This is a genomic window from Bacillus sp. AR2-1, from assembly GCF_008368755.1.
GTDB classification, from domain to species: domain Bacteria; phylum Bacillota; class Bacilli; order Bacillales; family Bacillaceae_G; genus Bacillus_A; species Bacillus_A wiedmannii.
In genome coordinates this window covers 576,717-634,387 of sequence record NZ_QORY01000008.1, presented here as the reverse complement: position 1 = coordinate 634,387, position 57,671 = coordinate 576,717, and the positions used below count along the sequence as shown (strand labels likewise).

Annotated in this window: 46 protein-coding genes and 1 riboswitch (2 of these 47 cut by a window edge); of the genes, 4 read left to right on the top strand and 42 right to left on the bottom strand. The window is 35.7% G+C overall.

Annotation, left to right across the window (positions count from 1 at the left end; genetic code table 11):
* On the bottom strand, positions 1-896 hold the 5' end (the start) of the coding sequence (locus tag DT250_RS13005; RefSeq protein WP_149213097.1) for a S8 family peptidase. It extends 946 nt beyond the left edge of the window; the window shows 896 of its 1,842 coding nt (coding positions 1-896); its start codon is at positions 894-896; its stop codon lies off the left edge, out of view.
* A 290-nt stretch (positions 897-1,186) separates the two neighbouring features.
* Between DT250_RS13005 and DT250_RS13000 the strand changes: the two genes are divergently transcribed.
* The 3 genes from DT250_RS13000 to DT250_RS12985 all read left to right on the top strand — a co-directional run bounded on the left by DT250_RS13000 (position 1,187) and on the right by DT250_RS12985 (position 5,978).
* Positions 1,187-1,990: a cell wall hydrolase gene (locus tag DT250_RS13000; protein WP_149213096.1), complete on the top strand. Its 804-nt coding sequence runs from the start codon at positions 1,187-1,189 to the stop codon at positions 1,988-1,990.
* A gap of 265 nt (positions 1,991-2,255) precedes the next feature.
* Positions 2,256-3,593 carry an NAD(P)/FAD-dependent oxidoreductase gene (locus DT250_RS12995; protein ID WP_149213095.1) on the top strand — a complete coding sequence of 446 codons (1,338 nt, stop codon included), beginning with the start codon at positions 2,256-2,258 and terminating at the stop codon, positions 3,591-3,593.
* A gap of 465 nt (positions 3,594-4,058) precedes the next feature.
* Positions 4,059-5,978 (top strand): LTA synthase family protein, encoded by a 1,920-nt coding sequence (locus DT250_RS12985; protein WP_098133889.1) that lies wholly within the window; start codon positions 4,059-4,061, stop codon positions 5,976-5,978.
* A 97-nt stretch (positions 5,979-6,075) separates the two neighbouring features.
* Here DT250_RS12985 and DT250_RS12980 read toward each other — a convergent pair whose 3' ends face one another.
* Positions 6,076-8,859 (bottom strand): dynamin family protein, encoded by a 2,784-nt coding sequence (locus tag DT250_RS12980; RefSeq protein WP_060487527.1) that lies wholly within the window; start codon positions 8,857-8,859, stop codon positions 6,076-6,078.
* Between the two features lie 483 nt (positions 8,860-9,342).
* On the opposite strand from DT250_RS12980, the gene DT250_RS12975 reads away from it, so the two are divergent.
* A complete protein-coding gene (locus DT250_RS12975; protein WP_000461129.1) occupies positions 9,343-9,528 on the top strand; it encodes a hypothetical protein in 186 nt (61 codons plus the stop codon).
* A 455-nt stretch (positions 9,529-9,983) separates the two neighbouring features.
* Here the strand turns inward: DT250_RS12975 and DT250_RS12970 are convergent, their stop codons facing one another.
* The 40 genes from DT250_RS12970 to rpsO all read right to left on the bottom strand — a co-directional run.
* The gene (locus tag DT250_RS12970; protein ID WP_097889682.1) at positions 9,984-10,970 is read right to left on the bottom strand and encodes a choloylglycine hydrolase family protein; all 987 of its coding nucleotides are present in this window, start codon (positions 10,968-10,970) and stop codon (positions 9,984-9,986) included.
* A 276-nt stretch (positions 10,971-11,246) separates the two neighbouring features.
* Positions 11,247-13,190 carry a DNA mismatch repair endonuclease MutL gene (gene mutL / locus DT250_RS12965; protein WP_098133892.1) on the bottom strand — a complete coding sequence of 648 codons (1,944 nt, stop codon included), beginning with the start codon at positions 13,188-13,190 and terminating at the stop codon, positions 11,247-11,249.
* Positions 13,191-13,198: 8 nt separating this feature from the next.
* Positions 13,199-15,871: a DNA mismatch repair protein MutS gene (mutS, locus tag DT250_RS12960; RefSeq protein ID WP_149213094.1), complete on the bottom strand. Its 2,673-nt coding sequence runs from the start codon at positions 15,869-15,871 to the stop codon at positions 13,199-13,201.
* 181 nt (positions 15,872-16,052) lie between these two features.
* Positions 16,053-16,595, bottom strand: coding sequence for an outer spore coat protein CotE (gene cotE, locus DT250_RS12955; RefSeq protein ID WP_001288802.1), 543 nt, complete (start codon positions 16,593-16,595; stop codon positions 16,053-16,055).
* Between the two features lie 125 nt (positions 16,596-16,720).
* The gene (locus tag DT250_RS12950; protein ID WP_073516058.1) at positions 16,721-17,152 is read right to left on the bottom strand and encodes a YlbF/YmcA family competence regulator; all 432 of its coding nucleotides are present in this window, start codon (positions 17,150-17,152) and stop codon (positions 16,721-16,723) included.
* A gap of 3 nt (positions 17,153-17,155) precedes the next feature.
* Positions 17,156-18,685 carry a tRNA (N6-isopentenyl adenosine(37)-C2)-methylthiotransferase MiaB gene (miaB, locus tag DT250_RS12945; protein ID WP_073516059.1) on the bottom strand — a complete coding sequence of 510 codons (1,530 nt, stop codon included), beginning with the start codon at positions 18,683-18,685 and terminating at the stop codon, positions 17,156-17,158.
* A gap of 428 nt (positions 18,686-19,113) precedes the next feature.
* Entirely contained in the window at positions 19,114-19,980 is an 867-nt protein-coding gene (locus DT250_RS12940) for a 2-oxoacid:ferredoxin oxidoreductase subunit beta (protein WP_073516060.1), read from the bottom strand.
* Complete coding sequence (locus tag DT250_RS12935; RefSeq protein ID WP_000625432.1) at positions 19,967-21,724, bottom strand: 2-oxoacid:acceptor oxidoreductase subunit alpha; 1,758 nt, start codon at positions 21,722-21,724, stop codon at positions 19,967-19,969. The genes DT250_RS12940 and DT250_RS12935 overlap by 14 nt, the downstream gene beginning before the upstream one ends.
* A 227-nt stretch (positions 21,725-21,951) precedes the next feature.
* Positions 21,952-22,875 carry a dipeptidase gene (locus tag DT250_RS12930; protein ID WP_097889678.1) on the bottom strand — a complete coding sequence of 308 codons (924 nt, stop codon included), beginning with the start codon at positions 22,873-22,875 and terminating at the stop codon, positions 21,952-21,954.
* A 58-nt stretch (positions 22,876-22,933) separates the two neighbouring features.
* The gene (gene spoVS, locus DT250_RS12925; protein ID WP_000404341.1) at positions 22,934-23,194 is read right to left on the bottom strand and encodes a stage V sporulation protein SpoVS; all 261 of its coding nucleotides are present in this window, start codon (positions 23,192-23,194) and stop codon (positions 22,934-22,936) included.
* A gap of 149 nt (positions 23,195-23,343) precedes the next feature.
* Positions 23,344-24,138, bottom strand: coding sequence for a TIGR00282 family metallophosphoesterase (locus tag DT250_RS12920; RefSeq protein ID WP_001221093.1), 795 nt, complete (start codon positions 24,136-24,138; stop codon positions 23,344-23,346).
* A gap of 154 nt (positions 24,139-24,292) precedes the next feature.
* Positions 24,293-25,855, bottom strand: coding sequence for a ribonuclease Y (gene rny, locus DT250_RS12915; RefSeq protein WP_048545962.1), 1,563 nt, complete (start codon positions 25,853-25,855; stop codon positions 24,293-24,295).
* 481 nt (positions 25,856-26,336) lie between these two features.
* Positions 26,337-27,368, bottom strand: coding sequence for a recombinase RecA (gene recA, locus DT250_RS12910; protein WP_048545964.1), 1,032 nt, complete (start codon positions 27,366-27,368; stop codon positions 26,337-26,339).
* A gap of 142 nt (positions 27,369-27,510) precedes the next feature.
* Positions 27,511-28,749: a competence/damage-inducible protein CinA gene (gene cinA, locus DT250_RS12905; RefSeq protein ID WP_046956498.1), complete on the bottom strand. Its 1,239-nt coding sequence runs from the start codon at positions 28,747-28,749 to the stop codon at positions 27,511-27,513.
* 20 nt (positions 28,750-28,769) lie between these two features.
* Complete coding sequence (pgsA, locus tag DT250_RS12900; RefSeq protein ID WP_046956497.1) at positions 28,770-29,348, bottom strand: CDP-diacylglycerol--glycerol-3-phosphate 3-phosphatidyltransferase; 579 nt, start codon at positions 29,346-29,348, stop codon at positions 28,770-28,772.
* Between the two features lie 63 nt (positions 29,349-29,411).
* Positions 29,412-30,323 (bottom strand): helix-turn-helix domain-containing protein, encoded by a 912-nt coding sequence (locus tag DT250_RS12895; RefSeq protein WP_000137490.1) that lies wholly within the window; start codon positions 30,321-30,323, stop codon positions 29,412-29,414.
* A 21-nt stretch (positions 30,324-30,344) separates the two neighbouring features.
* The gene (locus tag DT250_RS12890; protein WP_000574107.1) at positions 30,345-31,130 is read right to left on the bottom strand and encodes a DUF3388 domain-containing protein; all 786 of its coding nucleotides are present in this window, start codon (positions 31,128-31,130) and stop codon (positions 30,345-30,347) included.
* Between the two features lie 139 nt (positions 31,131-31,269).
* The gene (locus DT250_RS12885; protein ID WP_000114455.1) at positions 31,270-31,518 is read right to left on the bottom strand and encodes a DUF3243 domain-containing protein; all 249 of its coding nucleotides are present in this window, start codon (positions 31,516-31,518) and stop codon (positions 31,270-31,272) included.
* A gap of 75 nt (positions 31,519-31,593) precedes the next feature.
* Positions 31,594-32,307, bottom strand: a complete 714-nt coding sequence (gene ymfI, locus DT250_RS12880) for an elongation factor P 5-aminopentanone reductase (RefSeq protein WP_000759593.1) — start codon at positions 32,305-32,307, stop codon at positions 31,594-31,596.
* 99 nt (positions 32,308-32,406) lie between these two features.
* Positions 32,407-33,693 (bottom strand): EF-P 5-aminopentanol modification-associated protein YfmH, encoded by a 1,287-nt coding sequence (yfmH, locus tag DT250_RS12875; RefSeq protein ID WP_048545969.1) that lies wholly within the window; start codon positions 33,691-33,693, stop codon positions 32,407-32,409.
* On the bottom strand, positions 33,694-34,968 hold the full coding sequence (gene yfmF, locus DT250_RS12870; protein WP_048545971.1) for an EF-P 5-aminopentanol modification-associated protein YfmF: 1,275 nt from the start codon (positions 34,966-34,968) through the stop codon (positions 33,694-33,696). It lies immediately after the preceding gene.
* Positions 34,969-35,166: 198 nt separating this feature from the next.
* The gene (locus DT250_RS12865) at positions 35,167-36,126 is read right to left on the bottom strand and encodes an ABC transporter permease (RefSeq protein ID WP_000008857.1); all 960 of its coding nucleotides are present in this window, start codon (positions 36,124-36,126) and stop codon (positions 35,167-35,169) included.
* The gene (locus DT250_RS12860) at positions 36,127-37,185 is read right to left on the bottom strand and encodes an ABC transporter permease (protein ID WP_001085261.1); all 1,059 of its coding nucleotides are present in this window, start codon (positions 37,183-37,185) and stop codon (positions 36,127-36,129) included.
* Positions 37,178-38,710, bottom strand: a complete 1,533-nt coding sequence (locus DT250_RS12855) for an ABC transporter ATP-binding protein (RefSeq protein WP_064475025.1) — start codon at positions 38,708-38,710, stop codon at positions 37,178-37,180. Before DT250_RS12855 ends, DT250_RS12860 begins: the two co-directional genes overlap by 8 nt.
* Before the next feature lie 118 nt (positions 38,711-38,828).
* Entirely contained in the window at positions 38,829-39,905 is a 1,077-nt protein-coding gene (locus tag DT250_RS12850; RefSeq protein ID WP_088610159.1) for a BMP family lipoprotein, read from the bottom strand.
* A 92-nt stretch (positions 39,906-39,997) separates the two neighbouring features.
* The gene (locus tag DT250_RS12845) at positions 39,998-40,723 is read right to left on the bottom strand and encodes a GntR family transcriptional regulator (protein ID WP_000114176.1); all 726 of its coding nucleotides are present in this window, start codon (positions 40,721-40,723) and stop codon (positions 39,998-40,000) included.
* A gap of 233 nt (positions 40,724-40,956) precedes the next feature.
* Positions 40,957-41,058, bottom strand: a riboswitch (purine riboswitch).
* Positions 41,059-41,261: 203 nt separating this feature from the next.
* A complete protein-coding gene (locus DT250_RS12835; RefSeq protein WP_097906543.1) occupies positions 41,262-43,646 on the bottom strand; it encodes a DNA translocase FtsK in 2,385 nt (794 codons plus the stop codon).
* Positions 43,647-43,858: 212 nt separating this feature from the next.
* Entirely contained in the window at positions 43,859-44,062 is a 204-nt protein-coding gene (locus tag DT250_RS12830) for a YlzJ-like family protein (RefSeq protein ID WP_000605020.1), read from the bottom strand.
* A complete protein-coding gene (gene tepA / locus DT250_RS12825; RefSeq protein ID WP_000139829.1) occupies positions 44,059-44,808 on the bottom strand; it encodes a translocation-enhancing protein TepA in 750 nt (249 codons plus the stop codon). Before tepA ends, DT250_RS12830 begins: the two co-directional genes overlap by 4 nt.
* Positions 44,809-44,912: 104 nt before the next feature.
* Positions 44,913-46,583: a ribonuclease J gene (locus DT250_RS12820; protein ID WP_000823079.1), complete on the bottom strand. Its 1,671-nt coding sequence runs from the start codon at positions 46,581-46,583 to the stop codon at positions 44,913-44,915.
* A gap of 758 nt (positions 46,584-47,341) precedes the next feature.
* Positions 47,342-48,220, bottom strand: coding sequence for a 4-hydroxy-tetrahydrodipicolinate synthase (gene dapA / locus DT250_RS12810; RefSeq protein ID WP_000564777.1), 879 nt, complete (start codon positions 48,218-48,220; stop codon positions 47,342-47,344).
* A gap of 11 nt (positions 48,221-48,231) precedes the next feature.
* Positions 48,232-49,464 carry an aspartate kinase gene (gene dapG, locus DT250_RS12805; protein ID WP_149213092.1) on the bottom strand — a complete coding sequence of 411 codons (1,233 nt, stop codon included), beginning with the start codon at positions 49,462-49,464 and terminating at the stop codon, positions 48,232-48,234.
* A 23-nt stretch (positions 49,465-49,487) separates the two neighbouring features.
* On the bottom strand, positions 49,488-50,534 hold the full coding sequence (gene asd / locus DT250_RS12800; protein ID WP_000414854.1) for an aspartate-semialdehyde dehydrogenase: 1,047 nt from the start codon (positions 50,532-50,534) through the stop codon (positions 49,488-49,490).
* Positions 50,535-50,684: 150 nt separating this feature from the next.
* A complete protein-coding gene (dpaB, locus tag DT250_RS12795; protein ID WP_001049480.1) occupies positions 50,685-51,284 on the bottom strand; it encodes a dipicolinate synthase subunit B in 600 nt (199 codons plus the stop codon).
* Complete coding sequence (gene dpaA / locus DT250_RS12790; protein WP_000954740.1) at positions 51,281-52,183, bottom strand: dipicolinic acid synthetase subunit A; 903 nt, start codon at positions 52,181-52,183, stop codon at positions 51,281-51,283. The genes dpaB and dpaA overlap by 4 nt, the downstream gene beginning before the upstream one ends.
* A 273-nt stretch (positions 52,184-52,456) precedes the next feature.
* A complete protein-coding gene (locus DT250_RS12785; RefSeq protein WP_001239751.1) occupies positions 52,457-52,708 on the bottom strand; it encodes a YlmC/YmxH family sporulation protein in 252 nt (83 codons plus the stop codon).
* A 129-nt stretch (positions 52,709-52,837) separates the two neighbouring features.
* Positions 52,838-54,079 carry a M16 family metallopeptidase gene (locus DT250_RS12780; protein ID WP_000593006.1) on the bottom strand — a complete coding sequence of 414 codons (1,242 nt, stop codon included), beginning with the start codon at positions 54,077-54,079 and terminating at the stop codon, positions 52,838-52,840.
* A gap of 86 nt (positions 54,080-54,165) precedes the next feature.
* Positions 54,166-55,065, bottom strand: coding sequence for a polysaccharide deacetylase family protein (locus DT250_RS12775; protein ID WP_088064282.1), 900 nt, complete (start codon positions 55,063-55,065; stop codon positions 54,166-54,168).
* 152 nt (positions 55,066-55,217) lie between these two features.
* Positions 55,218-57,356, bottom strand: a complete 2,139-nt coding sequence (gene pnp, locus DT250_RS12770) for a polyribonucleotide nucleotidyltransferase (protein WP_046957398.1) — start codon at positions 57,354-57,356, stop codon at positions 55,218-55,220.
* A gap of 160 nt (positions 57,357-57,516) precedes the next feature.
* On the bottom strand, positions 57,517-57,671 hold the 3' portion of the coding sequence (rpsO, locus tag DT250_RS12765; protein ID WP_001229392.1) for a 30S ribosomal protein S15. The gene runs 115 nt beyond the window's last position; only the last 155 of its 270 coding nucleotides appear in the window; its start codon lies off the right edge, out of view — the gene reads right to left on this strand; its stop codon occupies positions 57,517-57,519.

The window sequence follows — 57,671 nt, the reverse complement described above, 5'->3', positions numbered from 1 at the left end:
GCCTCTAATAATAAAACATCCCCAGCTTCTAAATGATTTACAGCACTTAATATCGCATCAGCTGTATTATATTGTCCGTTATCTCTTATTTGAGAAATCACTTTCGCTTTCGCTTTTGGCGCAATCCCAATATTCCCCACTTCATTATCTTCGGAGGATACAATTCCTAGTACAGAGGTCCCATGTCCAACATGCTGATCTATATTTCTTCCAGACATTAATTCAATATTTTGATGTACTAAATCCTCATGATTTAATAGCCATCCATATTCCATATCAACAAAAGTTATACCATTTCCATTACCGCCTTGAACTCCCCAGGCGAAAGGCGCATTAATACCGTATGGTGCTGCTTCAAGATAACCTTGTTGTTTAAATCTAGGATTGTTATTAGGACTAAGAGCTACACTTGATATTTGCACTTCCGGTGGCGTTATTTTTTCTTGCTTCTGCATATACACATCTTCTATTAAAGAAGATGTCTTTAACTTATCTACTAGTTCCTCTTTCTGCTCACCATTTTGAGTTTGAAGAATATAGTAGTTTAATAAACTTGTAGATACATTATTGGGTGCTTTCACTTCAAGGTCTTGTATTTCTTCTGGACTTACAGATGTGAATAAACGAGTGAATGTTACATCTGGATATTCTACCAAAAGATCTTCTAGTACTTTATCACTTGCTTGAGCTTGTATCTGTTTTTCAATACCATCTTCATATGGTAATTTCAAATCCGCATTGAATTTTACAATGATTTGCTTATCTGTTTCTTGTTCTATCCCTAATTTACTCTGCTGTTCTATAGAATCAGCCTTTACACTATTGACCGTGTCCCCTATTCCTAAAAATATTGAAATAATTACAGCTGAAACAGATATTCTTTTAAATATATTCATTACATCACTCCTCCTATTAATAATATGTAATCATTATATTAATCTATAATGATTTTATTTATATAACATATTCCCTTTCTACTAAATAGATTATAGTAATCAGCAATATGAACTTCAATGTATTTTCATATGCAATATTTCATATTCGGACTCTACACTACATAAATAAGAAACTTATGATGATTATTTATTTTATACGTGCTAATATACTTATATTAAAATATTATGTATAGACATTCTGAACTATATTACTTAACAATTTCACCTTATTTTTGCTAGGAGGATTTACAATGAAATTATTAAAAATAAAACATATAATCCCTATATCTGCAGCTGTAATTACATTCGTATGTCATCAAAGTACAGCTGAAGCATCTACCATTCATACAGTAAAAAAGAATGATACACTTTGGGGCATTAGTAAACAATACGGGGTTTCAATACAATCCATTAAACAGGCTAATAATAAAGGAAACGATCAAACCTTTATTGGTGAACAGTTAAATATTCCAGGGGCCACGAACTCAAATGAAATCACCGGTCGTCAAAATGCCAAACCCAAACCTGCGAACATTTCTAGACAAATTATTTATCAAGTACAACAGGGAGATTCATTAGAAACGATAGCAAAGCGTTACAATGTTACCGTTCAATCTATAAAACAAATTAACAATACAGCCGGAAACAAGCTTTATACAGGACAACATTTAAAAATTAACTCAAGCATTTCAGAAAAAGAAAAAGACTTAATGGCACGCTTAGTTACCGCTGAAGCAGGTGGCGAATCCTATAAAGGTAAAGTAGCTGTAGCAAAAGTTATACTAAATCGTGTAAACACAAAAGGTTTTCCAAATACAATAACAGGCGTTATTTATGAACCTATTAAATACGGATATGCCTTTACTCCTGTTACAGATGGAAGAATTAATCAGCCTGCAAGCCCAGAAGCAAAAATGGCAGTAGAAGAAGCTATCTCCACAAATGGCATACATTCTGATTGGCTTTATTTCTATAATCCAAAAACATCAACAGACAAATGGATTACGACACGCCAAACAGTAGCAGTAATTGGTAACCATCTGTTTGCTAAATAACATTTGAAATCATTAACAGACCTCTTCACTTGAAAGGTCTGTTTCTTTATATGTTAGATTTTATTAATCATATGACATAGTGATTATTTAAAACTATTTCTTCTTTCAAATAAAAACATTTGTATTTATCCCACCACTCCGAGAAATTAAAAAAGCATCAAGTTCAAAAACTCCCTCTTTATTAATAAAAGCTATTTCTTAACTTCATAAAATTGTTATACACTAGAAAAATAAAAACAAACTATTCGTTAGCAGGTGGAAAAATATGTATGACATTACAATTATCGGTGCTGGAGTAAGTAGCATTTTTATGGCTTATTCACTGGCTAAAAGTAACAAAAAGGTTTTAATTCTTGATAAAGGTAAAGCGCTAGAAGATCGCCATTGTCCTTTAGACGAAGGAAAAGTGTGTACTTGTACTACATGTGATAAATATTTTGGGTTTGGCGGTTTAGGAAAATCTGAAGGGAAATTTAATTATACAAACGGATTTGGCGGAGAACTTGAGCAAAAAGTCGGTAAAGAAAGCTTTATTCAACTCATGGCTGAAGTAGATGAAATTCTATGTCAGTTCGGAGGAAGTTCTGTTTCAAAATACTCTACAGAAAATCCAAATCTCAATAAGAGAGCTGAAACGTGTGGTTTACAAATGCTAACAACAGAAGTAAGACATCTTGGTACTACCCTTTCAAGTGACATTTTTCAGCAGCTCTATGAATTTTTACTTACGAAAATAAATATTCAATTTCATATAGATGTACAACATATTATGAAACAGAAAGATCATTTTACAATAGAGACAAATGAAGGAATAGTTCAATCTAAGCAACTAGTGTTTGCAACTGGGCGTTCCGGAGCGGATTGGTTAAAAGAAATGTGCACTTCTCTAAATATTTCTCAGGAACAAACTCGTGTAGATTTAGGTATTAGAGTAGAGATGAAAGAACACCAATTACGTTCTATATTAAAAGATACATTTGAGACAAAACTTTCTTATGAGCATGAACAATTCACAGCAACTACGTACTGTATGAATCCGAAAGGACGCATCATTAGAAAGTACGAAGAAGGTTTAGTTATGCCTGACGGTCAAAATTTTCGAGAGGAAGGAACTGGCACACCTAACTTAAATTTCACTTTATTTATCCCGCGCTATTTTTCAACTCTCAAAGAAGCAAATGTATACGCAAGTTCAATTATTAAAAGCATTAACCAAGGACGAGATCGAATTGTTATACAGCGCTTAGAGGACTTACTAAATAAACAACCTACAACAGAGAAAGGCATGAAACATAACCGTATACAGCCTACACTACAAGGAGATTATGGCGATTTGCATACAGAAATTCCTCCATTATATATTGAAGGGCTTAAAGAATTTTTATTACGTTTAGAACAATTCATCCAAGAACCGATCGATAAAGATACTTTATTATATGGAATTGACGGAAAATTCTATGCTCCTACGATAAAAATAAATAACCATTTTGAAACAAGTGTGCATGGACTATTTTTAGTTGGAGATTGTTCAGGCGTCACTCATTCATTATCTCAAGCTGCTGCAAGTGGGTTGTATGTTGGAAAATATTTATCTCATATTTAATTTCTTTCATTAAGATAGCAATCAAATATTTTAACTTCCATAACGCTTTATTTATGTACCTTGTCCTTCCCCCGCTAATGATTATCCCACCAAAAATCGGGATTTTACGAGATACATATTTAACATAACTATGTATGGTAAAACTATCGACATTCAATTCTAACAAATTGAATGTCAACAGTTTTAAAAGCCTCTATTCATTTCCACTTTCATTTGTTCGATATTTTGTAACATCACTATAGTGTTTAATATGTTAGGATGTCTATAAGTATTTTTTACTACAACTATGACTTTTTCTGTTCTATTTCCAAAAATAGATTTGCGCTTTAAAATTCCCTATTGTACGTATATGAATACTTCATATTGTTACCTTTAGAAACCATTAAATGGTTCATTACACTCTAATAGTTATGAAAATATAATATATAACACAAGTTAAATAAATCGTATAAAGAAGGTGTAAAAATGAAAAATAAAATTAATTTACAAATGCAAAATATAAGCTTTGTTTTAATAATTGCGTTAGCAGTATGGTTAAAAACATATCTTATTACAAGATTCAGTTTTGATTTAAAAATTGAGTCTTCTACACAAGAGCTTATTTTGTTTATTAGCCCTCTCGCTGCATCATTAGCTTTTGTCGGATTAGCATTATTTGCAACCGGTGAAAAGCGAAATTATATAGCGCTATGTATTAATCTCTTATTAACAATCGTACTTGTTGGGAATGTAATGTTCTATGATTTTTATAGTGATTTCGTTACGTTACCAGTACTTGGACAAACATCAAACTTTGGCCAATTAGGCGGCAGTATTATAGAAATATTGAACTACAAAATTATTCTCGCATTCGTAGACATTATTTTCTTCTTTATTTTGTTAAAGAAGAAGGCACTAGTCTTCCAAACCGGACGTGTAACTCATCCGGCACGCTTCGTATATTTTCTCTTAACGATTGGTGTATTTTTTGCGAATCTACACCTTGCAGAAAAAGAGCGCCCTGAACTATTAACGAGATCATTCGACCGAGTCATGCTTGTTAAAAATTTAGGACTATACACTCATCAAATATATGATTTAACACTGCAAGTAAAAGCAGGATCACAAAAAGCACTTGCTGATAGTAGTAAATTACAAGAAACTGAAAACTACGTAAAGGCAAACCAAAGTGAGCCAAACCCTAACATGTTTGGTGCAGCGAAAGGAAAAAACGTAATTGTTGTCACTCTTGAATCCCTGCAAACCTTTTTAATAGGCGCATCAGTTAACGGTCAAGAAGTTACACCATTCTTGAATGAATTCATCAATGAAAGCTATTACTTCGATAACTTTTTCCACCAAACTGGGCAAGGAAAAACGTCCGATTCTGAATTTCTAATCGATACGTCGCTGTATCCATTAAATCGAGGAGCTGTATTTTTCACGCACGGTAACAATGATTATACTGCGACTCCAGAGATTTTACGTCAGCAAGGTTATTTCACTTCTGTATTCCATGCGAATAACGCAACATTTTGGAATCGTAACATTATGTACTCTGCTCTCGGTTATGATCGTTACTATAATGAACTTGATTACAAAATTACGCCCGAAACAAATTTAAATTGGGGATTAAAAGATATCGAATACTTTGATCAATCAGTAGATATATTAAAAACTGTTGACCAACCATTTTACGCTCGTTTCCTTACTTTAACGAACCATTATCCATTTACTTATGATGAAGATACAAAATTCATTGAACCATACAACTCTGGTAATGGCGTATTTGATCGTTATATCGTAACAGCACGTTACTTAGACGAATCAATTAAAAAATTTATTGAGCGTTTAAAAGCCGAGGGAATGTATGATGATTCTATTATTGTGTTGTATGGTGATCATTATGGTATTTCTGAAAAACACAATCGTGCAATGGCACAGTTTTTAGAAAAAGATCAAATAACAGAATTTGATACTTTAAATTTACAACGCACACCTTTATATATTCATATGCCTGGCCAAACAGAAGGTCAAACGATTTCAAAACCTACGGGACAAATCGATATAAAACCTACTATTCTAAACTTACTTGGGATTGATACTACGAACGATATTCGTTTTGGTCATGATATGTTTTCAGATGAATATACCGGTTTTGTTGTTTTACGTGATGGTAGCTTTATTACAAACAAGTATGCATACACAAACAACACTTTCTATGACCGCATAACAGGTGAAATTGTAGATTTACCAAAAAAAGAAGCACGAGCACTCATTAACCGTGCACAAAATGAATTACGAATGTCTGACAAAATTATTGAAGGCGATTTATTACGTTTCTCAGAAAGTAATAAAATTAAAACTGGCGAAGTACAAACTAAAATTAAAGAGACTGAAAAATAATCTAAATATGAAAGGGAGCAACTGTAATAAGTTGCTCCCTTTTACTATCGTATAACATATGATGCAATGTCATATAAAAACCTCGTATATTTTACTTTTATTCTACGCTTGTTTCTAAAGTTACATCTGTATAGGTATGATCATCACCTATATTTAAAATTACTTCACATTGACGTAATCTCAATTCAAAGAGCATGATAGAATCATGATAAACTTCAGGTTGTGATTTCATCTTATGTAACATCTCTTGTTTTTCTTGTATTTCTAAATGAGTGTTTTCTACAGCTTGTTTCAAGGAGTTAAATGGATTCCTAAAGAATATGTTAATATCCCGCTCTTGCGTGTTTTCAAATAGCTCAAATTGCAAGAAAAATTTCTTCATAATAGAAGCCGTTACCTCGGTATAATCTTCATTTTCTACATACTGTTTGTATTTGTTATATAGCATACCTTTGTTTTTAGGAAGAACTCCAAATAATTTACCGGCACTTTTCAGTAAAAATTGTGCTGGCGTAAAGCGACGTAAAATATTTACTTCATCCATTTGTATTCTAGTCGTCATTCTGTCAGTATCTCTGCGCCAGTCATCAAGCACTTTAAAATCACATTCTAACTGTATTCGATTTTCTCCAAATAAAGAATTAAGTCCTTCACTAAGTTCTTCTAAGTACGATTGACTTTGAAGGAGCTCATTATTAGAAATCGCAATCCAATTTTTCATAGAAAGAGCAAAATTAGGTAATACAGTTTGTTCTAAATATTTATGTACTCTTTCATTCATCGCTTTATTTAGTTCCGTATCAATGTGCCCGAAATCGCTTTCTTCACTAATTAAATCTGAACAACTCTGTAATATCTTCGGAATATTTTCAGTAAGTTCATTCGTAATTTCCGTTTTCATTGTACGATATGACTGTGTAATGAAATGAATTTTTTCCTTCTCAAAAGTAGTAAGATTATTACTGCTACCATTTAGTTTCACTAGCATATCTTCATTCCAATGAATAGAATCCACTAAATTGTTTTCTTTCTCAACGCGTTTATCCAATAGATATGTAATTGTTTTTCGAATGAAAAACAATAGCTTTTCCGTACGTTCTGCATCGACATTTTTATGATTAAAGTTAAAATGAATAAACTCAGTTAAATCATTTAATTGTTGACTACTTGTATATAACGAAGAGTAAGGGAAAATTCTCGCATGCGGGAAATATGTGTTTATTCTCGCTTGCGTATCATGTAATACTCTTTTCACTTCTGCATCACTGTAAATGTTATCGATTTTATTTAATAAGAAATGAATTTGTAAATTTGGTGTATGTTCTTGAATGCTTAATAGAATATCACGTTCTTTGTCAGTAAAAGGTGAATCCGCATTCAATACGAATAGTAATTCGTCTACAGAATTTAAATATTCGAATACCTCATCTCTAGTATCGTTATTCCTATTAAATCCAGGTGTAACTACAAATGTAAGTTTATTTTCACTTAAAAATCTGCATGGTAATTTAAATTCAACACATGCTCTATCTCTATATGTTTGATGGTGCTGAGACATCATATTATGGTAATCAGAGACATCTTCCGTTGTTGTAATTGCTGAGTCTGTTATGGCGTTAATTTCTGTATGCGCATCATTTTTTAAAACTACTACATTTGAAATTGATTTTTCTAATATATTTTCTCCTATTATAGAGTTAATAAATGTAGTTTTTCCGTTTCCTGAAGTTCCCGTTACTAAAATGCGATTTGTGCTTAAATCTGCGAGCTCGCCAACTAACCATCTAAATCGGTGACCCATTTCTATATTATGTTTTTGTGCCCACTCTGTAATAGATTCAAAAAGATGCAAACTATACTCTAAGCCATCCACATGATTAATAGAATATAACAACAGGTTTTCAGCATGTTTTATATTTGCTGAATCTATTTCGGAAGGGAAAATCTCATCCCATGCCAATACAGCTGCAGATGGAAATACAGCATAAGATGGATTGACAACCTTTAACCAATTTGTTAACAAGTTTGGAATGATATCGTGCAATTGTTTAAGCATATATTGACCTTGAATTAATTCAAAGTACGTTCCTTCGTAAAGAGAAGAAATTTTGTCCCATATATCGGACGAATGTATTTCAATATGTAAGAAAAATTCATTTATTGTGTTAAGCCATGATAAGTAATTTTGTTCGTTTTTATAACTATTCCAAAGTGATGAAACCATTTGCGTAAATTGTACTTGATCTACATTATTTAACGTAACTAATACTTCATAAAAATAATCTGGTGAAATATGTTTAGTAAATCTTTTATCGATATATCCTTTTAAAACCTCAAACCACGGATAAGATTCTGTTCGAATTAACTCATTCACAGCAAGCTCTACTGCACTATCAAAATCTTGCTGCTCCTCATAAAAGGAACGGGCAATTTTTGTGACATTTGGATAATCCGGATTTAAAGAAACTGCTTCTTTAATAACAGCGAAAGCAGAGTCAAAATTATTTTGCTCTATGTAAAGAGAAAGTAATTGTAATCTAATCTCCGTCATCAATATTATATTATCAGTAGTAATGGACGTATAAACATTTTCAGCAACTGGTAATTGATTAAGCTCGAAATAAGCATCGGCAATATTTTTTTGTGCCCATGGTGCTAATTCATTACTAACTTTTTCCCATTTAAAAATAGCTGCTTCAAAATCTTGATGGCGATAATAAAATTCACCTTGTGCAAAACGAATGTAAGATCCATCAGAAATCTCATTTCTTTCTTCGTTTACATAAGCTTCTCCAAGTACATCAATAGGTGGTTTTGTTTCATTCTCCATTAGGAATGTTTCATAATACATCTTTTTTATTAATTGTTTTTCTACTCTCATCTTTTCCCCCACTATATCTTGAAAATACATTTTTAAGATATGTCAATACTTTTTGTATGTATGCTTTTTATCTTAACAAAGAATATCTTTTGGAAAATTTCATTTTCCTTTCATTTTTCAAGTTAGATTGAATTTTTATGAGAAAAGTTTCAGTTTTTTTTCAATTTCCTTTCAGTTATGAAACAGCATTAAATGTTCCTAATAACCTAATAACACTATAATCTCCCGCATTATATTATCAGGAAAAGTCTATATAAACCCATATTATAAAAACAATTTATAACGAATATATATGCATTATTCCCTTCCCTAATAAATAAAAGAAGCATTATCATATATTTCTCACATTGTTTTCCTTTGAAATATTTCAGTAGTTACGTAATTTAATTCCATTAACCTCTATAAATAACTAGTCCAAAAAAAATCTATATGCATATCATGTTATAGTAAAGAATTCAGGAAATCCTAAAAGGAGGCATTTTCATGTTTGAAGATAAATCTAAAATAAACTACCCATATGAATTTACTGAAACTACAACAATCCCGCTAAAAAACCCCATCAATAAAACTTTCAAAAACGGCTCTGGTACACATACTTTCCCAATTAAAAAACACTATAAAGAACAGGTGTTATATACGGAAAAAATTAATAATAATAAAAACAAATAACCTTATAGGCCCTTATAGCACTAAATATATAAGAATCTATATTAGACCTTGCATAGTTATAGGTAATAAATAAATTTTTCTTATACAACTCATGTACTTTTAAAAAGTGCTGATATACAGCGCTTTTTTATACATAGATAATAAAAGAACAAAAAAGGGTATGGATAGTTTCCATACCCTTTTTGTTCTTTACTATTTATAAATAAAGTACGCCCATATTTATTTTACCTAGTAGCACTTTAATGGCCCCTCTAGAAAAAATAAAAACTAGTTTAATTAAAAATAAATTTCTTAGCCAATGCTCCTACCAGCATAAATTTACTCGTTGGCGTAATTGAAGAAAGGAGTAAATTTATGATAAATCACAAAGTTAAAGAAGCACCCAACAATTATATTGGCCATTATTGCTCTATTATATATATTTAAAAATTTACTAAAAGTTGTTTCAAAGCTACTTAGTTTTCATAAAATATTTTTTGTTTCCGTTGGAACGGATAAGCTTTAATCTCATCTGTATCTAAATTTTCATGAAATAAATGAATGGCTATAATTTGTCTACAATCGTAGGTATGATAATAATATGTTCCGGACTCCATACACATTACGCTTGTATATATGGTATTATCTAATGCACCTTCTTCTGTTATTACTCCGCCTTTAGGAACCTCGCAATTTGATAAAATATGAAATAGGGCCGATACTCCCTCTTCTTCACTATCTATACCTTGAATGTTTTGTTTGCCATATGCTGCTCGCACAAACCTTGATGGCGGGGTGAAATCCCCTGGAAGTCCCATTGAACCTGAGCCCTGACCAAAAGCACTTAATGGTAAGTTACTCCACTCAGTTGGCGCGAATGGCTGCGATTTAAGGCCAATATATTGTCTTAAATTTTGCAAATGCCAATTAAACTCCGGACTATTCGTCATCACTCCTAGTGGGTTATCATACATTTTTAACCCTTCATTTGTCGGCTCCAGTACAATGCAATCTCCCCATTTATCCGCTAAAATCCAATGTAGCGGTGGCGTAAGTCCTAAATCCGGTAATGGTATATCCAAAAAGGTAAGGCTATCTACAGATTTCTTTAACTCTTTGACAGAATTGAATTGTGTCAGACTCCAAGTCACAAAATCAAATGGAGCCAAATTTGTATTGTTGTCATCTATGCTTTGACTATAAGTAGCGAATCCTGGAAAATAGAGTGTTGCACATGTCATACCTGCTTCATTTACTCCGTCCGCCATAATGATCCTTCCTTGATGATTAATACCCATTCCAACCGTAGCATGTTTCGTATTAATAATTTCACCAGTTATATTATTCCACTGGTAATGTCGAGGAATAATTATTACTTCTTGATTCATATCTAATGTGAAGTCCATCGTTCTTGCAAAAAGGTGCTGACCGTTTTTTGTCTGTAATGTCAAACTAGTACACATAAAGAACACCCCATTTTATGGTTTTATCTACACTTTACATAATTCCGATAAGTCTGTAAATTAAAAACTCTTCCCTTACAAAAAATGAGAAAGCACATATAAAGTACAAATAGGTTGAGCTTATCTGGTTATCTCTAGTTTATAAATGTTTTTTAAAAATATAGTTGGAAAAGAATTATATTAAAAAGGAGCGACTTATTACTATCGCTCCTTTTTATTTCACTCTATATTTTATTAAAATAACAAGAAACCATTTTTTCTCTATGAACAGTATCCCTACATAACCCTCTTAAACATCTTCTCCAACTCATAAGTAGAATGATGCACAAGAATCGGTCTTCCGTGCGGGCATGTGTATGGGTTTGTTGTTGTACGTAGTTCTTCCAGTAAAGCAAATATTTGATCGTTCGTTAAATATTGATTTGCTTTAATGGATGCTTTACAGCTCATCATGATGGCTGCTTCTTCACGTAACTTTTTAATATCCACTTTTTTTAGTTTGACAACTTGTTCCATCATTTCGTCGATAATTTCTGTTTCTTGACCTTTTGGGAACCACGTTGGATGCGAGCGGACGATAAAGGATTGATGGCCGAATTGCTCCAAGAATAGTCCAACTTTTTTCAGTTCTTCTAGTTGCTCTTCGACACGTAAAAATTCAGTAAGAGATAGGTCAATACGGTATGGTACAAGTAGTTCTTGTACTTCTTGCGCTACCCTTCCTACCTTATCCCGGAAGTATTCATAATTAATACGTTCCTGCGCGGCATGTTGGTCAATCATATATAAGCCTTTATCATTTTGAGCGAAAATATATGTTCCGTGCATTTGTCCAATTGGATAAAGCGGTGGTAAGTCATTACCGTTCATTTCAATCTCTTCTATTTCCTGAACTTCTTCTTCCAATTCCTCTAATTCAAAGTCTTCATCGTTACTGTTCCACGATTTCTCTTTTTGAATTGGTTCTTCCATTATCGGTTTAGTAGATGGCTGCCAACTTTGTTCTTCCCTTACGAGCGACTGTGGTGGTTGCCATTCTTGTTTCGGCGGTTGCCACAGTTGTGCTGGCTGTTTCACAGTCAGTTGTTCTTCTTGTTTTTCATCCATGCCAGTCGGTAAAACAATGTCTGGCATAGATGGCTCTTTCGGCTTCGCATGCTCAAACTGGAACTGTTCTTGCACACTTTCATCTTTTTCTTTTTTCTTCGTTGTTACACCTGCATCTGGAATGAGCTGTATTTTTTTGAATGCCGATTGCAATGTTTCTTCGATAAGCTTTAGTAATTCTTGTTCTTTACTAAAACGAACTTCTAATTTCGCTGGATGTACGTTAACGTCAACAAGCATTGGATCCATTTCAATCGATAAGAAGCCGATTGGATATCGTCCGACTGGCAGTAATGTATGGTATCCTTGCTGAATGGCTTTCATTAATACGAAATTTCGAACGTAACGACCATTTACGATCGTTGACATATAATTTCGAGATGCTCTCGTTACTTCTGGTAATGTGACATAGCCTTTAATTGTAAAATCTAAAGATTCAGCTTCAATTGGAACAAGCTTCTTCGCAACTTGAATGCTATAAATTGATGCAAGTACTTGTCTTACATCACCATTTCCTGATGTATGAAGCAATTTCTTTTCATTATGAAACAGCTTTAATGATACTTCTGGATGTGACATTGCAATACGATACACGATATCTGTAATATTCCCAAGCTCTGTATGAATGGTTTTCATATATTTAAGACGCGCTGGTGTATTAAAGAATAAGTTTTGTACTGTAATATCTGTTCCTTTTCGGCTCGCTGTTTTCTCCTGCTTTATAATGTCTCCACCTTTAATCATAAGGTGTGTACCAGGTGCATCACCTGTGCTAGTAATTAACTCTAATTCACTAACTGAAGCAATACTCGGCAACGCCTCACCACGGAAACCGAGTGTTCTAATACGAAACAGATCGTTTTCATCTTTAATTTTGCTCGTCGCATGTCGTTCAAAAGCGACAATACAATCTTCTTCTGCAATGCCGTCCCCATTATCAATGATGCGAATTTTTGATAAACCAGCTTCTTCTAAGTGGATTTCAATAGATGTACTATTCGCATCGATAGAATTTTCCACAAGTTCTTTTACGACTGAGGCAGGGCGCTCTACTACTTCCCCTGCCGCAATTAAGTTAGAGAGTTGGTCATCGAGTTTGCGAATTTTCCCCATCTACTTACTCATCCTTTCTTTAACTTTTTCTGCAAGCGATACAGTTCGTTCATCGCCTCTAAAGGTGTCATATCAAGTAAATCAATTTTTTTAATTTGCGCAAGTACTGCCGTTTCTTTTGCATCTAGAACTGACTTGTCTTGTTTTTTCGAAGACTGTTCTCCACCAAAGAATGATAATTGCGATTCTTCCTCAGTCTCTACTTTCGTCTCTTGTATTTCTGCTGGTTCTTCTTTTACAACAGCTGGTTCTGGAGCCACTTCTTGTACTTTCACTTCTGTACGCTTTGGAATAATAATTTCTTCTTGTCCTTCTAGTTGCGCTAACACTTCTTTCGCACGAGCGATTAAGCTATCTGGAAGCTCCGCAAGTTGCGCAACGTGAATTCCGTAACTTTTATCAGCTGCTCCATCTTGGATTTTATGAAGGAATACTACTTTTCCATTCTCTTCAATAGCTGAAACGTGTACATTCTTCAATTGTCCTAAACTTTCTTCTAGCACCGTCAATTCATGATAATGCGTAGAGAATAACGTTTTCGCACCAATTTGGTCATGAATATGTTCAATGATTGCTTGTGCAAGTGCCATACCATCATACGTAGATGTACCGCGTCCAATTTCATCGAATAAAATTAAACTTCTTTCTGATGCATTTGCAATTGCATTTTTCGCTTCTAACATTTCGACCATAAATGTACTTTGACCCGAAATTAAATCATCCGCTGCACCAATTCTCGTAAAGATTTGATCGAATACAGGTAATACCGCTTCTGTTGCTGGTACGAAACAACCAATCTGTGACATAACAGTTACAAGTGCTAATTGTCTCATATACGTACTTTTACCAGACATGTTCGGTCCTGTAATTAAAAAGACATCCATTTTCTCCGGCATAATACAATCATTCGGTACATACAATTTCCCGTTCAATACTTTTTCAACGACAGGATGACGACCATCTTTAATAAAGATTTCGCGCTTAGTTGTTAAAACAGGTTTTACAAACTGTTCTTCTTCACTAACTGTCGCGAAACTTTGCAGTACGTCTAATTCACTAATTACTTTCGCTAAATGTTGTAATTTCGGAATAAATACTTTTACTTCTTCACGAAGCGCTGTAAATAAATCGTATTCTAATTGTACAATTTTCTCTTCTGCTTCTAAGATTAATGTTTCTTTTTCTTTCAATTCATCTGTAATGAAACGTTCCGCATTAGCAAGCGTTTGTTTACGCTCATAGCGGCCTTCTGGAAGCGCTGCAAGATTCGCCTTCGTCACTTCAATGTAGTAGCCGAAAATACGGTTGTACCCGATTTTTAACGATTTAACTCCTGTAATATCACGCTCTCGTTTTTCAAGCTCAGCGATCCACGTTTTCCCGTTTTTACTAACGTAACGATATTGATCAAGCTTATCATTATAACCGTCTTTAATAATATCTCCATCTTTAATAGAAAGCGGTGGGTTTTCTTGAATACTTCTTCCTAGTAATTCAGTTAAGCTCTCACATGGATCCGCACCTTGAATTAACCTTGCTGCATAAGCATTATCTAACAGACTAATCGCTTCTAAAATAGCCGGTACTTGAAGTAAAGATCGTCTTAACTGTAATAAGTCCCGTGCATTCACATTACCAAATGCAACTTTCCCTGCTAAACGTTCTAAATCATATACTTCTTTTAATTTTCCTTTTAAATCTTCACGTAAGAAGTAATCATTTACAAATGTTTCAACCATTTCTAAACGCTCTTCTACTTTTTCTTTCTGGATCAGCGGACGTTCCATCCACTGTTTTAACATACGACCACCCATAGCTGTTTTCGTTTTATCTAATAGCCATAATAATGATCCTGTTTTTTCTTTCGTTCGAAGTGTTTCTGTCAGCTCTAAATTTCGCTTTGAATGCACATCAATTTTCATAAATTGATTCGTATAATAAATTTCCACTGGTTGTAAATGGTCTAACGAACGTTTTTGCGTTCTTATTACATAGTTAAATAAACGTCCAACTGCTTTAATTAACTTTGCTTGCGAAACGTTTTTCACAAGATGTTCTAACCCTTCCGGAATCGTTGTTGCATCTTCATACGAAATCGTCATTTTTAATGTTGCAGTTAATTTATTTAATTCATCTTTTGAAAATGTAGAATCTACAACAATTTCTTTTGAACCAGTTGCATACACTTCTAATAAAATATCTTCTACTGAACCTGTTAACAACGTTACTGTATTTTGTCCAGTCGTTAAATCATTACAAGCTAAAGCATACGATCCATCTTCAAAATGTGTTAATGCTGCTAAGAAGTTATTTTCTTTCTCATCAATAGTACGCCCTTCCATCATCGTTCCTGGCGTAATTAGTTGTACTACTTCACGGCGTACTACACCTTTAGCTGTTTTTGGATCTTCCACTTGCTCACAAACAGCTACTTTATATCCTTTTTCAACAAGTTGTTCAATATAATTTTTAGCTGCATGATGTGGTACACCGCACATCGGTATACGATCACTACTACCACCATCTCGGCTCGTTAATGTAATTTCAAGTTCATGAGCTGCTTTAATCGCATCTTCAAAGAACATTTCATAAAAATCACCTAATCGGAAAAATAAAAAGGCATCTTGATAGTCTGCCTTAACCTTTAAATATTGCTGTATCATAGGGGTATATTGAGTCATACTTTTCCTCCATAATTCTTACATAGTAATCGATTTTCATATATGTCACACTTCACGGACATCCATATCTCCTATTTCAGGAGTCTTTCCTCATTATAGCACATTTCATAAGGAATCATGTTCATTCAAGCATCACTTATGTAAAGTAAAAAGCTAGGAAGAACTTCTCCCTAGCTTTCTATTACTCTTCTTCTGCATCGACGATAAAGTTCGGATCTAATTCTTCAAACTCATCATCATCGACTTGGAAATCCTCGTCTGATTCTACGCAACCTTCAGGATTTACACTTACACAAATTTTCGTTTCCCCAACTACTTCTGTTACAAATTCACGTTCTACAGTTACAACAATTTTATTACCATTTGGTGATACAAGAGCTTCTAAACAATTTGGTGGCTGAATGACACGAGCAATAATTTCTAAATCATCACCAGAAAAGTTTTTATCACGATACCCAATACTCACTTCATCAGTGTAGTTCACACGTTCTGTTACAACTTCTGTCTTTGTATTACCATCAAATGAATACCAAGTGTTCACATCATAGAAACCTTCAATTTCCACATGCTTTCCATTCTTTCTTGCTTCGTACGAGTGGTTAATTACCCAGCACCCTAAAATACTTGTTGGCTCATTATTCGATTCACATGTATGCGTTGACTTTGTATACTTACGTCCTTTTCCAACCACTGCTTTTGTAATAATCTCTCTAAATTCGGACATTCGTAACCCTCCTCAATCACTATTCACTTAATCATATGCGTGACAATAGCGGAATGTGTCATTCTTTTTTCGAGAAGAACTTACGTTTAACCCATTAAAAAAAGAGATGTCAATTCGACATCTCTTTAACAACCACAATTTCCTTTTTTACTTTCTACCGCTGCGCCCGTTTCACCCTTCAATACATCGCCATTAGTTGAAATTAATATTTCATCTGTTACGTTGTTAGAAATCGTACTTGCAACTAGCTGGAGTAAGTCATTTACATATGTTTGTGAAGATTTAAATTCTTGCACAACTGGGATACTATCCAACTTATCTTGCAATGCATCAATGTCAGCTTCTACTTTTTTCAAAGCTTCCCATTTCCCGTAATGCTGCAAGTTTACTGCTTGTTTTTGCAGTGCTTTAATTTCATCAATTGCACGCTTTACATTTTCATTTTTATGAATTTGCGCCTCTGCTTTCTTAAAGAAATCAACTTCTTCTGTTTCAGAAATCATTTTTGCTAATTCTTTCGCTTGTTCAACAATTTCATCTTTCGAATATACTTTCATCTATTATTCCACCTCAATCGGCTCTTCAACTAATTCCCCGTTAAGAGACCAAGTTTTTGCTTCCGTTACTTTTACTTTCACAAGCTGACCAATTAAAGATTTTGAAGCGACGAAGTTTACAAGTTTATTCGTACGAGTATAACCTGCGAGTACTTCTGGATTATTTTTACTTTCCCCATCAACTAACACTTCTACAATTTGACCTTTGTAACGATTATTCTTTTCAATTGCCAACGTATTTACTAGTGTATTTAAGCGTTGAAGACGTTCTTTTTTCACTTCCATCGGTACATTATCTTTCATTTTTGCAGCTGGTGTACCTTCGCGCGGTGAATAAATAAAGGTAAAGGCAGTATCAAATCCTACTTCACGATATAACGACATCGTTTCTTCAAATTGCTCATTTGTTTCATTTGGGAAACCAACGATAATATCAGTTGTGAATACTGCATTTGGAATTGCTTCTTTAATTTTTCTTACAAGTTCTAAATAATGCTCACGTGAATATTTACGCGCCATAATTTTTAACATCTCTGTGCTTCCAGATTGCACCGGTAAGTGAATATGTTCTACTAAGTTTCCACCTTTTCCAAGCACTTCAATTAGGTGATCATCGAAATCACGTGGATGACTCGTTGTAAAACGAATACGGGCAATATCAACTTTACGGAGTTCGTCCATTAAATCGCCAAGTCCGTATTCAAAATCTTCAAAGTCTTTACCATATGCATTTACGTTCTGTCCAAGTAACGTAATTTCTTTATAACCATTCGCAGCTAAATGACGGATTTCTTGGATAATGTCTTCTGGACGTCTGCTTCGCTCTTTTCCACGTGTATACGGTACGATACAATATGTACAGAACTTGTCACAGCCATACATAATATTTACCCAAGCTTTAATATCGCCACGGCGTACTTTCGGAAGGTTTTCAATTACATCCCCTTCTTTTGACCAAACTTCAACTACCGTCTCCTTCGAGAACATTGCATCCTTTAGAATGTACGGTAATCTATGAATATTATGCGTTCCAAACACCATATCTACATGCTGATTTTTTTGCATAATTTTATTTACAACAGATTCTTCTTGCGACATACAACCACATACACCAATTAAAAGGTCCGGATTTCTTCGTTTTAATGACTTTAAATGACCTAGTTCACCGAACACTTTATTTTCAGCATTTTCACGAATGGCACAAGTATTTAATAATACTACATCTGCATCTTCAGTTGAAAAGGTTGGTTCATACCCAAGTGCGGTGAAAATACCCGCCATTACTTCTGTATCATGCTCATTCATTTGACAACCATATGTACGAATATAGAACTTTCTTCCTGTACCAAAATTGCGAAACTCTTCAGGTAAGCCAAAATCCCGTTCAATTTTAACTTCTTCTTTCCCTCGTTTTTTCGCGTCTTTTAAGGAAGGTGGTTGGTATACACTTTCAAAGTATTTACTATAATCTTTCTCTTCTTTTTTCGTAGAGGAATTTGCTTGTTGACTTGCTAATCGTTGTTGCTCGTTCATCGGTAATCTCCTTTCACCCTTAACTATACACACTCTATAGTCCATTTTAATGCGCTTTGACTCACCTCAAAAATGGTTAGATAGCTTGAGAGATAACTTGTCCTTTGAAACTTGAGTAATCAATCTAATCATTCATAAGAATGAAGTCTTCCCCACACACAAATAGACATTCCCTTTTAATATTTCTTTTTGTCCTACCCAAAAGCATATTGCTTTATCCTTATAAACATTACCATAGTATGAAGCGTTTCGCCAATTTTAACAAGAAAGAGGCTCTGTTTGGATCTTACATTTCATATGCAATGAACTCACCATTTTCATACAACGATTTATATATTATTTTACCATTCTGAATTTTCTAAGTAAATAAGACTATCCTATATTTTCTCATAAAAAAGGTTGCCACATGGCAACCTCCTCTTCTTATATTACATAAATTCAGCAACAAGTTCATCAAACATTTTCTGATCCATATTTAAATCAGATTGCACTAAAGGTTTCTCACTATAGCCTTTTACAAGTTCTTGGTATGAAGGTTGCGCTGTATTTTGATAAATTAAACCTGTTACTAATCCGTTATTTTCCATTAACGTTTGCATAGCCATCATGCGATTAGACGGATCATATCCCTCTACTGTACTTAGTTTTGTTAAATTCTCTTTAAACCAATCGTAAGTATTTACTTTATTGTAAGTAACACATGGGCTGTATACGTTAATTAATGAAAATCCTTTATGGTTAATACCAGCTTCAATAATTTGTGTTAATTCTTTTAAATCACTTGAAAAGCTTTGCGCCACAAATGTCGCACCAGCTGTTAAAGCCATTTCCATAACATTTAGTGATGGCTCAATTGAACCTTGTGGTGTGCTCTTCGTTTTAAATCCAGCTTCACTACGTGGTGAAGTTTGCCCTTTTGTTAATCCGTAAATTTGGTTATCCATTACGATGTACGTAATGTCGATGTTACGACGAATAGAATGGATTGTATGTCCCATACCAATCGCAAATCCATCACCGTCACCACCTGATGCGATAACTGTTAAATCACGATTTGCCATTTTTACACCTTGTGCAATTGGAAGGGCACGACCATGAATACTATGCACACCATATGAATTAATATAACCTGAAATACGACCTGAACAGCCGATACCAGAAATAACAGCAAGTTCATCTGGATTTAAGCCAACGTTAGCTGCCGCACGTTGAATTGCAGCTTGCACCGAGAAGTCTCCGCAACCTGGGCACCAGTTTGGTTTTACACTGTTACGAAAGTCCTTAAATGTTGCCATTTAATACAACCCCTTTTTTACATTCGTTGTAAATCTCTTTCGGCAAGAATGGGTTCCCATCATATTTTAAAAGACTAGAAATTTTCTCACCGTTACCAAGATTCATTTTCATAATGTTAGCAAGCTGACCTGTTGCGTTGTTTTCTACCACTACAACACGCTTCGCATTTTTCACAAGTGGATCGATTTCAGCTGTTGGGAATGGGTGAATTAAACGCACATGAGCATGGTTTACTTTCATACCCTCTTGTTCTAAGCGCTCCATTGCTTCTTCGATCGCACCGCGAGTTGAGTTAAATCCAACAAGTAATACGTCTGCTTCTTCATGCTTAACATTTTTATAAACAGGGGTATTAAACTTCAAGTTCTCCATTTTACGGAAACGTTTGTCCATTTGATCTTTACGGTTTATTGCTGATTCAGATGGCTTACCAGTTTCATCATGTTCTACACCTGTAACATGGTGAACACCATTTTTCATACCAGGTAAAACACGTGGTGAAACGCCATCTTCTGTTACTTCATAACGCTTGAAGTATGCTTTATTTTCACGTTCTGGTAATTCCGCTTCTAAATCAAGCTTACCGCGACGAATCTCCACTTTATCTAACGTAAGCGGTTCTACCGTTTGTTTTCCTAAAGAAAGCTGTAAATCCGTTAAGAAAATAACAGGAACTTGATATTCTTCAGCTAGGTTAAATGCTTCTACAATATCATAGAACGCTTCTTCAACTGTACTTGGCGCCATTACGATTTTTGGAATCTCACCGTGCGTACCGTAAATCATCGCCATTAAATCAGACTGCTCTTGTTTCGTTGGTAATCCTGTACTTGGACCACCACGTTGTGTATCAACAATTACTAATGGCGTTTCTGTAATACCCGCTAAACCAATCGCCTCCATCATTAAAGATAGACCCGGACCAGCAGATGCAGTTAATGTACGAACACCAGCATAGTTTGCACCGATTGCCATTGTACAAGCTGCGATTTCATCCTCAGTTTGGATTACTGTCCCGCCAACTTTCGGCAATTTTTTAATTAAGTATTCCATAATTTCAGATGCAGGTGTAATTGGATATGCAGACATAAAGCGAGCACCACCAGCTACCGCACCAAATGCGATTGCATCGTTTCCAATCATAAACATACGTTTCTTACCATCAGCTTTTTCAAGCTGCATCATGTTTACTTTCTCACCTAGCAATTCTTTCATATATTGAGAGCCGCGCTTAATTGCGTCCATATTCTTTTGAACAACTTGCTCTCCTTTACGACCAAAGATCTCTTCAACAACATTTAAATAAGCTGTTTCATCTAATCCTAATACCGCACTTGATGCCCCAACAGCAACCATGTTTTTCATTAATGATGTGCCTAATTCTGAAGCAATATCTGTAAACGGTATCACATATAGATTTACATCTGTATTATCAGGTATTGTTGGATTAAACTTCGCATCCGCAACTACAATTCCACCTGGACGTAGTTCGTGGAAGTTAAAATCAATTGTTTCTTGATCAAAAGCAATTAAAATATCTAAATCATCTGAGATCGCGCGTACTTCTGTTGTACTTACACGAATTTTATTATTTGTATGGCCGCCTTTAATACGTGATGAGAAGTGGCGGTAACCGTATAGGTAATATCCTAATCGGTTTAATGCAATACAGAAGATTTCTCCTGTACTTTCAATTCCTTCACCTTGTTGGCCTCCAACTTTCCATGAAAGTTGACTAATCATCTCCTACACCCCTTTTGGCTGCATTCATTGTAGTGTATTTTTTTACAGTAATAGTTTAGCATTTTTTATATAAATAAACTACAACGGACGCAAATTATGCCTCTTCTGATTTCCCTGAATCTTTAGTATAAAGCTATTTTGTTTTTCATTCTAGTATTAGGTCTTAAAAAAAGCAATAATATCAAATGAATTCATTCTAATTTTTCTGGATTTTTAAAACAAAAATCTCAAAAACTTATATGTTCAACAAAATTATCATATAAAAATCGCTCTACAGTAGATGCAGCATAGTGTTTACAAAGCTCATTCATTACATTTTCATAATCTCGATACGCTGATACATTTACAACCGTTTCTAAAATCCCATCAAAATCTGAACCAAATCCTATATTGTTCTCTCCACCTAATGAACAAATATATTCGATATGTTTTACTATATCTGCTATATTCGCTTGTTTTTCATTTGTTAGAAACTGCGGTACAAAAGTGACACCTATCATGCCATTTCGCTTTATAAGAGCTTTAAGTTGTTCATCGTTTAAATTACGTGGATGCTGACAAATTTTCATACAGTTTGAGTGGGAAGCAATAAGATTTTTTGCACTTTCTACAACATCCCAAAAACTTCTTTCATTCAGATGAGACACATCAGTCCATGCATGTAACGTATTAAGCTCTTGTACAACTTCTTTACCGAAAGTCGTTAAACCTGCCCCACGTGTCTCTAGCGCACCGTCAGCTAATAGATTGGCATAATTCCATGTTAGTCCAAAAGAACGTACCCCTAGGCGATACAACAACCGTAATTTCATTGCATCTCTTCCAATTGCTTCGCATCCTTCTAGTGTTAATATCGCTCCAATCTCGTCCTGTTTTAACATGTTAATATCATCTTTTGTCTGAATAAACTTCACACCTGGTAGGGATAAAATTTCATTATAAAAAATATCTACCATTTGTAATGCTACTTCAAATCGGTTTTCATATGCCACTGTTTCTGGCACATATATAGCAAAACATTGTATACTTCCTTTTCTTCTCTTTAATTGTTCAAATGTAATATGTAATTGCGGATCATGTTTAAAATTCTTTTTCCCTTGTGCACTCCATAACTGAAGAAGCACATCACAATGAGCATCAAAAATTTTCATTTTCATTCCTCCATTATAAAAACAACCTGTTTGCATACTGCAAACAGGTTGTTTAAGCTTAACGAGGTTCTACAATTAATTTTATTGCTGTACGTTCTTCCCCATCAATCATAATATCCGTAAACGCTGGGATACAAATCAGGTCCAAACCACTAGGCGCTACAAATCCTCTTGCAATTGCTACTGCCTTTACCGCTTGGTTCAATGCACCTGCACCAATGGCTTGAATTTCTGCTGTTCCGCGTTCGCGAATAACACCTGCAAGTGCACCAGCTACAGAATTAGGGACCGACGTTGCTTTAACTTTTAATATTTCCATTCCGCGTTTCCTCCTCGTTTCTATAAAAAGTATTAGCAATTATTTCACTTTAACTTATATTCACGAGGAATGACGCGTATTCCTGCTAAATTTCTGTAATTTTTCTAAAAAATTAAAAAATAATAACTTTTCTAAATCTTACCCAGAAATTACTCAAAAAATGGCTGATCATCATTAATTAAGATACGCTGGATTTTCTTAGCTTTTCCTGTATTAGGATCCACATCAACTAGCACTGCACTTAATTGTGTTCTACCACTTGTCACTTCAAATCGTACTGGTAAGTTTGTTAAAAACTTCTTCAATACCGCTTCTCGATCCATACCTAAAATCCCATCATAAGGACCTGTCATACCAACATCTGTGATATATGCAGTTCCGCTTGGTAAAATACGATTATCTGCTGTAGGAACATGTGTATGTGTACCCACTACTGCTGTAGCACGACCATCTACATACCAACCTAACGCTTGTTTTTCACTTGTAGTTTCCGCATGAAAATCAATAAAGATAATATTCGTACGTTTTTTTGCAATGTTAATTAATTCATCCACTTTACGGAATGGACAATCAATTGGAGGAAGGAATGTACGTCCTTGTAAGTTAATAACTGCCACTTCTGTTCCATTGCAGTTCACAAAGATAAGTCCTTTTCCTGGAGTTCCTTCTGGGAAGTTAGCTGGTCTTGCAAGATATTTTGCGTCATCAATAAATTCAAATACTTCACGGTTATCCCAAGCGTGGTTTCCAAGTGTAACCGCTTGTGCCCCGCATTCTAAAAAGTTTCGATATATTTTTTCCGTAATTCCACGTCCACCTGCTGCATTTTCTCCATTAATAATGGTTACTGTAGGTGTATATTTCTTCTTTAATGCCGGTACGTATTGTTGAATCATACCTCTACCAGGAGATCCTACTACATCCCCAACAAATAATATTCTCATATGTCTTACCCTTCCTATGTACTACATTTTTTATTACTATAGCTTCAAGTGATTTCCTTACAATATATTTATTATAAGTTTGTTTCACTTGTATACTAATTCCCTTTATTTTAACCAATTCCAACACAAAAAAATAAAGTGGTGTTTCACCACTTTATTTTGCGTATTCCACTGCACGTGTTTCACGAATAACAGTTACTTTAATATGTCCTGGGTAATCCAGTTCATTCTCAATACGTTTTCGAATATCACGAGCTAAACGATGAGCTTCTAAATCATCAATTGTATCTGGTTTTACCAGAATACGAACTTCTCGTCCTGCTTGAATTGCGAAAGATTTTTCTACGCCTTCATAAGACTCTGAAATCTCTTCCAACTTTTCAAGACGACGAATATAGTTCTCAAGTGTTTCACTACGAGCTCCAGGTCTTGCAGCTGATAATGCATCTGCTGCTGCAACTAAAACTGCAATGATAGAAGTTGGTTCTGTGTCCCCATGGTGAGATGCAATACTGTTTATAACTACAGGATGCTCTTTATACTTCGTTGCGAGTTCGACACCAATTTCAACGTGGCTACCTTCTACTTCATGATCAATTGCTTTACCGATATCATGTAATAGACCAGCACGTCTTGCTAGTTTTTCATCCTCACCAAGCTCCGCTGCCATAAGTCCAGTTAAATATGCAACTTCCATAGAGTGTTTTAAGACGTTTTGTCCGTAACTTGTACGGTATTTTAAACGACCTAAAATCTTAATTAAATCTGGATGTAATCCGTGAACACCCACTTCAAACGTTGTTTGCTCTCCGACTTCGCGAATATACTCGTCCACTTCACGTCTTGATTTTTCGACCATCTCTTCAATACGCGCTGGGTGAATACGTCCGTCCTGTACTAGTTTATCAAGAGCGATACGAGCTGTTTCACGACGAATTGGGTCGAATCCAGAAAGGATAACCGCTTCTGGTGTATCATCGATAATCAGGTCAATACCTGTTAACGTTTCTAACGTACGAATATTTCGACCTTCACGTCCGATAATACGTCCCTTCATTTCGTCATTTGGAAGATTTACAACCGAAACGGTTGTTTCAGCAACATGATCAGCTGCACACCTTTGCATTGCAAGAGATAAAATCTCTTTTGCTTTCTTATCCGCTTCTTCTTTCGCACGAACTTCACTTTCTTTTACCATTACGGCAATTTCATGAGAAACTTCACTTTCTACTTTACCAAGAATAATTGCTTTCGCTTGTTCGCGTGTCAGATTGGAAATGCGCTCTAATTCTGTTTGTTGCTTTTGAACTAACTCTCCCACTTTGCTTTCCAACTCTTCAATCTGTTGTTGTCTCGCTACAAGAGATTCCTCTTTCTTTTCTAACTGTCGCTCGCGTTTATCGAGCGTTTCGTCTTTACGATCAAGGTTCTCTTCTTTTTGCATTAAACGATTTTCTTGTTTTTGTAATTCGCTTCTACGGTCACGAATTTCTAATTCAGCTTCTGTACGAAGTGTATGAATTTCATCCTTTGCTTCTAAAAGCGCCTCTTTCTTAAGTGCTTCAGCCTCACGATTCGCTTCGTCTAGAATACGTTTCGCTTCGTTAGCTGCACCATTAATCTTCGCTTCAGCAATAGACTTTCGAACAAAAAAGCCAACAACTGCACCGACTGTTGCAAGCAAAATGGAGATGAGTATCCAAACTGTACTACTCATGATTTCACCTCCCCTTGCTATGAATGAAAAAAGACTGTCGGCATGTACATTGAATACCAACATACAGCAAAGACCGTCGTCCCGCTTTTTTAAGGGACTTTCTTCATTTCACAATTAAAATGTCATATTATTATTTCGGCAAGATTTAAGTCTTACTCCGAATATTACTTCTCTTCTTGAGAAGAGTGTTTCGTATATAAGAAAAAATATACATTCTCATTGTATCTATCGCAATTTTCATTGTCAAGCGTTGTCTACTTTTACTTTCTTTACCTTCAGCTCTAATTCATATATGAATTTAAAAAGAAGACAGCATATTATCCTGGAAAACCTTAGTGAATTCCAGTTTATGCATACAAAACATGCATATATCCCTCTTTATACATAGCCTTTTAGGCAAATTAAATATTTTATCTCCAACGATATACAACGCTTTCATAATAATTAAAAATAAAAGACACGGAACCGTGTCTTTTATTTTTTAATCTTGAAGATTTGAATCTTCCGTTTCTTCAGCACCAGAGTCTTCACCAATTCCGTGATGGTCACGAACAAAGAAGGCAATTTCCTCTCTTAAATCCGTATTCTCTTTTAAGAATTGCTTCGAATTTTCACGACCTTGCCCTAAACGCTCTTCATTATAAGAGTACCAAGCACCACTCTTTTGAACGATATCAAGTTCAGAAGCCATATCTAAGATTTCACCTTCTCTTGAAATACCTTCTCCGTACATAATATCAACTTCAGCAACACGGAATGGTGGTGCCACTTTATTTTTAACTACTTTTACTTTTGTTTTATTACCAACGATGTCGTTACCTTGCTTTAATTGCTCCGCACGACGCACTTCAAGACGAACTGTTGAATAGAATTTCAACGCACGACCACCTGGAGTTGTTTCTGGGTTCCCGAACATAACCCCAACTTTTTCACGAATTTGGTTAATAAAGATTGCGATTGTTTTTGATTTATTGATTGCACCTGACAGCTTACGAAGTGCTTGAGACATTAAACGAGCTTGTAGACCTACGTGTGAGTCACCCATGTCTCCTTCAATCTCAGCTTTCGGTACAAGAGCTGCTACAGAGTCAATTACGATAATATCAACCGCGCCACTTCGTACAAGTGCTTCTGCGATTTCTAGTCCTTGCTCCCCTGTATCAGGTTGTGATAATAGTAATTCATCTATGTTAACGCCTAATTTTTGTGCATATACAGGATCCATTGCATGCTCCGCATCAATAAACGCTGCTTGTCCACCTTGACGCTGTACTTCCGCGATTGCGTGTAATGAAACTGTTGTTTTACCTGAACTTTCTGGTCCATAAATTTCGATAATACGGCCACGTGGGTATCCGCCTACCCCTAATGCCACATCAAGTGCTAAAGAACCACTTGAAATTGTAGAAATTCTACGCTCCGCTTGTTCTCCTAATTTCATAATTGAACCTTTACCGAATTGCTTCTCTATTTGTTTTAACGCCATATCTAACGCCGCTTGACGATCACTCATTCAAAATTCCTCCTTAACTCAATTGCTAATCTTATTATACCTATTTTCAATTCAATTTGCCAACAAAATCGAACATTTATTCGATTTTTTTATTTTCCATTAAATAAAAATGAGTTTAACCATAAAAAAAGCTAGAAGAAACTTATATCTCTTCTAGCTTTTTATATAAATGATAAAATCCATATTTCACCGAACGTTCCCTAATTTGTTGACGACTTCCACTTAAAATAAGAGGAAAGACTACAGTTGGTTCATCCTTAATCGCCAATCCAACGAATACTGTTCCCGGCTCTTTATGTTCTGAAGCATCCGGTCCTGCTACCCCAGTGAAACTAATTCCGATATCCGCTTTTAATAAGCCCTTAACATTTTCAGCAAGATAACGAGCACATTCTTTACTAACTGCACCATCAGTAGACAACACTTCCGCAGGTACATGTAAAACATGTTGCTTCACATCATTATGATAACAAATGATACCGCCTTTAAATACTGAAGACACACCAGCACTTTCTGTTACTTGATTGCCAAAGAGACCACCGGTTAAACTTTCTGCACACGCTAAAGTTAATCCTTTTTTCTTCAATAACTCTATCGCCTTATCATGCAGAAACTCTTGATCATACCCGTAGAAAAATTTTCCTACTCTTTCTAAAATCAAATCTTCCATATGCTGAATGCGTTTCGCAGCTTCATCAGCATTTTGATGTTTGGCAGTTAAACGTAGTGTCACTTCTCCATCATTCGCAAGGGGGGCGATTGTCGGGTTCGTTTGTCCATCAATTAAATCTTGAACTTTCACTTCTAATTGAGATTCCCCAATCCCGAAAAAGCGAAGCACACGAGAATAAATGTTTTCTCCTGTTGTAAAGTTACGTAAAAAAGGCTCTACATAACTTATATACATCGGCTTCATCTCTTTCGGTGGTCCTGGTAATAAAATATAAACTTTCCTGTTCTTATTTAGCCCCATACCAGGTGCCATGCCGTGATCATTCGCAAATACAGTTGCTCCATTCAAAACGAGCGCTTGCTTTTTATTATTCTCTGTGAACTCGCGACCTGTACGCTTAAAGTACTCGCTTATCGATGCTAATGCCTTTTCATCATATACAAGCTCTTCACCCAACCTAGAAGATATCGTTTCTTTCGTCAAATCATCTTTTGTCGGGCCTAATCCACCTGTGAAAATAAGTATGTCAGCACGTTCTTCCGCAACTTCAATCGCCTGCTGTAATCGCTTGTTATTATCTCCAACTACAGTATGGTAGTACACATTAATTCCGATTGAAGCTAACTTTTCAGATAAAAACTGGGCATTTGTATTTGCAATTTGTCCAAGTAATAATTCAGTTCCAACCGCAATAATTTCAGCATTCATCCCAATACCCCCATAAACTTCTATTTTGAGTTTACAAAAGCAGCTCTATTTTTCCAGAAATAATCCCACCCTGAAATAACAGTAAAGATTAATGCAATCCATATGAAAATATCAGCAACTGGGATATGGATTAAATTTAAAGGTACATCGTGTAATAAATACGCCGCAATTGCAATAATTTGTGTCCACGTCTTAATTTTCCCTAACTGATTTGCTGCCACTACTTCTCCTGTTCCAGCAAGTACAAGGCGTAAACCAGTTACTGCAAACTCACGGCTGATAATTACAATAACGATCCAAGCAGGTACGTATTGCATCTCAACTAATGTAATAAGCGCTGCTGAAACAAGTAATTTATCAGCTAACGGGTCAAGAAACTTCCCTAAATTCGTTACAAGATTATACTTTCTTGCGTAATGTCCATCAATCCAATCTGTAGCCGAAGCAATAATAAAGATAAGTGCCCCTACTAAATGTTGAATTGGTAAATCAACATCACCAATTGTGTATGAACCCCAATCAAAGGGCGCTAACATAATTACCATAAAAATTGGAATTAAGAAAATTCTAGATATTGTAATTTTATTTGGTAAATTCACAGCTATTCCTCCATCATATCAAAAACATTTGTTCATTGAAAAAAGTCATCGAGGCGATGACTATTATTGTGCAGGTTGCCCTATCCCTTGGTTTTTTATCACCAATCTTTGGTGAAGTTCTTTTTCTGGATCCAATGGATAAGCGACCACTTGGCCATTCAGTTTAACTTCAACATTCGTTGCATTCCCAATATTAAGTCGCACTTCTTTTAATGTTGATACATCACGTTTTTCTATTTGGCCCTCTTGTACTGTAGCGTTTAGAATCACATTCCCCGCATCATCTTTAACATCTACATAACTCGCACCTTTACCCGATATTTCCAGTTCTAATGTTTTATTGTTATGAATTTCCAAAGTAGATACTTTACCAGTTGTACCAACTACTTTTACTTCTTCTTGTCCCGTTGGTTGTGCTGGTTGTTCCTCTTTCTTTGGCTCTTCTTTCTTTGGTTCCTCTTTTTTCGGCTCTTCCGCTTTCACTTCATCTTTCTTCGTATCTAACGGAGAGTTTTCTGCTTTTTTAACTTCAATTTTCTCACTTTGAGCATTCGGAACTTTCTCATCACCTTTTCCAGTTAACGCTTGGAAAACAAACCAAATTACCACTCCAAATGCAATTACTAATAGCGCAACTAAAACTTTCGGCATATGATCTGCAATTGGCCATGATGAAGATTTTTGCATTGTTTCTTGTGTTTTCTGTCCTGTTGATACTTGCGGAACGTCGCGTTTTTCAGATTGTGGTATCGTACTCTGATATTCTACAAGCAGTTCCTCTCCATTTAACCCAACCGCATCTGCGTATTGTTTAATGAATGCACGCGCATAAAAAGCTCCGGGCAATACATCATAATTGCCTTCCTCAATCGCTACTAAATGGCGTTTTTGAATTTTTGTAATCTCATGCAGCTGATCCATAGACAAGCCCTTCGTTCCTCTTGCTTCTTTCAGCTTTTGTCCTAATTCTGTCACTACTAACACCTCAATATTTCTTTAAAAGTCAAACATAGAGAAATTATTTTGCGTACCTTGCTCAATTTCATCTACTAAATTATATTGAATTTCTTCATCATAATCGTTACGCAACTCGATAATATAATCAAAATCATCCAATGTGTATTCTGACTGACTCACAAATACGTCAGGATGTTCCACAACTTTCGTTGCAGGTAATCTCATAATTTCACGAACAAGCTGCCAATGCCTTTCGTTAGCACGCTTTGTTGACACGATTCCATCTAAGATAAAAATATTGTCGTCGCTATACTCATCTTCAATCAATTGACTACGAACAGTTTGCTTAATAAGAGTAGATGATACAAATAACCATCTTTTATTTGCACAAACACTTGCGGCAACAATGGATTCTGTTTTTCCGACACGAGGCATTCCTCGTATCCCGATTAGTTTATGACCTTCTTTTTTCATTATTTCAGCCATAAAGTCTACAAGTAACCCTAATTCATCACGTACAAATCGAAATGTCTTCTTATCATCTGCATCTCGTTGTATGTACCTACCATGTCTAACCGCTAGCTTATCTCTTAGCTTTGGCGGACGATATTTCGTTACCGTTATGTTATCCATCGTATTTAAAATTGATTCAAGTCTAGAGATTTGCTCTTGATTATCACACATAAGGAGTAATCCACGTCGTGCATTATCTACACCATTAATTGTGACAATATTAATGCCGAGCATACCGATTAACGAAGAAACGTCACCAAGCAAGCCAGGTCGGTTTTTATGTATTTCATATTCAAAATACCATTCAATCATCCAAGATCACTCCCCTTGCTTACTTTACACCTACGTACTATATTATATGATTTCACCTTAATAGGGAAGCTAAATGTATAATCTATCCCGTTCAATTATTATACAAAAAAAATAGAGAGGAGAATCTCCTCTCTATTTTTTACTTATGCTGTACAAACTTCACCATTAAGTTTGCGATTGTATGTTGCTCTTGTTCATCAGCAACTTTCCAAAGCTCAGACAATAATTTCTCTTGATCGTTGCGCGCTTCTACTTCATTTGCTAAATAATCTCCAACACGAAATGCCATATCTGATACAGCACCACCATCAAGACCTTTTCCTGATGCCTGTTCTAAACGTTCTCCTAAAAAGCTCTTCCATTGATCAAAATTATCTAAAACTGACATGTGTAAGCACCTCACTACTTAGTAATAGAATCATGCTTAATTTGTACAGTTTTTCATTTTTTATGTAAGAAATTTTTAGCAATGCCAACCACCATTTACTCCGATAATTTGTCCAGTTATGTAAGATGCTCCTGGTGATACGAGGAATGACACTGTTTTCGCTACCTCTTCTGGTAGTCCCAACCTGCCTAACGGGATCTCTTCAGCAATTTCATTCTTATCCTCTTCTGAAAATACTTGTAACATTTCCGTTTCAATTGCACCTGGCGCCACCGCGTTAACCCTTAATCCACTTAATGAAACTTCTTTCGCTAAAGCTTTCACATATGAATTTTGTGCACCTTTTACCATCGAGTAAAGCACTTCACATGATGCGCCGATTTGGCCCCATATAGAAGAAACAAGTACAATATTACCACTTCTCCGCTGAATCATAGATGGCAGCGCCCTTGATAATAATTTATAGATACTCTTCACTTGAAGCTCTACCATATAATTCAATTCATCGTTCGTTACATCTGTTACGAGTCCAAAGATACTCTTCCCAGCTGCATATACGATAACATCAAGAGGATGTTCAATTTGTTCCCACAACTGCTCTGCCCCATCAGTAGAAGCTAAATTCGCTTGAACAGGAATCACTTCACCCCATTCTTTCTGCAACTCGTTCACTTTCTCTTCACCGTTATTATAATGAACATATACTGTATATCCATCTTGAATTAATTGTTTTGAAATAGCAGAGCCAATCCCTCCGCTTCCTCCAGTTACTAATGCATACTTTTTCATACAATTCCTCTCTTATCTCAACAAAATCTTTCTCCTATAAATAATACCCTCATCTTACAATTTATCAATGATAAGATGAGGGTATTATTATGAAATCTTTTATTTTTTCGGTAAAACTTGACAAACACTCATTTTCTCTTCTGATAATAATAATTTGGCTACTTCTTGTAAATCTTGAACAGTTAAACTTTCTAATACAGTCAATGCCTCAAACAGACTAGATTCATTAAACGCATATCGTGTAAATTGATTTGCAATATATTCCGGTGAATTCAACGAGCGTAAAAAGCCACCTATTTTCTTTTTCTTTACTCGTTCTAATGCCACCTCATCTAATTGATCATAATTTGTATTTAGTAAAATGCTTTTCAAACGCTCTTCCAGCTCATCAGGTTGCTTCGTATCGCCGCCAACCATTGCAAAACCGAAGTTATTCTCTTCCGTATAATCATACGAGAACGAATCATCAATAAGACCTTCATTATATAAAGATTCGTAATGAACGGAGCTTTTCCCAAATAAATAATCTAAAAGTAACGTAAGCGCAATTTCTTGTTTTAAAAGGGCTTTCCCTTTTTCTTTTAAATTTGTCGCTTTAATACCAACTAAACATTTCGGTGTTTGTACAGGCATGGAAATAATTTTCTTCTTTTCATTTACCTCATCTGGTTCTTCTTCAAATGAACGTACAATTTCTGGCTGGTTTTTATAATCTTTTTTCGCTTGATTTTCACGTACTAAATCCATTGTTTTCTCTGGATCAATTGCCCCCACAACGAACAATAACATATTGCTCGGATGATAAAATGTTTCATAACATTCATATAATAAGTCTTTCGTAATTTTACTAATAGACTCGATTGTCCCTGCAATATCAATTTTAATTGGGTGCTTTACAAACAAGCTATCAATTAATCCAAAGTATAAGCGCCAATCTGGATTATCTTGATACATTTGAATTTCTTGCCCAATAATCCCCTTCTCTTTTTCAACTGTTTTTTCAGAGAAGTAAGGCTCTTGTACGAAGTTTAACAATGTATTTAAATTTTGTTCTACATTTGATGTACATGAAAACAGGTAAGCTGTTCTTGTGAAAGATGTGAAAGCATTTGCTGATGCTCCTTGTTTACTAAACAATTGGAAAGCATCGTGATCTTCTTTTTCAAATAATTTATGTTCAAGAAAATGAGCAATTCCATCAGGCACACGAACCATTTCTTCTTTACCTAGTGGTACGAATGTATTATCCATAGAACCATATTTTGTCGTAAACGTTGCAAATGTTTTATTAAATCCTTGCTTCGGTAAAATATATACATCTAATCCATTAGGAAGTTTTTCATAATAGAGTGTCTCTTTTAATTGCTCATAAACAATTTTCTCCATTTATTCTCCCTCCGTTCCTTGTAAAAAGTAAATTGTATCTAGTTCAATATTTTTAGCAACTTTCACAATCTCTTCTTTCGTCACACTTTCAATGCCTGTAAGCCATTCTTCAACCGGACGCGTACGATCTGAAATAATACCATGATACAGCATCTCCACAAATCCGCGTGGTGTATCAATCGCCTCTAATATTTGATTTTGAATAACACTTTTCGTTTGATGCATCTCTTCTTCAGAAAAATCACCATTTTGCATCGCTAACATTTGTTCTTTAATAATCTCAACAGCTTTTTCATAATTTTTCGCTTCGATCCCTGACATGACAAACAATAAGCCTTTATGACTTTCAAAGCGGGATGCCGCATAGTACGCTAAACTATTTTTTTCACGAACGTTAACGAATAACTTCGAATGAGAAAATCCTCCAAACAATCCATTGAACAATTGTAGCGCAAAATAATCTTCGTCTTTATACGTAATAAACGTACGATAACCAATGTGTAATTTACTTTGTTTTAATTCTTGTTTTTCAACAACTTCTTTTTCTTCATTATTTCTCTTATGAAGAAGTACATTTCTTTCTCTCGCAGGACGCGCTGAAATAGAAAAATACTTACTTACAAGATCCACTGCGTTTTCTGAAATATCACCAATAATGTATAGATCCATTTCATCTTCTGCTAACACTTTTTGATAATATTGATACAAACTTTCATTTGTAATAGAAGAAACAATCTCTTTTTTCCCATGTGCACTTAAACGATACGGTTCTACTTTGCACATTTCTTCAATTAAACGCTCGTTTGCATAGCGCATTTTATCATCGTACGTAGCTTCAATTCGTTGCAAGAGCGCTCTCTTTTCACTTTCTACGATAGAAGGTAAAAAACCATTCCCCTCTGTTGCTGGATGTAAAACGATATCCGATAACATAGAAAGCGCTTTTTCAAATAGCGGTGGTGCATCATGTAAATATACTTCATTTGCAATGTCTACATAAATAGAGATAATATGGTCTTCTCCTTTTTTACTTACATCTACTGCCAAAGAAGATCCGTATAATTCTTCTAAATATTGACGAAGACGAATTACAGAAGGAAGCTTTTCTGTCGCACTTTGCAATACGTATGGCAATAGGGCACGCTCTGTCACCGTCTCCTCATTTAAAGGTGCTTTAAAACGAAATACAAAAGTATTTGTTTTATATTTATCAGTCGGAATAATATGTACTCGCAAACCACCTAACTCATGTAACTGTTGTTCCATTAGTTTCATTTATAGCCCTCCTTTACGTATATAGGAATATTCCTCTTCAATATACAGTTTTTAGAAATGAAAAATCAACTTTTCTTCCTCACTATACTTACATGAGGCTCTTTCTAAAAACTTTCATATGTAAGGAACATAGTAAAATTCCGTATTACATATATTCTATGTAAAAAAGCCCGCACTAATGTGCGAGCTTTTTTATACTTATCGTTTTCCTTTTTCATACGGCGTTCCTAACGCTTTCGGAGCTTCAGAACGACCTACAAAACCAACAAGTGCTAATATTGTGAATACATACGGTAATATCGTTAATAAAACACTCGGAATTTGATCTAATACAGGAATTGTTCCACCTGTTACACTTAACGATTGTGCAAAACCAAAGAATAGCGCTGCACCTAATGCACCTAATGGATTCCACTTCCCAAAGATCATGGCAGCTAACGCTAAGAAACCTTGTCCAGTAATAGTTGCCCCTGAGAAGTTATTAGAAATTGACATTGCAAAAATTGCTCCACCAATTCCAGCAAACACACCTGATATACAAACACCAATATAGCGCATTTTATATACGTTAATTCCCATCGTATCAGCTGCCATTGGATGCTCACCAACCGCACGAAGACGAAGACCGAACGGTGTTTTATAAATAACATACCAAACAACGAATGCTAAAATAATAGCAATATACGACGTTATCGGTACGTTAGAGAAGAATATTTTCCCTAAAACCGGAATATCCGAAAGGCCTGGAATATCAATCTTTTCAATACGGTACTGAATAAAGTCAGTCTGTCCTTTATCAAAAATCTTCTTAATTGCAAATACCGTTAATCCAAGAGATAAGAAGTTAATCGCTACACCACTTACAACTTGATCCGCTCGGAATGTAATAGATGCTACCGCATGAAGTAATGCAAATAACCCACTACCGATTGCCGCAAATAATAACGCAATCCACGGAGTCATCGTTCCCCATGTATCACCCATTAATAAGTTTGTAACAACTCCAATAAATGCACCAAATAGCATTAGTCCTTCTAATCCAATATTTACAACACCTGATCGTTCACTAAATACACCACCTAGTGCTGTAAAAATTATAGGTGCTGATGTATATAACGTACCCGTCACAAGAATGGCTAATATATCTAAAAAGCTCATTTATTTCCCCTCCTTGCTCATGCGTGTAAGCGCCCATCTTAACACATAACTACATGCAACAAAGAAGATGATACATGCAATAATCACATTAATAAGCTCTGATGGTACATCTGCCTCAAAGTTCATTTGAGGGGAAGCACTTTTCAAACCACCAAATAATAAAGCTGAAAGGATAATACCAAACGGATTATTCCCCCCAAGTAAAGCTACGGCAATCCCGTCAAATCCTACTCCTGTAAACGAAGACATTGCTGTCATACTTTGGAATGTTCCTAACCCTTCCATCGCACCACCAATCCCTGCAAATGCACCAGCAATTGTCATAGAGAATACTACATTGCGAGAAACTTTCATACCAGCATATTGGGAGGCATGTTGATTAAATCCTACCGACTTTAATTCATACCCTAAAGTTGTTCGATCTAATAAGAACCACATTAAAATAGCGATTAAAATTGCTACAACAATTCCCCAGTGAAGGCGCGAACCGTCAGTGATGGCAGCAAGCCAGTCTGAAGATAATGACGCACTCGCTTTGATGTCGTACGTTTTATCATTACCCTCGTGCAAGAAACGCTTAATAATGTCATATGTTACGTATAACGCAATGTAGTTCATCATAATCGTTACAATAACTTCATTAACTTGAAATTTCCCCTTTAAATATCCAGGGATGAAACCCCAAATTCCACCTACCAATGCTGCAAATAAAATAGATAACGGAATGTGAAGAACAGCTGGTAGCGAAACTGCATAACCGAACCAAACTGCTGCAAGCCAACCAACTAGTAATTGCCCCTCTACCCCGATATTAAATAAACCTGTACGAAATGCAAACGCCACTGATAAGCCGGCAAGAATAAGCGGGATCATTGTACGAAGCGTTTCACCTATTGCACTTGGGCTACCGAACATTCCTGTCCAAAGTGCACTATAACCAACAATTGGATCATAGCCACTAACTAGCATTACAATTGCTCCGACAAGTAAGCCAAAAATAACGGATAGTACTGGGACTAAAATATTTATCGTTCGTTCTGTTAAAAGTTTTTTAGCCATTTGTACCCACCTGCTCCTTCTTTGTTCCTCCAGCCATTAACAATCCAAGCTGTTGTTCATTCGTTTCTTTCGCATCAACAATTGCTACAATTTTCCCTTCATAAATAACAGCAATTCGGTCACTAACATTTAAGATTTCATCTAACTCTAAAGATAAAAGTAATACACCTTTTCCTTTATCCCTTTGCTCTATTAATCTCTTATGAATAAATTCAATTGCTCCTACATCTAAACCACGTGTTGGCTGTGCCGCGATTAATAAATCTGGATCACGGTCTACTTCACGTGCAATAATTGCTTTTTGTTGATTCCCCCCAGATAAAGCGCGCGCTAACGTTTGCTCACTAGGTGTACGTACATCAAACTGTTCAATAAGTGCCTTTGCTTTTTCTGTAATTTTACTAAAATTTAAAATCCCTTTCTTTGAAAACGGATTTTTATAGTACGTTTGCAGAACTATATTATCTCTAACAGAAAAATCAAGAACAAGGCCGTGTTTATGACGATCTTCTGGAATATGACCAATTCCTTCTTCTGTTATCCTTCTAACAGGCCAATTTGTTATTTCTTTTCCTTTAATTGCAATAGAACCTGACTCAACTTTTCGTAAACCAGTAATTGCTTCTATCAATTCACTTTGTCCGTTTCCATCAATCCCTGCAATTCCAACAATTTCCCCCGCACGAACAGTTAAGTCAAGGCCTTTTACAGCAGGTAGTTGACGTGCATCGTGAGCAACAAGATTTGCAATTGAAAGTACCTCTTCTTTTGGCTTCGCGTCTATTTTTTCTGTTTTAAAATTCACTTGACGTCCGACCATTAATTCTGCAAGTTTATTTTCATCCGTATTTGCAACGTCAACCGTTCCAATCCCTTTTCCTTTACGAATAATCGTACAACGATCGCAAACTTCCATAATTTCTTTCAACTTATGTGTAATAAGAACAATAGATTTTCCTTCTTGTACAAGCTTTTTCATAATTTGAATTAGCTCATGAATTTCTTGCGGTGTTAACACAGCTGTCGGTTCATCAAATATTAAAATTTCTGCCCCACGGTAAAGTGTTTTTAAAATCTCAACACGCTGCTGCATACCAACTGAAATATCCTGTATTTTCGCATATGGATCTACAGCTAATCCGTATTGTTCAGACAGTTTTTGAATTTCTTTAGCAGCTTCCTCAACAGCAATTTTCCCGTTTTTCTTCGGTTCATTTCCGAGAATAATATTCTCTGTAACTGTAAAATTATGAACAAGCATAAAGTGCTGATGAACCATTCCAATACCAAGGTCATTTGCCACATTCGGATTGGTAATGTTTACAGACTTTCCTTTAATTTTAATTTCACCTTGTTCTGGTTGATACAAACCAAATAGTACATTCATCAATGTGGATTTCCCTGCACCATTTTCTCCAAGTAAAGCATGTATTTCTCCTTGCTTTACTTGCAGCGTAATATCATCATTCGCTACAATGCCTGGGAATACTTTCGTAATGTTATTCATCTCAATTACGTATTCCATTTCGTTCCTCCTTTTAACAGGGAACATTCCCCTATTACACTATTAACTTATTAAGCAATTTGGAAGTTTTATACATACAAAGGTTAGTTCTATGAACTAACCTTTGCTATTTCTCTATTTATTTTTTTAGAGAAGCTTCATATTCTTTATACTCTTTATCTGTAGCTGGTACTTTAATTTCACCATCTGTAATTTTCTTTTCAAACTCTTCTACTTTTGTTAAAATTTCAGGGTTAACTTTTTTCACGTTGTCAGTTGTTTTTGCAATACCAACACCGTCATCTTTTAAGCCAAATGCTTCTATTTTACCGCCTTTTAATTTACCATCTTTCGCTTCTTGTGCTACTTTTTCAACAGCGATATCTACACGTTTTACCATTGAAGTTAATGTTACGTTTTCAGGCATACCTTCTTGGTTTTGGTCACGGTCCACACCGATTACCCAAACATTTTCACCTTTTTTCTTACGGTTTTTCGCTTCAGTGAACACGCCGTTACCTGTACCACCAGCAGCATGATAAATTACATCTACACCTTGACCATACATTGCTGATGCAAGAACTGTACCTTTTTCCGGTTTATCAAATGCTTCCGCATATTCAGATACGATTTCAATATTTGGATTTACTGCCTTTGCACCCGCTTTAAATCCATTTTCAAATTTACTAATTAAATCACTCTTCATTCCACCAACAAATCCTACTTTATTAGATTTTGTTGACATAGCCGCTACCGCACCTACAAGGAATGAACCTTCATGATCTTTAAATGTGATACTTGTTACGTTCGGTGCATCTACAACAGTATCCACAATTGCGAATTGTTGTTTTGGAGCTTCTTTTGCTACTTCTTTAATTGCACCTTCTAATTTATAACCGATTCCGAAAGATAAATCATACTTATCTTTTGAAAATTTCTTTAAGTTTGGAATATAATCTGCTTCTTTTTCAGACTGTAGGTAACGATAATTTGTCTTTTCCTTTAATCCATTATCTTTACCAAACTTTTTCAAACCTTCCCAAGAAGATTGGTTGAATGATTTATCATCAACACCCCCAACATCCGTTACCATACCAACTTTGAATTCTTTATCTTCTTTCTTGTCACTGCTCGCCTTATCCGAGTTACCACATGCACCTAAAATCGCGCTTGCTGCTAATGTTAATGATAATAAAAGACCTGTTTTTTTCTTCATACTAGAAACCCCTCCTAAAATTATATATATCTCTTTATTCTTACGCTGCTGTCCCTAACTTCTTGCTGTCACCTCCCTAAAATGGAACTTACCTACATACGTTTTCTTAATACGTGGAAGCTAAACTTATCAGCTCTAAAGTAATTGATAGAATATAAGATTGGCTCATCATTTTGATCATAGTGCATTTGTTTTAAAACTAGCAGTGCCGTTTCCGGTTCACATTCTAAAATCGGTGAGATTTTCGGATGATAGCCAATTGGCTCAATGTGAGCAACTGCGTATGTGATACGTTTGTGCGTATTGTTATGTATCACTGTAAGTAACGATTCTTCGTTGTATCCCGATAAATCTGGCAAGATTTCTTTTGCAAGTTTATCGATACAATATACAACAGGTTCCCCATCTGCTGTACGCACACGCTCAATCATTACGGCATTAAAACCGTCTTCACTATTAAACTTCTCTTTTTCTTCTTCTGTTAAACTTGTTGTAGATGATGATAAAAAGATAGTTCCTGGTGTTTTCCCCACACTAGAAATCATATCTGTAATACTAGAAAGTTGTTCAATCCCAGAAGAAAATAACGGCTTTGCATTTACAAATGTTCCTACACCATGTCTACGAATGACAACATTTTCTTCTTCTAAAATACGCAGTGCTTCCCTTAAAGTCGCCCTACTTACACCAAGTTCTTTCGCTAAATCAAACTCTGATGGTAACTTCTGTCTTTCTTTGTAAGCTCCATCTTTAATTTTTTCTTTGATGTGATCAATCACCCGTAAATATAGGTGACGACTATCGGATTTTACTGACATAAGACTCCCCCGCATTTCAATTATTCGACCTCTGATGTAAGACTTCTTTTCTCTTTTTTCAACTTACAACATAATAAAAATTGCTAAATACTAAAAACAAGCTTAATTGTCGAATAAATATTAATAATTTTTCAAGATGAAATTTTCACTCTTTACTCCATAAAAAAAACTTCGCACCATAAACATTCCTCATTTCGAGAAAAAGTTCGGCACAAAGATCTCTTACATCCTTTGTTACACACTTTTCCCCTCATAGTCCAGCAATTCATGGTTGCCGGGTAGAAACTTATGGACCTTATCTCCAAGATTATATGAGGCAGTGATTCTTTTCGAAGTAATCTTACCACTTGCTCCCATACGTGTCAACAAAATTTAACATTTTTCTACATTAAATATCGAACATTCATTAAAAACATAATCAAAGTATTCGTATTCTAAAGAATCGCTTTAGATGTAAGCCCTTTCTTTATCGCTGAATATAGTATATAACAAAAATAGCATATAAAAAAGCCTAATTGTAAAAACAATTAGGCTTTTTTTATGAACTTTTTTCTTGTACATCATTAATGAGTACTTCTCGTGGTTTACTACCTTCATACGGACCTACTACACCATTCATTTCCATTGCATCAATTAAACGGGCAGCTCGCGTATAACCTACTCTAAACCTACGTTGCAACATAGAAACAGATGCTGTTTGCATTTCCACTACAAGCTGAACTGCTTCATCATATAATTCATCTTCTACTTCCTGCTTCGTATCAGGAACATCTTGTGGAATCATATCTTCTTGATATTGCGCTTTTTGCTGACCAATAACATACTCTACAACTCTCTCAACTTCATCATCGGATAAAAATGCACCTTGTACACGTACAGGCTTCGATGCACCAATTGGTATAAACAGCATATCTCCACGACCTAGCAGTTTCTCTGCACCACCACCGTCAAGAATTGTACGAGAGTCCGTTTGAGAAGATACCGCGAATGCAATACGTGATGGAATATTCGCTTTAATAACTCCCGTAATAACATCAACCGATGGACGCTGCGTCGCAATAATTAAATGAATACCAGCCGCACGGGCCATTTGTGCTAAACGCATAATCGCATCCTCTACATCTGATGAAGCAACCATCATTAAATCGGCTAACTCGTCCACTATTACTACAATATAAGGTAATTCCGGTTGTTTCGCTTCTGATTGACTATTATGTTCTTTAATATGATCATTATATCCTTCAATGTTACGCGTGCCACTATGAGCAAATAATTCATAACGTCGTTCCATTTCACTCACGACTTTTTTCAAAGCTTGTGATGCTTTTTTCGGATCAGTTACAACTGGTGTTAATAAATGCGGAACACCGTTATATACATTTAACTCTACCATTTTCGGATCAATCATCATTAATTTTACTTCATGTGGTTTTGCACGCATTAAAATACTAACAATAATACCATTAATACATACACTTTTCCCGCTACCTGTCGCACCAGCTACTAGTAAATGGGGCATTTTATTTAAACGGGCTAATACAGCTTCACCTGTAATATCTCGTCCAAGACCAATTAACAACTTCTCTTCCGGATGATTATTAGCCTTAGAATCAAGAACTTCTCTAAGCGTTACCATAGATACTTCTGAGTTCGGAACTTCAATCCCTACAGCTGATTTCCCGGGAATAGGTGCTTCAATACGAATGTCTTTCGCAGCTAAAGCAAGTGCTAAATCATCACTTAAACTAACGATTTTGCTTACCTTTACTCCCATATCAGGATACACTTCATATTTTGTAACTGCAGGACCTCTATGTACTTTTGTTACTTTCGCTTTCACTCCAAAACTTTGGAATGTACGTTCTAATTTACGAGCATTCTCATAAATTTCTGCATTTTCATTTGTAACTTGCTTATTCTTAGGAAATTTCAATATATCAAGTGCAGGAAGCTTGTAATCTTTATTTTCTACATTTGAAAATTGCATTGGCGGGGCACTTGTTTCTGCCTCTAAAGATTCTACAATCTTTTCTCCACGCTTTTTCTTAGATTCTTCAACAGGCGGAGCCTCTTCAATAGACGGTGAATTTATTAACTCTGCTTCCTGTTCTTCGCTAATTCGTTTATTCTCTTCTTCATTTACAGGATAATTCTCAGTGAAATTCGAAATAATTGGAGGATCAATTGAGATTTCTTCCATCGGCTCAATAATCTCTTCTTGTTCTGCAGCACGTTTACTCCTTGTGCTTCTCGTTGTTTTTTTCTTTTCTGTTTGTTCAGCCGTCCTTTTGGATCTCCAATCTTTATAATCCCCTTGCATTATTTCAAATTGACTTCTAAGGATTCTTCCTACAGGGGCAAGCACTTCCCCAATATGCTTATTTGTTATACAAAGTATGCCGAGAATCACTAAAATAATGCCAATGATATAAGCTCCTACTTCGTCAAATAAGAAGTAACACGTCGCGAACATAAGCGCACCAAACATACCACCGCCTAAATGAACGCTATCCGGCCCCTTTTTCATTTCAAGAAAGAAGTTATCTTTCGTACTCACAATAACAGAAGTATTTTGCACTGCTCCATCTTTCGTAAGAAGGTTAAATAATGTAATATGACTAAACATTAATATCGCCAATACTATTAAATAAAAACCAATTAACCGTTTATTTAAAAGGTTCGGCCATCCACGTTTGATAACAAACGAAACCGATAAAGCTATTACACCTAACACACCAATTATGTACCACTCACCAAAGAAGAAGCGAAAAAATAACACAAACGATTTCCCTACAACACCTAGCTGTAAAATCGTAATGATTGAAAGTGCAAAAAGAGTTAAACCGACGATTTCATAATACAAAGTTGGCTTTATCGTGCGTCTTGCTTTTGCCTTCGTCCCTCTTTGCTTTTGTTTTGCCATTTCTTCACCTCGTGTTCTACATGTAAGTAGGGCTTCCTTAAAAAAGCACTACTTATATGTCTGTTTTCTCTATTTTTTCAGGTCTTATATCTTCTATTTTTACACTTCTTGTAAATTGTTAAATAAACAGAAGAAAGCAGCCCTCTCATGGCTGCTCAACCGTCTTGTTTTTTATATTATACCATAGCTTCTAAACAAAATCCTTCTTTTTGCTAAAAGGTTATTTTCTGGCCAGGCTCAAACTCTAAGTAGTGTAGCGGATCCGTACTTAACACACGTACAATAGAATAACACCCATGTTCTTCTTCAGAAACCATTAATTCAACACCGTTTATATTTACAACTTTTTGGCTTTCACATTGCGAATAATCAGCTGGATATACAAGTTGCTCTGGCATAATTGTGTATAAAATCATTGTAACATTGTCCCTTCTGCACTATTATCCATGCGAGCATCTATTAATTCATTCAGTTTTCGAATCGCATTCCCAATACCACCGACATCATCTATAAGACCATATTTCACTGCATCGCCACCAATTACATTCGTCCCAATATCTCGCGTCAAATTCCCTTTCGCAAACATAAGTTCTTTAAAACGATCTTCGGTTACTTTCGAATGCTTCGTCACAAATCGAATGACTCTTTCTTGCATTTTATCTAAATACTCAAATGTTTGCGGCACACCTATAACAAGACCTGTTAGACGAATGGGATGAATTGTCATCGTCGCAGTTTCCGCAATAAATGAATAATCCGTAGAGACGGCGATTGGTACACCGATAGAATGCCCTCCGCCCAGAACAAGTGATACCGTTGGCTTTGAAAGCGAAGCTACCATCTCAGAAATTGCTAACCCTGCTTCAACGTCACCTCCGACCGTGTTTAATATTAAAAGCAAACCTTCAATTTTCGGATTTTGTTCTATCGCAACAATTTGCGGAATAATATGCTCATATTTTGTTGTTTTATTTTGCGGCGGCAACTGAACATGACCTTCCACCTGCCCGATGATTGTTAAACAATGAATACTTGATTCATTCATTTGTGGTACATTCGTTTGCCCTAGCTGTTGAATTTTTTCCACTATCGAAGCTTCTTTCCCAGTTTCTTTCGGCTCAGCCTCTTTCCCTTCATTTGTATAACGATCACGTTCTGTCATATCGCATCCCCTTTCACTCGTATATAACTATTATTTCTTAAGTTATAAATTTCATTCGATAGAGTTTAAAAAGAAAAAAAGATCACCCGTAAAGGTGATCTTTTTTATACTTCCATAATAATCGGTAAAATCATAGGTTTTCTCTTTGTCTCTTCGTACAAGAACTGCCCTAATAATTCACGAATATTTTGTTTTAACATAGACCATTCAATTGAATACTCTTTAATCGATTGCTCAACAATCATACGTACAATCTCTGTAGAGCGGTCAATTAACGCTTCTGATTCACGAACATACACAAAACCACGTGAAATGATTTCTGGACCAGAGATAATTTTCTTTTCATCTTTACCAAGTGTTACAACAACTACTAATATTCCATCTTGAGATAACATTTTTCTATCTCGAAGAACGATATTACCAACGTCACCTACACCTAATCCATCAATTAACACATTACCAGCTTGTACTTTGCCAACTAAGTTTGCGTCATCGTCACCAAAAGCAATCACATCACCTTTTTCTACGATAAAGATATTCTCTCTTGCAATACCTACATCTTCAGCTAAATATGCATGTGCTTTTTGCATACGGAACTCACCATGTACGGGTACAAAATATTTCGGTTTCATTAAATTTAACATTAACTTTAATTCTTCTTGGCTACCGTGACCTGAAACGTGAACTTTTCTTTCACCGTAATAAATAACATCAGCTCCAGCTCTAAATAACAAGTCAATAATTTTCGATACAGATATTTCATTACCCGGAATTGGAGAAGCCGCAATAATAACCGTATCGCCTTTACGAATTGAAATTTGTTTATGAGCTTGCTTCGCCATTCTAGAAAGGGCCGCCATCGGTTCACCTTGGCTACCTGTCGTTAAAATAGCTACCTTTTTCTCTGGGAAATTGTCTACTTCTTGTAGTGAAATAACCATACCTTCTGGAACATCTAAATAACCAAGACGTCTTGCGATATCTACCACTTTCACCATACTACGTCCTACAACCGCTACTTTTCGTCCTGTTTCAGCAGCTGCATCAAATACTTGTTGAATACGATGTACATTCGATGCAAATGAAGCAACGATAATACGTCCTTCTGCGCCGTAGAACACTTTAGAAATTTCTACACCAACTTCTTTTTCAGAACCTGTATAGCCTGGACGCTCAGCATTTGTACTATCAGATAATAAGCACAGTACGCCTTCATTTCCGATTTGTGCCATTTTTCCAAGGTCTGCTCCACTATTTCCAATTGGAGTTTGATCGAATTTAAAGTCTCCCGTGTATACGATAGCACCTTTTGATGTATGGAAACAAACACCAACAGAATCTGGAATACTATGTGTCGTTCCAAAGAATGACACCGTTGTAGTATTAAACTCTACTGTTGAATTTGAATCGATTGTTTTTAAGTCTACACGGCCTAACATACCCGCTTCGCCAAGTTTTTCTTGTATAAGTCCTACTGTTAATTTCGTTGCATACACTGGAATTGATAATTTACGAAGTACGTAAACAATTCCACCAATATGATCTTCATGACCGTGAGTAATAAATAAACCTTTTACTCGCTCTTGGTTTTCCACTAAATATGTAATATCAGGAATAACGATATCAATTCCAAACATTTCATCTCCTGGGAACATTAATCCTGCATCTACAATAAAGATTTCAGAATCAATTTCAACACAGTACATGTTTTTCCCGATTTCACCTACTCCACCAAGAGCAAATACTTTAACAGACTCATTCTCTTTTCTCTTCATGTTGTTGCCTGGTTTAAAAATCTTTCAAACACTGATTTCACTAAAATTGCAGAGACACCAGGGGAAACTCTACAACCACCATATATTCACCGTCCAAGACGAATGTCCTTACCGTTATGCGATATCATGTCCTTGTTTATTTTTTAAACCAGGTTTCACCTCTCTTTCATTATATAAATCAAATATCTTATTCGATATGATATGAAAATGTAATCAAATTATAATTTTTACCAATTTTGCTAAGCATACCCGTACTAAGCTACTTAGCCATATTATACCTGATACAAGAAATAGAACACAAGTTAAATCGTGCGAAAGAGAAAGTAAAAGAACGGAATTACAACAAAAATATCGAACGTATTTCCTTTATATTTACTCCGATTTTATACTCCATATTATTTTGAAGAAATAGCCATAAATACGCTAAATTTATTTCATTATATGGATTTTCAAGACTTATTTTTCTAGAATCGAACAAAAACACTTATAAAATGAAGCTTTTTTATGAATCACGTCACATTTGGGGCAATTCCTCTGAAAAACAGAATCGATAGTTTATTACGTTTATACAAATGTTTATTCTATAATAACTATGTTTTTTTGATTCATTTAAAGGGGTACAATTATTTTCTTGTACATGTTGCAATACATAATGAAAAAGCGATCAAACACGTGGAGTATTATGGTAGGTAAAAAAGAGCGGCAAAGATTTTCATACCATAAAAAAATGACCTAGTTCTACACTAGGTCATTTTTTATTAACGAGGGATAGATTGCATAACAGATTGTAACGTTACTCTTTCTTCTTCTGTTAATGGAAGAAGTGGTAAACGTACAGAACCTACATCTAACCCAACCATTTGTAACGCTGTTTTTACTGGCGTTGGGCTTGGCGCCATAAATAATGAATCCGTTACTCTTACAAGTAATTGATGTAATTTTTGCGCCTTTTTAAATTCTCCTGCTTGGAATGCTGCAATCATTTCTTGCATTTCATTTCCAATCACATGAGATGCTACAGAAACGATACCTTTCGCTCCAACTGCCATAGCTGGTAACGTTAAACCATCATCACCGCTGTATACTGCAAAGTCGTCCGCTGTTTTTTCAATGATTTCTGTCATTGTTAACACATCGCCGCCTGCATCTTTAATCGCAACAATGTTTTCTATTTCTGATAAACGAACAACTGTATCAACGGAGATTTGTACAATAGATCGTCCTGGAACGTTATATAGCATAACCGGAAGCGGCGTGCTTTCAGCAATTGCTTTAAAGTGCTGATACATTCCTTCTTGACTCGGTTTGTTATAATACGGTGCTACTAGCATTACTGCATCAACACCAACCTCTGTTGCCTTTTTAGTTAAGTCAATAGAAGCATGCGTATTATTACTACCTGTTCCAGCGATTACGGGCACCCTTTTATCGACAACAGATACGACATGGCGATATAACGCTACTTTTTCTTCTGAAGTTAATGTAGGAGATTCTCCTGTCGTTCCTCCTACCACGATTGCTGTTGTACCGTTATCTATTAAATAATTTACCAATTTCGTTGTCTTCGCAAAATCGATATTTCCGTTTTTATCAAACGGAGTTACCATCGCGGTTGCAATTGTCCCAAAATCTATCATGGTCTCACTCCTTATTGTTCCAGTTGCTTTTCTTTTGAAAGCTCAAACGCACTATGTAATGCATTTACAGCCTCCACTAAATCAGTTTCTTTTACAAGAACCCAAATTGTCGTATGACTATCTGCCGATTGCAAAATTTGAATACCTTTTTCCGCTAAAGCTGTAACGATTTTCGCAGTAACCCCTGGGTACCCTGCCATTCCAGCTCCTACAATAGATACTTTTGCACAATGCTCTGTCACAATTGGCTCATATCCAAGGTTTTTTAATAATTCAACTGCACGACTTGATACATTATCACTCACCGTATAAGCTACCCCAGTAGGTGAAATGTTAATTAAATCGACACTGATTCCTTCATTCGCCATTTCTTTAAACACATGCTGTTGCAAATCATATGCTGTTTCTTTTGCAAGCACTTTAATTTGCGTCACATTTGATACATGAGCGATACCTGTAACAGGACGTTCTTCTACATCACGGCCTTTTGTCGCACCGTCCGATGCTGAAATCAGCGTACCTTCACTATCAGAATACGTAGAACGTACACGAAGTGGTACTTTGGCATGCATCGCAATTTCAACTGCACGTGGATGAACGACTTTTGCACCTTGATATGCCATGTTACAAATTTCATTGTATGTTACCGTTTGAAGATGACGTGCATCTTTTACAATGCGAGGATCCGCAGTCATAACACCTTCTACATCTGTAAAGATATCAATAAATTCAGCATGAAGCGCAACACCTAATGCAGAAGCTGAAGTATCGCTACCTCCGCGTCCAAGTGTTGTCGTATCACCTTTTTTCGTTTGTCCTTGGAATCCTGTAACGACGATTACATCTACATTTTCTAGCTCTTCATGTATACGATCGCAGTTCATTTCAATAATCTTAGCATTTGTAAAATCATCATTTGTTACAAAACCAGCTTGTGCACCATTTAATGCCGCTGCTTTTATACCGTTCTCATTTAACATGTTAGAGAAGACGATTGCTGAGATTAATTCTCCGCATGATAATAATAAATCTTGCTCACGATTAGAAATGCGAGATTCCTCTTGATTTACAAGACTTAACAAAGTATCAGTTGCATATGGTTCACCTTTACGGCCCATAGCAGATACGACAGTAACTACTTTATAACCCGCATCTAGCGATTTTTTTATATGATGAAGCGCATGCTTACGTCCATTTTCATCACGTACGGATGTGCCACCAAATTTTTGAACAATAATTTTCATATTTTGCACCTTCTCTTAGCCGTTTACACTAATTGTAATTTTACTAAGCGCTCTGCAATTTGAACAGAATTCCATGCAGCGCCTTTTAATAAGTTATCAGATACGACCCAAAGATGGAATCCTTTATCGTTATTTAAATCTTTACGGATTCTTCCAACGAATACTTCGTTTTTACCTACTGCAGTAGCTGGCATTGGATATAACTGCTCTTCTGGATTATCTTGCAGAACGATACCTTCCGCATTTGCAAGTAAGCTCTTGAATTCTTCTACTGTTACACCTTCTTTTTCTACTTCGATGTAAACAGACTCTGAGTGACCTGATACAACTGGTAAACGTACACATGTTGCCGCTACTTCTAATTCAGGCATATGCATAATTTTTTTCGTTTCATTAATCATTTTCATTTCTTCAAACGTAAATCCATTATCTTGGAATTTATCAATCTGTGGAATCGCGTTGAAAGCAATTTGGAAATGTTTCTTATCACCTGATACAGGTAAAACATTCGCCTTCACTTCTTCACCATTTAAGATTGCTTGTGATTGTTCATGAAGTTCTTCAATCGCTGCCGCACCAGCACCTGATACAGCTTGATATGTGGAAACGATTACTCGTTTTAAACCATATTGCTGACGAACTGGCTCAAGAGCTACTACCATTTGAATTGTAGAACAGTTTGGATTTGCAATAATACCATTATGTTCTTTTAAGTCGTTTTCATTTACTTCAGGTACAACAAGTGGCACGTTTTCTGTCATACGGAATGCACTTGTATTATCAACAACAATCGCACCGCGCTTTGCTGCTTCTGGCGCTAATTGTTTTGATACAGATCCACCAGCACTAAATAGTGCGATATCTACTCCTTCAAAACTTTCAGGAGTTGCCTCTTGAACTGTAAATTCTTCGCCTTTAAATACAAGTTTCTTACCTGCAGATCGTTTAGATGAAAGTAACGTTAACTTCCCGATTGGAAATTCTCGTTTCTCTAAAGTATTTAACATTTGTTCACCAACTGCGCCGGTTGCTCCAACTACAGCGACATGAAAAGTTTTTTGCTTTTCCATCACTATGCCCCTTTCTAGATACCAATCCTTCTATAACTTAGAATTAGAAGGAGTATACAATACCCCTTCTAATCTTAATAACGTTAATTTTATCATATTCTACAGTAAGAATGATGGTTTCATCAAAAATTGTCCGTTTTTTTTCGTTTTTTAATTCATATATCTGAATTTTTCTACGACAACCGGCTGCAATTGCTTCCCTTGCAGCGCTTCTAATACTGTATCTTCCAGCAGCTCCATGCGAGCTACCATGGAGTTTGGTTTTTTCTCTGGTGCATCTTGACCGAATGGGACGAAGTAGATGTTTTTTGTTGCCATTAGGCGCATGAGATTTACTCCATTCAGCCCTAAAGCATCATTCGTCGAAACAGCCAATACGACAGGCTTGCCATTTCTTAACGTCGCTTTCGCTGCCATTAGTACTGGAGAGTCTGTCATTGCATTTGCAAATTTACTCATAGAATTTCCTGTTAGTGGTGCAATTACCATACAATCTAGTGGAATTTTAGGTCCTAGTGGTTCTGCGCCAACGATTGAATTAATTGCTTTAAATCCTGTTACTTCTTCAATCTTTTTAATCCACTCTGCTCCTTCTCCAAATCTCGTGTTTGTTGATTGAACAGTGTAAGAAACAACGGGGCGTACTTCTGCTCCCTCAGCAATTAATTTTTCTAAATGAGGCATTACTTCTTCGTACGTACAATGTGAACCAGTAAAACCAAACCCTATTCTTTTCCCTTTTAAATTCATTCCCCATTCTCCTTTCTTGCTATTACGTCTTCTGCTAGTAACTGAGAAAGAACGTTCGCTAAAATTTGTCCTGCTGTTTTTGGAGCAACAATACCTGGTAATCCAGGTGCTAACAGCGCTTTGACTCCTCTTTTTTCCGCATATCTAAAGTCGGTACCGCCTGGTTTAGAAGCTAAATCAATTACTAACGTATGAGCCGGCATTTTCGAAATAACATTCGCTGTCACGACGAGATGCGGAATTGTATTAATGACAATATCGATATTTCCTACTTCTTTCTCAATATTTTGCATATGAAAAGGAGAAAACATCATTTCTGTAATACGTGCAATATGTTCCGATCGTCTTGCTCCAACTTTGACATGGGCTCCTAATGATTGAAATGCTCTGGCAACACTCATCCCTGTTCTACCAAATCCTAAAACCATTACATTGGAACCATGAATTGTATAGTCGGTATGTTGAATTACCATCATTAATGTACCTTCTACAGTTGGTATAGAATTGTAGATTGCCACATCATCACGATCAAATAATTTAACAAGTTTGCGGTTTGTAGTAGATACGAGATTTTCCAAGTAAGGCGTACCAATACCTGAATATATAGTAAAGTGTTCTGGTGTATTTTCAATTTGTTCTTTCGTTATAGAAACTTTTTCGTTTGAAAAAATAGTATCTACTTCTCCCTTGGCATTTGTACCTGCAACTGGCAAAATAATTGCATCTACAGAAGTGAAATCTAAATTTTGTATACTTTCTTTTGCTGCCCCTGTGAAGCCATGATCTAACTGATCAAACCCTATCAATGAAAGTTTCGCATCCAATTCAACTAGCTTGCGAATTACTTCTAGCTGTCTTGCATCTCCTCCTATGACAGCAATATGCATCTCAGTCAACATTCCCTAATTCACCTTCTTTTTCTGTCATTTATAAGAAAAGTGCCTACTTTTTCTTTTTCCTCCACATCATATGTAATGTACGAGGTTTAGGTGATTGAAAAACAAAAGCACGTATGATTTATCCCGCTATTTGTATGCAGTTAGACTTCCATCTCAACATTCGACATATGAGAGGACATTATACGGGAAATTGATTTCCGGTAAACGCTCGATTCATGTGAGCTTTTACTCAGAGGAGAATGAACAAAAAAAGATGACCAAAATGGCCACCTTTCACTTCGAATTTGAATGATCCGTAATATCACAAAGGATCATATCGTGCCCTACTTTCTTAATTTGGCTCCACGTGACTCTTACTTCTTGTGGTTCCTTTTTAAAACCTCCCCATTTCCCAGCCGGTATGATAAGAGCCTGTATTTGGCCATCCTTCTCATCAATCTCTAAATCAACATAACCTAAAACTCCCATTTTTTCTGCTCTTTCTAAATTTACAATCTCTTTGCCACTTAATTCACTTAATCGCATACACTCTCCCCCTACCGAATTATGAATTTAAGTTATCTATAATTAGTACCTATTCTGTATATCCAAAAAAAATAACCGTATCTCATTTAAAAGAGATACGGTTATTTTTACATACTTCATATAAAGCAATTATAGTTTTATTCCTTTTGGAAGTTTTCCATCTGGACTAATTAATGCTGCAGAGAATTCATCTGTAAACATGTTACGAATTAACTCATCAACATTTTCTTTTGTTACTGTGTTTACACTTTCAATAATCTCATCAAGTGAACGATGCTTACGAAGTAGCAATTCATTTTTACCATTACGGCTCATACGGCTATTCGTACTTTCTAAACTTAACATTAAGTTTCCTTTTAATTGCTCTTTACTATTAATAAGCTCTTTTTCTGTAATACCTGTATTTTTCAATGTTTCTAATGTTTCTTGCATTGTTTCATACAGTGTATCTAATTGTTGGCTACCTGTTCCACCATACAGCGTTAACATACCTGTATCTTCATAAGAAGAATGGTAAGAAAATACTGAATAGGCTAACCCGCGTTGCTCACGTACTTCTTGGAATAAACGGCTACTCATACTACCGCCTAAAACGTTATTTAATACAATTAAGTTATAAATATCTTCGTGTCCCATTTGTAAGCCTTTATATCCTAAACATAAATGAGCTTGTTCTGTTTCCTTTTTACGTGCTACCTTATTAAAATGGAAAATTGGGCTATGTACTTGTTCACGATTTGTTGTTCCTTCATAACTACCGAAATATTGCTCTACTGTTTGTAAAAAGGCTTCATCAATATTTCCTGCAACTGAAACAACGACATTTTCAGGTGTGTAATGATCCTTGATATATTGGCGTAGCGTATCACCTGTAAACGTATCAAGCGTTTCTTCTGTTCCTAAAATAGGATATCCAAGCGGATGCGTTTCATATGTTGCTTTCGTTAACATATCATGCACAATATCATCTGGAGCATCTTCGTACATTTTAATTTCTTCACATACGACATTCTTCTCTTTTTTCAGTTCTTCCTCATCAAATGTTGAATTAAAGAACATATCTGCTAATACATCTAAAGCATATTTAGCATGCTCATCTAGCACTTTTGCATAATAACAAGTGTATTCTTTTGAAGTAAAAGCATTCACTTGCCCACCAATGCTATCAAATGATTCTGCAATTTCGCGTGCACTACGTGTTTCTGTTCCTTTAAAGAACATATGCTCTAAAAAGTGGGAAACCCCGTTATTTTTTTCATTTTCATTTCTTGATCCCGCATGGATCCAAATACCAATCGCAACCGATCTTACAGTTGGTATATTCTCCATAACAATTCTTACACCATTTTTACAAGTATATTTTTTAATCAAAAACTTTCCTCCTACTGCCAGTTTCTCTAAATAAGTGCTATTATTTAATGATAACAAGTTTAAGGATGAATGTCATGCAAATGTATTTAATCCACACGTTTTTCATCCAGTAATTCTGTTATATTCCCTACTTTATATCCTTGTTCCTTCAATTTTGTAATCATTGTATCTAATGCTTCTGCTGTAGATGACGTTGGATGCATTAATACGATAGCACCTGGATGTATTTTTCTCATCACTCTCTGCAATAGTACCTCTGGCTCAGGTCGCTTCCAATCAATTGTATCTACAGTCCACATAATCGTTCCCATTTGGAAATCATCTGCAATTTTCACGACTTCATCCCGAAAACTTCCACTCGGCGGAGCAAACCATCTTACCTTTTGATTCGTAGCTGCTTCGATCATTCGATTTGTTTTTTGTAACTGATCTCGGATTTCATCAGAAGATAGCGTTTTCATATTAGGGTGTGTGTAAGAATGATTTCCGACTTCTTGATTTGCATCAACAATCATTTTGGCAAATCGCAAATTTTCCTTCACCCAACGTCCTTCTAAAAAGAAAGTCGCTTTCACATCATGTTTTTTCAATATTTCTAATATACGAGGCAAATACTCGTTTCCCCACGCCACATTTATTGTTAATCCCACCATCTTTTTATTTGGATGTCCCCTATAAATTGGGGCTGGTGATAAATCTTCTAAGTGGACACTCGGTGATACTTCCTTGAATTCAAGATTTCTTTGATCAAATTTCTTTAGTTTCTTCATATTATTATAGGATGCTTCGATATCAACTTGTCTTCCATTATATCCTGGTGTTGATTTCCATATCTTATCAATCATCGCATTTTGAGGTGCAATCTCATATTGTTTTGCATGTTTTTGAATTTCTTCATATAAGTTATCCTGTGCAAAAACGGAATAAGAGCCTACACTGACATATAAAAAGAATATACATATGTATGCCAATACACGAGCTTTCATATAAACCCTCCCATTAACTATATAAAAACCTTTTTTCTTCTTATCTTTGTTAATTTGAGCGTTATAATGAAAACTATACCTATACTGACATAAAAATATATGTAAATCATATTTTTTATATAACAAAAAAAGCCAGTTTAACTGGCTTTTACTTATTGCTGCTCTTGTTTGTTTTCTTCTTTAGCAGCTTCTTTTTCTTGCTCTTCTTTTAGCAATACTTTTCTAGATAGATTCACGCGACCTTGCTTGTCAATCTCGATAACTTTAACTGTAATTACATCACCGATTTTCACAACGTCTTCTACTTTACCTACACGCTCAAGTGCAAGTTCAGAAATGTGAACTAATCCGTCTTTACCGCTGAATAATTCAACGAAAGCACCGAATTTCTCAACACGTTTCACTTTTCCTTCGTAGATTTCACCTACTTGTACTTCGCGAACGATATCTTCGATAATTTTCTTAGCTTTGTCATTCATTTCTTGATTTATTGAAGAAATGAATACTGTACCATCTTGCTCGATGTCAATTTTAACGCCAGTTTCTTCAATAATTTTATTGATTTGTTTACCGCTCGGCCCAATAACGTCACGGATTTTATCTGGGTTAATTGTCATTGTAATAATCTTTGGAGCATAAGCTGATAATTCAGTACGTGGCTCTGCAATAACAGATAACATATGATTTAGAATGTGCACACGACCAACTTTCGCTTGTTGTAATGCCTCTTCTAAAATTTCACGAGATAGACCATCTATTTTAATGTCCATTTGCAGTGCAGTTACACCTTTTGCTGTACCTGCTACTTTAAAGTCCATATCACCTAAATGATCTTCCATACCTTGAATATCAGATAAAATTGTGTAATGCTCACCAGTTTTAACTAGACCCATTGCAATACCTGCAACTGGAGCTTTAAGCGGAACACCAGCATCCATCATTGCTAAAGTACTACCACAAATACTTGCTTGTGAAGTAGAACCATTTGATTCTAAAACTTCAGATACAAGACGTACTGTATATGGGAAATCTTTTTCAGATGGAATTACAGGCTCAAGAGCACGTTCTCCTAGTGCACCGTGACCAATTTCACGACGACCTGGTCCACGCATCGGTCTTGTTTCACCAACACTAAATGATGGGAAATTGTAATGGTGCATAAAACGTTTTGATTCTTCTACACCAAGACCATCTAAAATTTGTACATCGCCTAATGCACCTAATGTACAAATACTTAATGCTTGTGTTTGTCCACGTGTGAATAAACCAGAACCGTGTGTACGAGATAAAATACCAACCTCTGATGCTAATGGACGGATTTCGTCACCTTTACGGCCATCTGGGCGGATTTTTTCAACTGTAATAAGACGACGTACTTCTTCTTTTACAATTTTATATAAAATCTCACTTACTTGTCCTAATGTATCAGCGTCAGCTTCCTGCGCTTCGTAATGCTCAATTACACGCTTTTTCACTTCGTTAATTGCATCTTCACGTGCATGTTTTTCATGTACTTGAATTGCAGAATGCATATCCTTCTCAGACATTTCACGTACAGCTTGATTAAGATCAGCGTCAACTTCATAAAGTTTCACTTCTGATTTCTCTTTACCTACAGCTTGTACAATCTCTTCTTGGAATGCAATTAGACGTTTAATTTCGTCATGTCCAAACATAATTGCTTCTAACATTGTTTCTTCAGGCACTTGATCTGCTCCTGCTTCAACCATGTTAATTGCATCTTTCGTACCAGCTACAACAAGGTGAATATCACTTTGTTCTTGCTGTTCTACTGTTGGATTAATAACGAATTCGCCGTTAATACGACCAACTGTTGCACCCGCGATTGGGCCTTCAAATGGAATATCTGAAATCGATAACGCTAATGAAGAACCTAGCATAGCTGCCATTTCAGAAGAACAATCTTGATCAACACTCATTACTATGCTGACAACTTGTACTTCGTTACGGAAACCATCTGCGAAAAGCGGACGAATTGGACGGTCGATTAAACGACTTGCCAAAATTGCTTTTTCACTCGGACGACCTTCACGTTTAATGAAACCGCCAGGAATTTTTCCGACTGCATATAAACGCTCTTCATAATTTACTGTAAGTGGGAAGAAATCTACATTTTTTGGTTCTTTTGATGCAGTTGCTGTAGATAGAACCGCTGTATCGCCATATCTTACTAATACTGCTCCGTTCGCTTGCTTCGCAAGCTGACTTGTTTCAACTGTTAGCTGGCGACCAGCTAAATCTATCGAGAAGACTTGCTTTTCTTGACTCATTTAAGTACCCCTCTCAATTTAAAGTATTCAATTCTTCTATGTAAATGGATAGTATATCACAATATTCTACCTCTAGTATTACCGAAAATGAAGTAAGCTATAAAGGGTAGAAGATATATTTTTACCTAACAAAAAAGCGGGAATATTCCCGCTTCTTTGACTATCGACGTAAGCCAAGCTTTGTGATTAATTCACGGTAACGTGTGATATCGCTATTACGAAGGTAAGTTAGTAAGTTACGACGTTTACCAACCATCTTTAATAGACCACGACGTGAATGATGATCTTTCTTGTGAGTACGTAAGTGCTCGTTTA

What these genes read in the sequence shown, in the direction of transcription:
- DT250_RS12950 (WP_073516058.1), bottom strand. Translation starts at nt 17,152, where the DNA reads ATGAAAGTATATTCGAAAGATGAAATTGTTGAACAAGCGAAAGAATTA.
- DT250_RS12865 (WP_000008857.1), bottom strand. Translation starts at nt 36,126, where the DNA reads ATGAGCTTTTTAGATATATTAGCCATTCTTGTGACGGGTACGTTATAT.
- spoVS (WP_000404341.1), bottom strand. Translation starts at nt 23,194, where the DNA reads ATGGAAATATTAAAAGTTAAAGCAACGTCGGTCCCTAATTCTGTAGCT.
- DT250_RS12975 (WP_000461129.1), top strand. Translation starts at nt 9,343, where the DNA reads ATGTTTGAAGATAAATCTAAAATAAACTACCCATATGAATTTACTGAA.
- DT250_RS13000 (WP_149213096.1), top strand. Translation starts at nt 1,187, where the DNA reads ATGAAATTATTAAAAATAAAACATATAATCCCTATATCTGCAGCTGTA.
- mutL (WP_098133892.1), bottom strand. Translation starts at nt 13,190, where the DNA reads ATGGGGAAAATTCGCAAACTCGATGACCAACTCTCTAACTTAATTGCG.
- DT250_RS12835 (WP_097906543.1), bottom strand. Translation starts at nt 43,646, where the DNA reads ATGGCAAAACAAAAGCAAAGAGGGACGAAGGCAAAAGCAAGACGCACG.
- DT250_RS12890 (WP_000574107.1), bottom strand. Translation starts at nt 31,130, where the DNA reads ATGATTGAATGGTATTTTGAATATGAAATACATAAAAACCGACCTGGC.
- DT250_RS12860 (WP_001085261.1), bottom strand. Translation starts at nt 37,185, where the DNA reads ATGGCTAAAAAACTTTTAACAGAACGAACGATAAATATTTTAGTCCCA.
- DT250_RS12820 (WP_000823079.1), bottom strand. Translation starts at nt 46,583, where the DNA reads ATGAAGAGAAAAGAGAATGAGTCTGTTAAAGTATTTGCTCTTGGTGGA.
- DT250_RS12885 (WP_000114455.1), bottom strand. Translation starts at nt 31,518, where the DNA reads ATGTCAGTTTTAGATAATTTTGATCAATGGAAGAGCTTTTTAGGAGAA.
- mutS (WP_149213094.1), bottom strand. Translation starts at nt 15,871, where the DNA reads ATGACTCAATATACCCCTATGATACAGCAATATTTAAAGGTTAAGGCA.
- yfmH (WP_048545969.1), bottom strand. Translation starts at nt 33,693, where the DNA reads ATGGAGAAAATTGTTTATGAGCAATTAAAAGAGACACTCTATTATGAA.
- pnp (WP_046957398.1), bottom strand. Translation starts at nt 57,356, where the DNA reads ATGAGTCAAGAAAAGCAAGTCTTCTCGATAGATTTAGCTGGTCGCCAG.
- dapG (WP_149213092.1), bottom strand. Translation starts at nt 49,464, where the DNA reads ATGAAAATTATTGTTCAAAAATTTGGTGGCACATCCGTACGTGATGAA.
- DT250_RS12970 (WP_097889682.1), bottom strand. Translation starts at nt 10,970, where the DNA reads ATGTGTACTAGTTTGACATTACAGACAAAAAACGGTCAGCACCTTTTT.
- dpaA (WP_000954740.1), bottom strand. Translation starts at nt 52,183, where the DNA reads ATGTTGACTGAGATGCATATTGCTGTCATAGGAGGAGATGCAAGACAG.
- DT250_RS12935 (WP_000625432.1), bottom strand. Translation starts at nt 21,724, where the DNA reads ATGATTAGTCAACTTTCATGGAAAGTTGGAGGCCAACAAGGTGAAGGA.
- DT250_RS12980 (WP_060487527.1), bottom strand. Translation starts at nt 8,859, where the DNA reads ATGAGAGTAGAAAAACAATTAATAAAAAAGATGTATTATGAAACATTC.
- DT250_RS12940 (WP_073516060.1), bottom strand. Translation starts at nt 19,980, where the DNA reads ATGGCAACATTTAAGGACTTTCGTAACAGTGTAAAACCAAACTGGTGC.
- DT250_RS12845 (WP_000114176.1), bottom strand. Translation starts at nt 40,723, where the DNA reads ATGTCAGTAAAATCCGATAGTCGTCACCTATATTTACGGGTGATTGAT.
- DT250_RS12920 (WP_001221093.1), bottom strand. Translation starts at nt 24,138, where the DNA reads ATGAGAATATTATTTGTTGGGGATGTAGTAGGATCTCCTGGTAGAGGT.
- cinA (WP_046956498.1), bottom strand. Translation starts at nt 28,749, where the DNA reads ATGAATGCTGAAATTATTGCGGTTGGAACTGAATTATTACTTGGACAA.
- dpaB (WP_001049480.1), bottom strand. Translation starts at nt 51,284, where the DNA reads ATGAATTTAAAAGGGAAAAGAATAGGGTTTGGTTTTACTGGTTCACAT.
- DT250_RS12775 (WP_088064282.1), bottom strand. Translation starts at nt 55,065, where the DNA reads ATGAAAGCTCGTGTATTGGCATACATATGTATATTCTTTTTATATGTC.
- DT250_RS12855 (WP_064475025.1), bottom strand. Translation starts at nt 38,710, where the DNA reads ATGGAATACGTAATTGAGATGAATAACATTACGAAAGTATTCCCAGGC.
- DT250_RS12930 (WP_097889678.1), bottom strand. Translation starts at nt 22,875, where the DNA reads ATGAAAATTTTTGATGCTCATTGTGATGTGCTTCTTCAGTTATGGAGT.
- DT250_RS12830 (WP_000605020.1), bottom strand. Translation starts at nt 44,062, where the DNA reads ATGATTTTATACACAATTATGCCAGAGCAACTTGTATATCCAGCTGAT.
- DT250_RS12785 (WP_001239751.1), bottom strand. Translation starts at nt 52,708, where the DNA reads ATGCGATTAAGTGAATTAAGTGGCAAAGAGATTGTAAATTTAGAAAGA.
- dapA (WP_000564777.1), bottom strand. Translation starts at nt 48,220, where the DNA reads ATGATAGATTTTGGGACAATTGCAACCGCGATGGTAACTCCGTTTGAT.
- cotE (WP_001288802.1), bottom strand. Translation starts at nt 16,595, where the DNA reads ATGTCCGAATTTAGAGAGATTATTACAAAAGCAGTGGTTGGAAAAGGA.
- tepA (WP_000139829.1), bottom strand. Translation starts at nt 44,808, where the DNA reads ATGACAGAACGTGATCGTTATACAAATGAAGGGAAAGAGGCTGAGCCG.
- DT250_RS12995 (WP_149213095.1), top strand. Translation starts at nt 2,256, where the DNA reads ATGTATGACATTACAATTATCGGTGCTGGAGTAAGTAGCATTTTTATG.
- DT250_RS12850 (WP_088610159.1), bottom strand. Translation starts at nt 39,905, where the DNA reads ATGAAGAAAAAAACAGGTCTTTTATTATCATTAACATTAGCAGCAAGC.
- DT250_RS12985 (WP_098133889.1), top strand. Translation starts at nt 4,059, where the DNA reads ATGAAAAATAAAATTAATTTACAAATGCAAAATATAAGCTTTGTTTTA.
- ymfI (WP_000759593.1), bottom strand. Translation starts at nt 32,307, where the DNA reads ATGAAAAAGTATGCATTAGTAACTGGAGGAAGCGGAGGGATTGGCTCT.
- recA (WP_048545964.1), bottom strand. Translation starts at nt 27,368, where the DNA reads ATGAGTGATCGTCAAGCGGCGTTAGATATGGCGTTAAAACAAATAGAG.
- rny (WP_048545962.1), bottom strand. Translation starts at nt 25,855, where the DNA reads ATGAGTAGTACAGTTTGGATACTCATCTCCATTTTGCTTGCAACAGTC.
- miaB (WP_073516059.1), bottom strand. Translation starts at nt 18,685, where the DNA reads ATGAACGAGCAACAACGATTAGCAAGTCAACAAGCAAATTCCTCTACG.
- asd (WP_000414854.1), bottom strand. Translation starts at nt 50,534, where the DNA reads ATGGAAAAGCAAAAAACTTTTCATGTCGCTGTAGTTGGAGCAACCGGC.
- yfmF (WP_048545971.1), bottom strand. Translation starts at nt 34,968, where the DNA reads ATGAAACTAATGGAACAACAGTTACATGAGTTAGGTGGTTTGCGAGTA.